The 57,671-nt window shown below is 60.1% G+C and carries 51 protein-coding genes and 1 tRNA gene (2 of these 52 running past the window's edge); 16 read left to right on the forward strand and 36 right to left on the reverse strand.

Annotated features, from left to right (window positions below):
* The 3 genes in view from HNQ40_RS00470 to HNQ40_RS00480 are tightly spaced (at most 30 nt apart) and all read right to left on the reverse strand, a layout consistent with a single transcriptional unit that may run on beyond the window.
* A protein-coding gene (locus tag HNQ40_RS00470) for a lipopolysaccharide biosynthesis protein (protein WP_184675284.1) crosses the window boundary here: on the reverse strand, window positions 1–72 show its beginning. 1,230 nt of this gene lie to the left of the window's left edge; only the first 72 of its 1,302 coding nucleotides appear in the window; the start codon lies at window positions 70–72; the stop codon falls past the left edge of the window.
* Window positions 73–102: 30 nt separating this feature from the next.
* Entirely contained in the window at window positions 103–1,347 is a 1,245-nt protein-coding gene (locus HNQ40_RS00475) for a glycosyltransferase (RefSeq protein ID WP_184675285.1), read from the reverse strand.
* Window positions 1,322–2,518, reverse strand: coding sequence for a glycosyltransferase family 4 protein (locus tag HNQ40_RS00480; RefSeq protein ID WP_184675287.1), 1,197 nt, complete (start codon window positions 2,516–2,518; stop codon window positions 1,322–1,324). The genes HNQ40_RS00475 and HNQ40_RS00480 overlap by 26 nt, the downstream gene beginning before the upstream one ends.
* 322 nt (window positions 2,519–2,840) lie before the next feature.
* On the opposite strand from HNQ40_RS00480, the gene HNQ40_RS00485 reads away from it, so the two are divergent.
* From HNQ40_RS00485 to HNQ40_RS00495, 3 genes are read left to right on the forward strand one after another with little or no spacing between them, the layout of a single operon-like run.
* Window positions 2,841–3,962: a hypothetical protein gene (locus HNQ40_RS00485; protein WP_184675289.1), complete on the forward strand. Its 1,122-nt coding sequence runs from the start codon at window positions 2,841–2,843 to the stop codon at window positions 3,960–3,962.
* Entirely contained in the window at window positions 3,959–5,275 is a 1,317-nt protein-coding gene (locus HNQ40_RS18565; protein WP_184675291.1) for an O-antigen ligase family protein, read from the forward strand. Before HNQ40_RS00485 ends, HNQ40_RS18565 begins: the two co-directional genes overlap by 4 nt.
* Before the next feature lie 56 nt (window positions 5,276–5,331).
* Window positions 5,332–6,762, forward strand: coding sequence for a sigma-54-dependent transcriptional regulator (locus tag HNQ40_RS00495; protein ID WP_221435310.1), 1,431 nt, complete (start codon window positions 5,332–5,334; stop codon window positions 6,760–6,762).
* 484 nt (window positions 6,763–7,246) lie between these two features.
* On the opposite strand, the gene HNQ40_RS00500 is transcribed toward HNQ40_RS00495, so the two are convergent.
* From HNQ40_RS00500 to HNQ40_RS00520, 5 genes are all read right to left on the reverse strand, one after another.
* Window positions 7,247–8,467 (reverse strand): endo-1,3-alpha-glucanase family glycosylhydrolase, encoded by a 1,221-nt coding sequence (locus HNQ40_RS00500; RefSeq protein ID WP_184675295.1) that lies wholly within the window; start codon window positions 8,465–8,467, stop codon window positions 7,247–7,249.
* A gap of 5 nt (window positions 8,468–8,472) precedes the next feature.
* Entirely contained in the window at window positions 8,473–9,228 is a 756-nt protein-coding gene (locus HNQ40_RS18175; RefSeq protein WP_184675298.1) for a prepilin-type N-terminal cleavage/methylation domain-containing protein, read from the reverse strand.
* 93 nt (window positions 9,229–9,321) lie between these two features.
* Window positions 9,322–9,882, reverse strand: a complete 561-nt coding sequence (locus HNQ40_RS00510) for a PEP-CTERM sorting domain-containing protein (protein WP_184675300.1) — start codon at window positions 9,880–9,882, stop codon at window positions 9,322–9,324.
* A 59-nt stretch (window positions 9,883–9,941) separates the two neighbouring features.
* Complete coding sequence (locus HNQ40_RS00515) at window positions 9,942–10,478, reverse strand: hypothetical protein (protein WP_184675302.1); 537 nt, start codon at window positions 10,476–10,478, stop codon at window positions 9,942–9,944.
* A gap of 40 nt (window positions 10,479–10,518) precedes the next feature.
* Window positions 10,519–11,514 carry a LacI family DNA-binding transcriptional regulator gene (locus HNQ40_RS00520; RefSeq protein ID WP_315852754.1) on the reverse strand — a complete coding sequence of 332 codons (996 nt, stop codon included), beginning with the start codon at window positions 11,512–11,514 and terminating at the stop codon, window positions 10,519–10,521.
* Window positions 11,515–11,675: 161 nt separating this feature from the next.
* Here HNQ40_RS00520 and HNQ40_RS00525 point away from each other — a divergent pair, with 161 nt between their 5' ends.
* Together HNQ40_RS00525 and HNQ40_RS00530 are read left to right on the forward strand one after the other, a co-directional pair.
* A complete protein-coding gene (locus HNQ40_RS00525) occupies window positions 11,676–12,821 on the forward strand; it encodes a glycoside hydrolase family 99-like domain-containing protein (RefSeq protein ID WP_221435311.1) in 1,146 nt (381 codons plus the stop codon).
* Entirely contained in the window at window positions 12,809–14,020 is a 1,212-nt protein-coding gene (locus HNQ40_RS00530) for a glycoside hydrolase family 130 protein (protein WP_184675308.1), read from the forward strand. The genes HNQ40_RS00525 and HNQ40_RS00530 overlap by 13 nt, the downstream gene beginning before the upstream one ends.
* A gap of 42 nt (window positions 14,021–14,062) precedes the next feature.
* Here HNQ40_RS00530 and HNQ40_RS00535 read toward each other — a convergent pair whose 3' ends face one another.
* From HNQ40_RS00535 to HNQ40_RS00560, 6 genes are all read right to left on the reverse strand, one after another.
* Window positions 14,063–15,934: a solute:sodium symporter family transporter gene (locus HNQ40_RS00535; protein ID WP_221435312.1), complete on the reverse strand. Its 1,872-nt coding sequence runs from the start codon at window positions 15,932–15,934 to the stop codon at window positions 14,063–14,065.
* Between the two features lie 390 nt (window positions 15,935–16,324).
* Window positions 16,325–18,373, reverse strand: a complete 2,049-nt coding sequence (locus HNQ40_RS00540) for a hypothetical protein (protein ID WP_184675310.1) — start codon at window positions 18,371–18,373, stop codon at window positions 16,325–16,327.
* 45 nt (window positions 18,374–18,418) lie between these two features.
* Window positions 18,419–20,206, reverse strand: a complete 1,788-nt coding sequence (locus HNQ40_RS00545) for a sodium:solute symporter family transporter (RefSeq protein ID WP_184675312.1) — start codon at window positions 20,204–20,206, stop codon at window positions 18,419–18,421.
* A gap of 56 nt (window positions 20,207–20,262) precedes the next feature.
* Entirely contained in the window at window positions 20,263–21,573 is a 1,311-nt protein-coding gene (locus HNQ40_RS00550) for a family 16 glycosylhydrolase (protein ID WP_184675314.1), read from the reverse strand.
* Window positions 21,574–21,640: 67 nt separating this feature from the next.
* The gene (locus HNQ40_RS00555) at window positions 21,641–22,189 is read right to left on the reverse strand and encodes a hypothetical protein (protein WP_184675316.1); all 549 of its coding nucleotides are present in this window, start codon (window positions 22,187–22,189) and stop codon (window positions 21,641–21,643) included.
* Window positions 22,190–22,335: 146 nt separating this feature from the next.
* Entirely contained in the window at window positions 22,336–23,259 is a 924-nt protein-coding gene (locus HNQ40_RS00560; protein ID WP_184675318.1) for a type II secretion system protein, read from the reverse strand.
* 429 nt (window positions 23,260–23,688) lie between these two features.
* Here HNQ40_RS00560 and HNQ40_RS00565 point away from each other — a divergent pair, with 429 nt between their 5' ends.
* The gene (locus HNQ40_RS00565) at window positions 23,689–24,825 is read left to right on the forward strand and encodes an AraC family transcriptional regulator (protein ID WP_184675320.1); all 1,137 of its coding nucleotides are present in this window, start codon (window positions 23,689–23,691) and stop codon (window positions 24,823–24,825) included.
* Between the two features lie 184 nt (window positions 24,826–25,009).
* On the opposite strand, the gene HNQ40_RS00570 is transcribed toward HNQ40_RS00565, so the two are convergent.
* Window positions 25,010–25,741, reverse strand: a complete 732-nt coding sequence (locus tag HNQ40_RS00570; RefSeq protein ID WP_184675322.1) for a PEP-CTERM sorting domain-containing protein — start codon at window positions 25,739–25,741, stop codon at window positions 25,010–25,012.
* A gap of 431 nt (window positions 25,742–26,172) precedes the next feature.
* Here HNQ40_RS00570 and HNQ40_RS00575 point away from each other — a divergent pair, with 431 nt between their 5' ends.
* Window positions 26,173–27,186, forward strand: a complete 1,014-nt coding sequence (locus HNQ40_RS00575) for a glycoside hydrolase family protein (RefSeq protein WP_184675324.1) — start codon at window positions 26,173–26,175, stop codon at window positions 27,184–27,186.
* 178 nt (window positions 27,187–27,364) lie between these two features.
* Window positions 27,365–28,438 carry a hypothetical protein gene (locus HNQ40_RS00580; protein ID WP_184675326.1) on the forward strand — a complete coding sequence of 358 codons (1,074 nt, stop codon included), beginning with the start codon at window positions 27,365–27,367 and terminating at the stop codon, window positions 28,436–28,438.
* A 1-nt stretch (window position 28,439) separates the two neighbouring features.
* Here the strand turns inward: HNQ40_RS00580 and HNQ40_RS00585 are convergent, their stop codons facing one another.
* The 10 genes from HNQ40_RS00585 to HNQ40_RS00630 form a co-directional block, all read right to left on the reverse strand.
* The gene (locus HNQ40_RS00585) at window positions 28,440–29,531 is read right to left on the reverse strand and encodes an isocitrate/isopropylmalate dehydrogenase family protein (protein WP_184675328.1); all 1,092 of its coding nucleotides are present in this window, start codon (window positions 29,529–29,531) and stop codon (window positions 28,440–28,442) included.
* Window positions 29,532–29,565: 34 nt separating this feature from the next.
* The gene (locus HNQ40_RS00590; RefSeq protein WP_221435313.1) at window positions 29,566–29,865 is read right to left on the reverse strand and encodes a putative quinol monooxygenase; all 300 of its coding nucleotides are present in this window, start codon (window positions 29,863–29,865) and stop codon (window positions 29,566–29,568) included.
* Window positions 29,866–29,890: 25 nt separating this feature from the next.
* Window positions 29,891–30,523, reverse strand: coding sequence for a 3-oxo-tetronate 4-phosphate decarboxylase (otnC, locus tag HNQ40_RS00595; RefSeq protein WP_184675330.1), 633 nt, complete (start codon window positions 30,521–30,523; stop codon window positions 29,891–29,893).
* The gene (otnK, locus tag HNQ40_RS00600; RefSeq protein ID WP_184675332.1) at window positions 30,520–31,833 is read right to left on the reverse strand and encodes a 3-oxo-tetronate kinase; all 1,314 of its coding nucleotides are present in this window, start codon (window positions 31,831–31,833) and stop codon (window positions 30,520–30,522) included. The genes otnC and otnK overlap by 4 nt, the downstream gene beginning before the upstream one ends.
* Before the next feature lie 10 nt (window positions 31,834–31,843).
* Window positions 31,844–32,473, reverse strand: coding sequence for a cyclase family protein (locus tag HNQ40_RS00605; protein ID WP_184675334.1), 630 nt, complete (start codon window positions 32,471–32,473; stop codon window positions 31,844–31,846).
* Complete coding sequence (locus tag HNQ40_RS00610) at window positions 32,473–33,513, reverse strand: Gfo/Idh/MocA family protein (RefSeq protein WP_184675336.1); 1,041 nt, start codon at window positions 33,511–33,513, stop codon at window positions 32,473–32,475. The genes HNQ40_RS00605 and HNQ40_RS00610 overlap by 1 nt, the downstream gene beginning before the upstream one ends.
* Window positions 33,514–33,562: 49 nt before the next feature.
* On the reverse strand, window positions 33,563–34,966 hold the full coding sequence (locus HNQ40_RS00615) for an MFS transporter (protein ID WP_184675338.1): 1,404 nt from the start codon (window positions 34,964–34,966) through the stop codon (window positions 33,563–33,565).
* 334 nt (window positions 34,967–35,300) lie between these two features.
* Window positions 35,301–36,401 (reverse strand): peptide chain release factor 1, encoded by a 1,101-nt coding sequence (locus tag HNQ40_RS00620; protein WP_184675343.1) that lies wholly within the window; start codon window positions 36,399–36,401, stop codon window positions 35,301–35,303.
* Window positions 36,402–36,485: 84 nt separating this feature from the next.
* Window positions 36,486–37,154, reverse strand: coding sequence for a hypothetical protein (locus HNQ40_RS00625; RefSeq protein ID WP_184675344.1), 669 nt, complete (start codon window positions 37,152–37,154; stop codon window positions 36,486–36,488).
* Window positions 37,155–37,338: 184 nt separating this feature from the next.
* A complete protein-coding gene (locus HNQ40_RS00630; RefSeq protein WP_184675346.1) occupies window positions 37,339–37,599 on the reverse strand; it encodes a type B 50S ribosomal protein L31 in 261 nt (86 codons plus the stop codon).
* 123 nt (window positions 37,600–37,722) lie between these two features.
* On the opposite strand from HNQ40_RS00630, the gene HNQ40_RS00635 reads away from it, so the two are divergent.
* Entirely contained in the window at window positions 37,723–38,688 is a 966-nt protein-coding gene (locus HNQ40_RS00635; protein ID WP_184675348.1) for an aminotransferase class IV, read from the forward strand.
* 22 nt (window positions 38,689–38,710) lie between these two features.
* On the opposite strand, the gene HNQ40_RS00640 is transcribed toward HNQ40_RS00635, so the two are convergent.
* The 7 genes from HNQ40_RS00640 to HNQ40_RS00670 form a co-directional block, all read right to left on the reverse strand.
* The gene (locus tag HNQ40_RS00640; RefSeq protein WP_184675350.1) at window positions 38,711–39,286 is read right to left on the reverse strand and encodes a DUF3106 domain-containing protein; all 576 of its coding nucleotides are present in this window, start codon (window positions 39,284–39,286) and stop codon (window positions 38,711–38,713) included.
* A 26-nt stretch (window positions 39,287–39,312) separates the two neighbouring features.
* Window positions 39,313–39,933, reverse strand: a complete 621-nt coding sequence (locus HNQ40_RS00645; protein ID WP_184675352.1) for a prepilin-type N-terminal cleavage/methylation domain-containing protein — start codon at window positions 39,931–39,933, stop codon at window positions 39,313–39,315.
* A 102-nt stretch (window positions 39,934–40,035) separates the two neighbouring features.
* Window positions 40,036–40,521, reverse strand: a complete 486-nt coding sequence (locus HNQ40_RS00650; RefSeq protein WP_184675354.1) for a hypothetical protein — start codon at window positions 40,519–40,521, stop codon at window positions 40,036–40,038.
* A 205-nt stretch (window positions 40,522–40,726) separates the two neighbouring features.
* On the reverse strand, window positions 40,727–41,347 hold the full coding sequence (locus HNQ40_RS00655) for a type II secretion system protein (RefSeq protein WP_184675356.1): 621 nt from the start codon (window positions 41,345–41,347) through the stop codon (window positions 40,727–40,729).
* A gap of 63 nt (window positions 41,348–41,410) precedes the next feature.
* Window positions 41,411–42,514, reverse strand: coding sequence for an ARMT1-like domain-containing protein (locus HNQ40_RS00660; RefSeq protein WP_184675358.1), 1,104 nt, complete (start codon window positions 42,512–42,514; stop codon window positions 41,411–41,413).
* Between the two features lie 20 nt (window positions 42,515–42,534).
* Window positions 42,535–43,167, reverse strand: coding sequence for an imidazole glycerol phosphate synthase subunit HisH (gene hisH, locus HNQ40_RS00665; protein ID WP_184675360.1), 633 nt, complete (start codon window positions 43,165–43,167; stop codon window positions 42,535–42,537).
* 91 nt (window positions 43,168–43,258) lie between these two features.
* The gene (locus HNQ40_RS00670; RefSeq protein WP_184675362.1) at window positions 43,259–43,897 is read right to left on the reverse strand and encodes an OmpA/MotB family protein; all 639 of its coding nucleotides are present in this window, start codon (window positions 43,895–43,897) and stop codon (window positions 43,259–43,261) included.
* Window positions 43,898–44,062: 165 nt separating this feature from the next.
* Here HNQ40_RS00670 and HNQ40_RS00675 point away from each other — a divergent pair, with 165 nt between their 5' ends.
* Window positions 44,063–47,059, forward strand: a complete 2,997-nt coding sequence (locus HNQ40_RS00675; RefSeq protein ID WP_184675364.1) for an FAD-binding and (Fe-S)-binding domain-containing protein — start codon at window positions 44,063–44,065, stop codon at window positions 47,057–47,059.
* A 28-nt stretch (window positions 47,060–47,087) separates the two neighbouring features.
* Here the strand turns inward: HNQ40_RS00675 and ettA are convergent, their stop codons facing one another.
* From ettA to HNQ40_RS00695, 4 genes are all read right to left on the reverse strand, one after another.
* Window positions 47,088–48,773: an energy-dependent translational throttle protein EttA gene (gene ettA, locus HNQ40_RS00680; protein ID WP_184675366.1), complete on the reverse strand. Its 1,686-nt coding sequence runs from the start codon at window positions 48,771–48,773 to the stop codon at window positions 47,088–47,090.
* A 273-nt stretch (window positions 48,774–49,046) separates the two neighbouring features.
* A tRNA-Pro gene (locus tag HNQ40_RS00685) sits at window positions 49,047–49,120 on the reverse strand.
* A gap of 208 nt (window positions 49,121–49,328) precedes the next feature.
* Complete coding sequence (locus HNQ40_RS00690) at window positions 49,329–49,976, reverse strand: imidazoleglycerol-phosphate dehydratase (protein ID WP_184675368.1); 648 nt, start codon at window positions 49,974–49,976, stop codon at window positions 49,329–49,331.
* Window positions 49,973–51,163 carry a pyridoxal phosphate-dependent aminotransferase gene (locus tag HNQ40_RS00695; RefSeq protein WP_184675370.1) on the reverse strand — a complete coding sequence of 397 codons (1,191 nt, stop codon included), beginning with the start codon at window positions 51,161–51,163 and terminating at the stop codon, window positions 49,973–49,975. Before HNQ40_RS00695 ends, HNQ40_RS00690 begins: the two co-directional genes overlap by 4 nt.
* 109 nt (window positions 51,164–51,272) lie before the next feature.
* Between HNQ40_RS00695 and HNQ40_RS00700 the strand changes: the two genes are divergently transcribed.
* From HNQ40_RS00700 to HNQ40_RS00725, 6 genes are all read left to right on the forward strand, one after another.
* Window positions 51,273–52,877, forward strand: coding sequence for a hypothetical protein (locus tag HNQ40_RS00700; protein ID WP_184675372.1), 1,605 nt, complete (start codon window positions 51,273–51,275; stop codon window positions 52,875–52,877).
* Window positions 52,878–52,977: 100 nt separating this feature from the next.
* Complete coding sequence (locus tag HNQ40_RS00705) at window positions 52,978–54,153, forward strand: DegT/DnrJ/EryC1/StrS family aminotransferase (RefSeq protein ID WP_184675374.1); 1,176 nt, start codon at window positions 52,978–52,980, stop codon at window positions 54,151–54,153.
* Window positions 54,154–54,371: 218 nt separating this feature from the next.
* Window positions 54,372–54,641 (forward strand): WXG100 family type VII secretion target, encoded by a 270-nt coding sequence (locus tag HNQ40_RS00710; RefSeq protein ID WP_184675376.1) that lies wholly within the window; start codon window positions 54,372–54,374, stop codon window positions 54,639–54,641.
* Between the two features lie 88 nt (window positions 54,642–54,729).
* Window positions 54,730–55,359 (forward strand): hypothetical protein, encoded by a 630-nt coding sequence (locus HNQ40_RS00715; RefSeq protein ID WP_184675378.1) that lies wholly within the window; start codon window positions 54,730–54,732, stop codon window positions 55,357–55,359.
* On the forward strand, window positions 55,356–55,568 hold the full coding sequence (locus HNQ40_RS00720; RefSeq protein ID WP_184675380.1) for a hypothetical protein: 213 nt from the start codon (window positions 55,356–55,358) through the stop codon (window positions 55,566–55,568). The genes HNQ40_RS00715 and HNQ40_RS00720 overlap by 4 nt, the downstream gene beginning before the upstream one ends.
* Window positions 55,565–57,671 carry the 5' portion of an FtsK/SpoIIIE domain-containing protein gene (locus tag HNQ40_RS00725; protein WP_184675382.1) on the forward strand. 1,931 nt of this gene lie beyond the right edge of the window, so the window shows 2,107 of its 4,038 coding nt (coding positions 1–2,107); the start codon lies at window positions 55,565–55,567; its stop codon lies off the right edge, out of view. The genes HNQ40_RS00720 and HNQ40_RS00725 overlap by 4 nt, the downstream gene beginning before the upstream one ends.

Genomic DNA, 57,671 nt, shown 5'->3' on the forward strand with positions numbered 1-57,671 from the left:
TGAGAAATACTTATCGTTTGATCCTCGGTGAAGCAAGGATAGGTATCGCATCATGGAGAGCGCCTCAGTCATTTAGTCATCGGCCACTTGATGCCAGATAATTTACCCGGAGGAGAATAGATGATCACAGACGATTCTGGCATTGTGTTCCCATGAGAAACGGTTCGAAATAAATTCGATCGCCGCTCTGCTTCTTGCCGCCAATTTATGTGGGCATTCCACCACTTCCCGAAGTGCTTGTGTTAGCGCAGCTGAATCATCTACGGGTACGATCCAGGCGGGTGATACACCGTCGATTCTTGCAGAATTGATCTCGTCAGCCATTCCGCAATCTTCGGTCATTAACACGGGCGTTCCGCGGGACATAGCTTCTGCGTAAACGAGGCCGAAGGCCTCGCGCCGCGAGGGAAGCACAAATGCACTTGCCTTCGACATCCAACCCATCAACTCCTGCCGCGAGCAAGGCGGGACAACCTGCAGCCTCGATGACAAACCAAAGGTATCAATCATTTGCCGAAGCGACTCGGGCGCCTCAGTGATAATGACCAGCGATGCATCTACCTGGGCCTTAACGAGCTCTGCAAAAGCTTGCACAAGCTCTTCAAAACCTTTTCGTTGGTAGTAGTGGCCGGCCGACAGAAATAGAGGCTTGTTCTTGGCCGCGTTGAACATACTGGGATTCTGCAATATGTCGTAGTGAGATAAACCGTTCGTACACAGAACTAATCGCGAACTACCAATACTACTCTCGAGATGTCGAAGCATTGGCCTGCTCACAACAAAGACCGATTTCGCCTTATCCGCTACGTTTGTGTAACAAGCAGCCATCGGACTATTCGGCTGGATGCGCAGGACATCACCTGCGGAGTGCTCGATCACAGCAAAAGGAATACCGCACTCCTCCGTAACCCGTTCAGCGACCTTACCCCAAGGAAACATCCCGTGGACCAAAACCCCTTCCGCATTAGTACGTTCTATAGCGCGCTTGAGGCATTTCGATAGGCCCGCCACACACCACCGGTTCACCCCATATGGGTATTTTGGAACCCACTGCTCTCGCATCATCCGCGGAAAACTAAATGGTACACGTGGAGAGTGAATCGTAACACCGTTAATCTCGTAGCTTTTGGGGCGGGCGTTATGCCTTGCAGCCCAAGAAGATAGTTTTCCTGCCCAAGTAGGGATCAGCGGGGCTGGACTAAGGATCTGCGTATCGACACCCATACGATTTAACGCGATAGCCTGGTCAACGTGATAAAGCCCTTGTGTGGGACGGTCCGGCCACGGCACCGTCATCGAACATAGCAGCAGCCGCTTACGATCAGGCAACACAGGCATGTTCAGCATGACGCACCTCCTCGAAAACACTTAGTAAACCCTCAAGATGGGCATCAGGACAATAGTGTTCCTCGTAGTAGTTACGGGCCATACGACCCATAAGTCGGGTACGTGAAGCACTTCCCAGAATGGATGCAGCTGCTGCAGGTAAGTATGCATAATCTTTGGTTTCAAGATGAATACCTGACTGACCGGACACATTGATGCTACCCGGAGCCCCTGGCCCAACGGTAATTACCGGGCGCCCGCACGACATCGCCTCTATCACACCCAGCCCAAAGGGTTCGAGCCAAAGACTCGGAAACAAAGCAAGATGAGAATCGCGAAGTACTTGAATTGCCTTGTCGTGAGGCATTTGGCCATGAAAACAGATGTTGGTGTGATTGCAATACTGCGAGCGGAGTTCGCGCTCAAGTGATCCAGTACCAACGACATTAAGCTTCCACGGGGACTCACGCCAGACTTCGAGTAATCGCGAGATGCCCTTCTCCGGCTCCAGACGGCCAATGAACACCGCCTCGGAGTCACCCGTCGGCGGCGGAGTGAAACCCGCATCCAGGCAGCCGTTAGGAACAACACGGAGCAGGTGTTTCGCAACCCCCATCTTCACGTGCAAGTCAGCAACTATGTTGGAGGGAGCGATATAGGCGTCAACGAGATTGTTAAAGACGCCCGCCACTCGGTTGGATTGCATCGTCCGATACCAGGCAGCCGATTGCACCCGCGACCCACGGTAACAGCCACGACGGACAGCCCGAGCCAGGTCGCCATCCAGGCAATCGGTACAAACTTCGTCATCAAGCCAGCATGTCCCACTTCCACAGAATAATCGGTAGTTATGAAGCGTCTGAATCACAGGCACACCCGACAATCGGTGAGCCTGGTAGATCGATGGGCTAAACAAAGGAAACCAGTTATGCACATGCCCAACATCGGGCTTAAAGTCCTCTAAAAACTCTTGGACGGCCCGCATTGCATTGCGATCCCACCGACATCGTGCTGCAGTCAAGGCGGCGCCGCAAAGAGTTGCCAGCTTCCCTCCGCCAAAGGCGGAAGTGTTGCTGACCTCAAACCTTCGGACCTCGTGCCCGGCATCTTCAAGCACGCGGTGCTCAAACTCCACAGCCACATCTTCACCGCCGGGCTGTTTGTAACGATTATGGAAAATAGCAATTTTCATGGATACACCTCATTGGGGGACGAGGTGTATATATGCAGAATCGATGCCAATGAATTTCGGGCTACCAAGGGTGTCTTAATGAGAATAATCCATCTTATTTTCTCATTCTGCGATCGCAATTCTCGATGTTATGCGGCAGTGTCCCTTAGCTTCATGTGGCATAGCTTTTGTATTGATGAATCACATGAAACCCTCACCTGTCAATCCCCAAGGGCCCGTAACGATCGGCTGGCAAGCCCCGCTGATCGACGCCTGTCTTGCTTTAGTTAGGCGAAAATTTACAGTTCTACTGTGCATAATCGCTTGCCTGGGGATAGGAGGATTGAAATACCTCTCAACACCCAACACCTATCGATCCTCCGCCGTGGCCATCTTGCTACCACGCGAGAAGCCGGTATTCGATGTCGCGGTTGATTCGGGCAACCTCGAAACGAGCGAAGATGCCGCGAAACGGGAAGACACGGGCGCGCTCATGCTCCCCGCTAACCCTGATCTATATACCACGCTCATCAGGTCTCGCTCCGTACTTCAGGAAGTCGCAGCGATGTACCAAGATCAACTGGTCCTAGGAGTACCGGGGCGAACGCGAAGCGAAGAACTCATCGGCAAACTCCGAAGTATGATCGTAGTTGAGTCAACCGAGCAAGGGATGATGACGGTAACGGTCACCTCGAGCTCTCCAGATTTAAGCGCGGAACTGGCGAACGCCTTGGTCGGCGTCGGAGAAGCAGCCAGCAAGGACATCGAGAAGCAGCTTGTACTTCAGCAAGCTATATATATCGATGAATCACTCGTACTGGCCAAAAACAAACTAAAACACCTGACGGATCATTTAAAAGAGTTTACCGGATCGAAGAGCATTATCGACCCCCGCAATCAGGCCAACGACTTCTTACGTCAGCGACGTGAACTTACCCTGAAGCTCAATGATCTGGAACGCGAATTAGCTGCGCGTCGACTTTCGTGGACGGATGCTGACCCTGAGGTACAACGCCTGATACTTGAAGTTCACCTCTGCAAAGATCAGATCTCAGCACTGCAGGACGCGGTCGCCGGTAATGTAGGCAGTGCTGAGTACGCCCCGTTTATGGTGGACTATGAGGAACTTTCCAGCAAAGTTCGCCTGCAGAGCGATTTGGTTGTGTCACTATCAGCAAAGTCTGATGTCTTGCATATCCGGGCTGAGCAGCCCGCAGGGAGTATCGCGGTGGTGCGTCCCGCCACTGCTTCGCACCGGCCGGTGGGTCCAAGTCGCAAGGTATTCCTGATGATGAGCCTGGGTCTGGGCATGATTTCGGGCCTGGGGCTGGCGCTTCTGCAAGAGCAGTGGGCACAAGCAAAACAAGAGCCATATGTTGCCGAGCGTCTAGCGCAGCTTCCAAAACTCAACACTCCCGGTGTGATACTTCGGCGTTTCTCGACTTCGCAAGGGCTTCAGTCGTGAACGCACTCAGTCACAACCAACTGGCCGATCCTTACAGCTTGACGTCTGCTTGGGCGAAGCTTTCTGCCGATCCCTGGCGTTGGTTGCTGGCGATTGCGGTCATCGCATGGATGAACGCGGGTATTCACGGCTTTCGCATGCCTTGGCAACCACTGGTGGTAAGTGACTCAAACTCTGGCGGGGGCATGCGTCAATTAATCTTCGGCACGGCAGGCCTATTGGCGATAACGCGAATGATCTGTACAAGATCCCTTGGCGCGGCATGCGTACGCCAGCTGCCGTGGTGCCTAGTCGCGATCCTATTGCTTTCATCAACCAGTTGGTCATCCAATACAACCCTCACTGTGAAGCGTGCGGGGATCTTCACCCTCGGTCTCATGCTCATTATTTCTCTGGTCCACAGCACCGACAAGCCGGTATTGCTGATGAAGCGATGCGTGGTGTACACCGTCGGCTTATGTGCCTGGATATCCATAGCAATGATGTTCATCTTCCCGGCAGAGTGTAGTAGCATTGCGTCACGGCCAGGTCTGGCTGGACTGGCTAGCCACCCCAATACACTGGGAGCCGTGATGTTTACGGGGTGGATTGTGGCCCTAGGCTGGCCTCCCAGCGTCCGCCTAGAGATGTGGGCCGTACGACTATCGCAACTCGGTATTGTCGCGGCTCTTTTCTGGACAGGATCGATTACGGCGATTCTTGTCGCTGCCGCGGGGACCATGGCATACATGATCCTAATCGCCCCGCCTTATCAGAGAGGGGTTTTGATTCTTCTGGCTGTTGTGTTTCTGGCGACGGCCGCGGTCATCGGTCCAGATAACCTTAAGACATGGTTCTTCGACACAGTCCAGCGTGACGAGAGCTTATCGGGACGGGATGTCCTCTGGGCGGAGGTGTATCGCGAAGGTAGCAAGCAGCCTGTATTCGGCGGCGGATTCGGTGCGTTCTGGCATGAAGGACGTGGACGCGAGTTGACGGGGACTTGGAACCCCCGTCAAGCACACAACACCTACTTGGATGTCTTTGTTGACCTTGGCTGGGTTGGCCTGCTGGGCATAAGTGGGCTGATACTTGGGGTGCTGTATAGCGCAGTCCACGGGGTTATCGGACGTCCCGGCACGCCGCAGCGAGCTGCGGTTGCATCTCTTATCGCACTAGCTATCGCAAGTCTGGGAGTCTATGGATGGAGCCAAAGCTTTCTGCTTCGGCTCGATCAACTCATCATGTTGGTGTTATTGTGGTCCTTGATGCTAATCGTCAATCGTGACGGAAACAGGATTCAAGAAGAGTTCGTCATCGATTCCGCCGCGTAGAATGTCGATGAACACAACATACGGTGAAGCGACTTCTCCCTCTTCCTGCACTGAATATGGCAAATCCCAGCAACGCCTACGTCTTAGTGGTCGACGATGACGCAGATTTCTTGCGTGTCTCGCAATGGATGCTTGAGCAAGCAGGTTATTCCGTGCTCACCGCCACCGACCACGATCAAGCGATCGGCCGAATCTTAGAACATGAGCCCGACGTCATCTTGCTCGACCGCCACTTGGGGGAAGAGGATGGCCTGAACTTGATAGCCCCGCTTCAAGCACGCGTTCCTGAGGCAGCAATCATCCTTATGACAGCCCAAAGCACCACCGAGCTAGCTGTTCAGGCAATCAAGGTGGGGGCGTTCGATTTTATCGTGAAGCCGTTAGATGAAGCCCGCCTCATGACGGTGCTCCAACATGCAATTGAACGAGGGGACTTACTCGAAAAACTTGGCCCAGCCCCGGACGACGAGTTAGGATTTGAAGGCATCATCGGCCAATCAACCGCCATGCGTGCTGTGTTTGGTGCGATCGAAAATGTCGCGCCCACCTCTGTAAATGTTATGGTCCGTGGTGAGTCAGGAACCGGCAAAGAACTGGTCGCCGCCGCCATCCACAGCCGTGGAGCCAAGCCAGAGGGCCCTTTTGTTCCTATCAACATGGCAACACTGCCAGCCGAGTTGGTGGAGTCCACGCTCTTTGGTCACGAAAAAGGCTCGTTCACGGGAGCTGAAAAGCAACGCATCGGTGCATGCGAAGAAGCTCAAGGCGGCACGCTTTTTCTTGATGAAATCACAGAAATGCCAATTGAGTTGCAGCCCAAACTTCTGCGATTCCTGCAGGAAAAATGCTTCCGCCGTGTAGGCGGGTCAAAAGACATCCCCTCCGATGCCCGTATTGTCAGCGCGAGTAACAGAAATCCCCTCGAAGCGATAAAGCAAGGAAAACTCCGAGAAGACTTGTACTACCGGCTCAATGTCATACCAGTTGAATTACCTCCACTCCGAGAACGCGGGAATGACATCGTTTTACTTGCCGAGCACTGGCTCAGCGAGTTCAGCGCAAGGTACAGCAAAGAGTTTCGAACACTCAGTGCCGAAGTAACCCAAAGTTTGGTCAGCCACCCCTGGCCAGGAAATGTTCGTCAACTTCAAAATACAATCGAACGGATTGTTGTTCTCTGCAATGGGATTGAAGTTTCAGAAGACATGTTGAATCGCGAGCTTGAGAGCGTCGATGTTCCAACTGTTGAGCAGAAGAACTTACCGACAGACGATCAAGCTCAGCAAGCAACACCATCGAACTTACCTTCACGTGACAAACCTTCGCTTTTTTCGGACGATCAGATCTATCCGCTAGCAGATCTTGAAAAGTGGGCAATCGAGCATGCCCTGAAGTTGTGTGATGGTTCTCCTGCTAAGGCATGTAGGCAATTAGGCATATCGCCTGCAACTATTTACCGCAAGATCAAGCGTTACGAGATATCCTGACCATTCTGGAGGCGCTCAACTCACCGATTTCGTGTAAATTGATCCCTGTTCCAACCGCTTTCCAACCAAACTCAGTCTGGTAGATGACTAGTAGGTGACAAGCAGGCGCCTTAAAGGTGCCCAGATCATCGAGACAAGCCCTTGTACAATCAGCGCTCGACTAGCGTAAGTCTAGAATCAAAAGTTGTTTAAAGCACGACCCAGAACTCATTGGGAAGCTGACGCTCTACAACTGAGCTACACCCGCATTTTGTCACAAGCTCTTGTTGGCGAATACTTGTGAGGCGTGATTCTATGATGTGCATGGCTGAACAAAAAGTTGTCTAACCACGCCCAACTCTAATACGGTTGGAAACGAGAAAATACCATCCTGGAGCACGCCATACCACAGATGGCCCCCGGCACCCCACTGACTGCTGGAACGATAAAGCGGATTCGGTTCGACAAAGTGAGTATCGAGGAAGCACCCGTCGCCCTAATCGATCTACTCCATCTCGAGCCCTAATCCTTCAGAAACATTTCGTTCTTTCAATTCCTCGAACGGATCACGATTGTCCTGAAGGTCTACGGGTCGCCCGCTGATCCGCCCCCACCATTCCTCGATCGCATCCAGATACTCGAACCCCTGCTCACGGCTGGGTTCTACCGCGGTGCCCTCCTGCCAATCGTTCCAGGTGACGATTTGAATCAGCTCGGGCTGGCCGATGGTGGACATCGCCATGGTCTGCTGCAACAGATCCAGCCCGTTCCTTGCCAGGATCCGAGGCTGGCCACCCCCCCAGCCCGACACCCCACTGTCATCAAATCCGGGCGAAACGAAGCCCATAAAGAAATCCAGGCTGCCCGAAGCGTAGAGCGACTCTGCTCGCCCCGCGAAGAAGGTGTAGTCCTTGATCCAGGCGGGGTCGGGCTTGATCCACATGTAGGCCGAGCGGATGGTCGGGTGCATCTCGAGCCGGTCGAGGTTCTGCCTGCAGTAGTAGATCGATGTCGGCAGATGATCAAACACCGCTTGAAACTCATGAGCTTGGAGATACCGAGGCCCAAACTCGTCTTGCCCCCAGTAATTGAATTGCGCAACGAACGGCTTGCCTTCCCGGCGGAGGTAGGCGGGGTGATCGCCGTATTGTTCGAGGATGTAGCGCAGGTCCGACTCGAAACTGTCAACGATGTCCTGCCGACTCTCGGGCTGACGGTAAGGCGGCCAATTCACTTTTTCTTCGTAGCAGATCGCGATCCGCATACCGGCCGCTTCGGCCTCGTCCAACATCATGGGCAAGTGAACGTCGGAGTCTACGGTGTTCGGGCCGTACCAGAGAACAAGGAAAATACTGATCCCAGCGGACTTGGCGGTTTCCAGGTGGTAGCGGAAGACATCGCGATCGTGGCTGCTGTAGGGGCCGATGAGCGGATAGTAAGCGGTCGCGAGATCGCGCTGACCGTTAGGTAGGATGGTATTGGGGTCGTGCCTGTTACCCGGGCCGTCCCACTTCCAGTGCTGCCAGTGGGGTTGATCCGGGGCGTCTGCAGGCGCCACCTCGAACCAAGGCAGGAAGTGGGCCATGAGGTAAGGCGGCTCGCCGGGCAGGTTGTACAACCCCGATTCGGTGCTGACTTCTTTCGTTTCAGCCGCGGCGCAACCGGTTAGGGCGAGCACCGTGGTCGCAAGCAGAAGGCGAAGTGTCGGGCTACCGGGTCGAGACATACGAATCACTTCCATCTCCAGGGGTCGCCGGCAAGCAGCTGCGTGTGGTCGGCAGGGTCATAGATATCGACGTCTTCGAAGAGCTCGAAGGCGGCGTGTCCGTCGACGTAACCGTAGTTGCCGCCCCCCGCTTGGTGTTGATCTGCCGCGAAGAAGAACATGGATTCGTTTTCCGGGACCGTCACGAACGATCGGTTTCCCGGTCCGGTGTTTTGTTCGATATAACGGTAGTTTTCGCCGACCAGAAAGATGTCGCTGGGGATCGCGTAAATCCGCTCAACCTTCGTCCCCGCAACCGGGGTCTTGGCCACGTTGTCGTATTCAGGCCAAGGGAAACGGTAGCCATTGCCGCGCAGAGCGGCCTGGTTAAACCGCATGTCATTCACCCCGTAGCTGCGGATGCTGTATTCATCTGCCGGCAGGGGCAGCCCGGCTGTGGATCGGGCGATATCGTCCTCCGGGCAAGCGTAGACCGCGGCATCGCTCACGTAGTCTCGAACCAACAAAATGCCGGACCAATCGTTGAAGCCAAGGTCGGAGGGCGGCGCGGTGACCATCGGAACGAGGTAGCCATCGTAATCCACGGTATAGGTGGTGTGAGCGACAATCGTCTGACGGACGTTTGAGCCGCACGCGATCTGCCTCGCCGAGGCACGCGCAGACGCCAGGGCGGGCAAAAGGATGCCAATCAAAAGCGCGATAATCGAAATGACCACCAAAAGCTCGATGAGCGTGAAAGCTTTTTCGCACGGGCGGGTCATGGGGCATCCCTTTTTTGAAGAAACTAAGGGGCAAATGTCTTGAGTGAATGCCGTGGCCGCGCGTTAACGCAGCCACGGCCTGTATCTGGAGCGTCAGCACGCGCGTTTCCGGCGAAGCATGCATAACCCACCGGCCGCCAGCAAGGCGAGGGATGCGGGCTCGGGCACCGCTTGAATCGAGTCGAAGGTGTAAGACGCGGATTCGCTGCTGAAAGGCAAGATGCGGATCTGCAGCACGTACGACTCGGCGTTGATATCGGCCGAGGAACTCACGTCGAAGCTGATCGGCGAGTCGGTGTTGGTGTCGGTCACAACCGTGGCCTGGCTGGTGAAGACGCCGGCACCATCGAAGTACTGGGCGGTAACGTTGATGAAGTCTTCGTTCGCAACCGCAGGATTAATCGTGACCGCGCTGTCGGCAAGATCGATCTTGAAACCGGCGTTGTTCCACACGATGCCCGAATCGACATTCGCGCCGCTGGATTTGGTCAGCGTGACGGTCCCGTCGAGATTATCGACAACCGATGCGGCACCGAATGCACCGCTGAAAAACGTGGTGTCGTCCATGTTGTCGATCACCGCTGCACTGGCGGGCAGCGATGCGATCACGGACGTGACGGCGAGAGCGGTTGAACATAACAGATGGCGAAACATATGGGTCCTCCTGGGGTAATAGAACTCGATTCGTGAAAGCATCCCCCGAGCGTCACGGTTTATTTGGGTTCCGATGCGGTGTTGCGGGTCGCTGTGATCTGGTCGAAGACAAACCCTGCGCCTTCCTTCCCGACGGGATTGATCCGTATCCGCAGACGGTATTTCGAAGCCCCATCGACACCCTGACTCTCCGCAAAAGCGGCGACGCTCTTGAGCACCTGCGGCGCGACTCGGCTCGTGTCTTCAAGCCAGGTCTTCTCGGCGATAAATGTTCCGTCGGCCTTGAAGAAGAGAAGCGAGGTGACGTAGTAACCGCCCCCAACCGCTGAATTCGGGGTTAGGGTCAGCACATCATGATCCGCGTCGAGCGGGATGTCGGTTTCCCCGCCAATCAACCAATCCACCCCGGCGTCCTGATCGCCGGCCTGACGGGTGAGCGTCGCTAGTCCATCGCCCTCGCCACTTGCCTGGACCTGCAGGGGGCCAAACGGCTTCGCAAAATTCTCGTCGGTGAGCAGCGGATCATCGATATGAGCCGTCGCGGTAACTGCTATCAATGAAAGCAAAGCTGATGCAAGTGAGAAATGTTGATGCATGGTGAACCTATTGAAAAAGCAGGGCGTTTGCGGTGGTCGGTCAATCGTCTTGACGAATCCGGGCTACCGAATCGCGGGTGATGAGTTCTGTAGGCAGGCAGCAATCCAGCGGCGCGAATGAGTCCGTGGAATTGCACGCCTGAATCATGTGATCGACCGCGATCCGGGCCAGTTGTTCCAGCGGCTGCCGGATAACGGTTTGGGGCGGGCTGAGGTATTGCCCGACAGGCAAATCTTCGAGCGTAATCGTCGAGATGTCTCGGCCGAGTTGGAGCCCGAGCACGTTGCTGAGAATATGCAGGACCTCCATGCAGGCGTCTTCGCTGAAGTTGAGGATGGCGGAAACGCCCTGCTGCTTCCAGCGCGACAAGGTGTCGTACACCGGTTGAGCCGACGTGTACTTCACACGGTCGAGCTCCGGGGTGATGCCGTGCTTGGCGAGGGTGTCTTGATAACCACGCAAGCGCTCGTTGCTCCCCCACTCGTCGGGCTGGATCGCCAGGAAAGCGATGTCGCGGTGGCCATGTTCGATAAGGTGCTCGGTTGCAAGCACAGCTTGTTGATAGTGATCGGCGTAGACGCTCGACACCCCCTGCTTGGACATGGGGTGGTTGATGCTCACCACGGGCAGGGAAGGGATGTCGGTCAGCTCGGCGAGTCGTTCATCGAAGATGATGCCGATGACGCCGTCGACATGCGTCTCGTAGACAAGGTCCAGGCTCTCGATATCGATGAGCTCGACCAGCATGCGTTTATCACTGAGCATGCGCGACACCAGCGAAGACATGATGCCGACGTAGCCCACGGGGAACGATGGGCTGTGCCGGCCCGTCACGATGCCGATGCATTTGTGCGCGATCTTGGGCGAAAAGCCCAACTGCCGACTGCTGGTCAAGACGCGCCGCCGCAGGTCGGAATTGACCGCGGGGTGGCGGTTAAACACGCGAGACACCGTGCCCGCCGAAACCTCGGCGTGCTGCGCTACGTCAAGAACCGAAATTGAAGTGTTCGATCGTGCCAAGGGGACGCCATCCAAAGAGTCGTGAAAGCTGGACCGTTCGAAAGAAACTTTGAGACTACTTAATCATGATACAGGACTAAATGAAAAATTCAATTGACAAATGAAATATTTCATTATAATTTGCTGAGCACTGTCAATTCTTGACTTACGAGCACCGCTTCAGCGATTTATCCGCCATGGACCGCCCCAAACCCACCATCTCATTCACCACCCGTGACTCGACCGAGCCGCTCGCCCTGCCCGCGGTTCTGGGGCATTTCTTGCCTTGGTACACACTCCAGGGCTCGAGCTTCCCGCTCGCAGCCGAAGACGCCGCAACCATTACACACCCGCCCACGATCGAAAACGATCGGCACTGGCGTGATCCCCGAGCTGTGTACCGACGCACGCATCACCATATGCCCGAGATCGGGCGATACGACTCGCGCGACCCCGAAACCCTCGGCTGGCAATTCGGCTGCATGGTGGATGCGGGCCTGACCGGCTTCATCATCAATTGGAATGGCCAGAACTCGGTCGAGAACACCATCACCCTGGCGGTGCTGGAAGCCCTGGAAGCCTGGAACCAAGCCAACCCCGACACCCCACTGGCCTACTGCCTTTCGATCGACTCCCAGGCACAGCTGCCCACCGAAGGGAAGACGCCGGCTCCATTGGCTGAAGACGTCGCATATATCAAGACGCACCTGTTGCGCTCGGCGTATCTGCACCGCGATGGCCGGCCGGTGTTTACCTGCTTTCCGTATGAAGACAACCTCCCCGATTGGCTCGAGGCATTCGACCAGCAGTTTGGCTCCGGAGGCTATGACTTCCTCTGGTCCAACGTGGCAAAAGGCCAAGGCGAAACCGGTTGCTTCCTCTGGGTCGAGCCCAGCGAATCATCAACCGATTACTCCAACGCCTATCCGTGGCTTGATCCCGAAGATTCCGGCGAAGGACGCGCTCGGGAACGCTACGCCCAATGGTCTGATCCCAAGCACCGCCACCTCTACGGGATGGCGGGAGTTTGGCCTGGCTTCGACGACAGCCTAGTGGCATGGGCCTGGAAGCCGAAGGAACAACACGACCGCGTCCGGCCCCGAATCATTGCGCGGCAAAACCAGAAGGGAAGCTGCTACCAGCAACTGTGGCAGTCTTACCTCGACGAACTTGATCGGGCCGAAAGCCTGCCGCTGCCGCTGGTACAGATCGTGACCTGGAACGATTGGGCCGAGGCCACCACGATCGAACCCGCCCGGGACTACGGCAGATCGCTGCTGGAGGAGACCCGGCAATACGTTGCCCTGGCCCGCGAACGATGGAAGAGTAAATGCCCACACTAGCCCCACTCATCACCGAACGCCGCCTGATTCTTCAAGCTCAGGCAGATTGCCCGTGGGCCAACCAGATGGTGCTCAACCCCGGCGTGATCCGCGACCCCGAATCCGGGCGGCTTCAAATGCTCTTTCGCGCTACCGGGAACGGGCAACCCCGCAATGCTCCGGCCGCTGCGGATTGGCCGTTCCCGATCTACCTGGGCTATGCCTACAGCGATAATTACGGGCACCAATGGAACGCCGACTTCTCGAAGCCTGCGCTGAGCCCCAACTTATCCCTGGCACAGGATGAGTTGTATATAGAGGACAGCCGGGGGCGCAGGTCCCTCAACTACGCCAATGGCTGCATCGAAGACCCCCGCCTGTACTGGTATGAAGGCAAGTGCCACCTCATTGTGGCGTGCCGTGTCTTTCCGCCCGGCGCGTACTGGGAGAAAGACGACCCCATGCAATGCGCTCCAGCATGGGCACAAGACACCGACCACGGCCTTGGTCGCGCGGTTCGCGAGAACGTGACGGTCAACCTGCTCTACGAAGTTGACCTGCAAGCCCTGGAGCGGGGCCAATATGACAACGCGTTTCGGTACATCACGCATCTAACCAACCCCGAATTCGGCGAGAACCGCGACGTTCTGCTCTTTCCGCGGAAGCTCCTGATCAACGGCCAGCCAAAAATTGTGGCCCTGCATCGTCCCTGGGAAAGCCATCATTACCCCGGACATCAGCAGGTAACCGCCCCATCGATTTGGTACGCGATGGCCGACTCAATCGATCAGCTCAAAACCCCGGATGCGAAGCATCGGCTACTCGCTTCGCCCACGTTCGCTTGGGAGAGTAATCGTATCGGCGCCAGCGCTCCTCCCCTTGAGGTGGAACCGGGACTCTGGCTCGTGAGTTACCACGGAAAGCAAGACCGCGATATTGGGTACACCCAATCGTTCATGCTGCTTCAAGAAACCGGCAACTCGTTGCCAACGGTTGCGCACCGTTGTTCAGACAGGCTGATGATTCCATCGGAGGCGTGGGAGCAGCCCGGCCGGTTCAAGACCCCATGCATTTTCACCACTGCGCTTGTCCCCCTCGAAGACGATCAACTCATGATTGTCTACGGCGCAGCGGACGAGAAAATCGGTGCCGCCACCACCAAGCTGTCGTCCTTGGTGGAACACGTCCGACGATATGATCCGAGCGGAAAGTGCGTGTGACGAGCAAAACGCGAATGAAACGGCAGGCGCCTCACACCACGCCTAGAGGACCGAGAAGTCCGCGAAGATGGCATAGATGGTCAGCACCAACACCAGCAAGACCGCAGCCATGAGTTTGGCCCCCTTCCAAGGCGTTAGATCGACGTCGCCGGTGGCTTCGTGAACCCACAGCTCTTTTCGGGGGGACAGGTCACCGATGACGAGCATGATCAGAACCAAGTAAGCGAACACGATGCCCAGGAAGTGGAACTCGTGGATGTAGTCGGGGGCGAAGTAGGTCGAAACCGTCGTGGTCTCGATGAACTCGGTATAGACAACAGGGGCCGGGCCTTCGCCGGATTCGCCTTGCCAACCCGTTTTCACTTGGGTGGGCTGGACGGTCACCTCTTGCACATACGTGATGGAACGGCCCTGGGCTTCGGCGTTGGCAAGTTCGGTTTGCTGGTGAGCCGCGGGCACAAAATAGGTCGTGCTCGCCTCACGCGAACCCAGGGGGATGAAGTATCCCGCCAAGAGCGTAACGAGGCCGACAACCACCGCGATGTTGGCGGCCTTGGCGGGCACGTGTCGAGTCAGCATGCCCACGAGAACCACCGAGAAGATCGGCACGGCATAGATGCCGTTCATCTTTTGCAGGTAGCCGAAGATGCTGCCCACATCCGCGAGCATCGGGGCGATGATCATGGCAAGCACGGCAATCATCCAGCCAACCCACTTGCCCGAGCGAACGGTCTGTTCTTCGGAGGCCTGTTGATTGATGAAGTTTTTGTAGATGCCAAGTGAAAACAGGGTGCAGGTGGAGTTCAACGCCGAGTTGAACGAACTCAGGATCGCACCCACCAGGACCGCCGCGAAGAAACCCGCGAGGTAAGGCGGCATCACCGCACGTACCAGCGATCCATAGCCTTGATCGCTCTTGAAGCCGACATCGTTGGAAAAGAGAATAAACGCCATGATCCCGGGCAGGACCAGGTAGAGCGGGCCAAGTAGCTTGAGCAAGGCGCAAAGCAGCAGGCCCTTCTGGCCCTCCCGGAGGTTTTTGGCACCAAACGTCCGCTGAATGATCTGCTGATTGGTGCACCAATAGAAGAGGTTGAGTAGCGCAATCCCCGTGAAGATGGTCCCCATCGGCACGCCGGTCTCCTGGCTGCCGATGGAGTTGAATGTCTTGTGTTCGACCCCCCGGTCCTGCATCACCGAAAAGCCGTTCAGGATGCCGGTCCCGTCTCCGAATGTACGGCTGATGGCGTCGAGCCCGAAGAACGTGATCATCAAGCCGCCGATGAGCAGTCCCACGCCGTTGAGCGTGTCGGAGACGGCAACCGTACGTAAACCGCCGAACAGCGCGTAACAGGAGCCGATCAGGCCGACGACCCACACGGTCGACCACAGCACGAACGTATCCGCGTTAAACGTGGCCCCCAGGATCGACACCTCGTCTTGATCGGGCGCCAAGCCGATGAGCTGTTTGACGCTGATGATGTCCACCAATCCGAGGGCACCGCTGTAGAGGATGATGGGCAGCAGCAGGAACGCATAGGCGGAAAGAAAGATCGCATCGGTCATGGTCCGGGTGGTCGCGTCGAAACGATTCTCCAGAAACTGGGGGACCGTGGCGATGCCGCTGCGCAGGTACTTGGGCAGGAAAAACAGCGCCATGCAGATCAAGGCGATGACCGCCACCACCTCCCAAACCATCACCGCGAGGCCGTCTTTGAAAGCCGCCCCGTTCAGCCCAACCATCTGCTCGGTCGACAGGTTGGTGAGTAGCAACGAGCCCGCGATGACGATTCCGCCCAGAGAACGACCACCGAGGAAATAGCCCGACGACGAATCGTGGTCGTCTTTGCGTGTTAAGAAAAAAGTCAGGACCGCCACCATCGCGGTGACCAGGAGAAAGGAAATTAGGACCATGAAACCTCTCCAATGAGATCGTTAGCCTGGACTTGCCGAGTCGCCTCAAGCGATCGCGACCGTAGCTGAGAGATGTATAGACAAGACGGATCGACACCCGCAAGACTGAAACATGTAGGCGGTGATGACATGACGGACACCACTACGCCATAACAATAATCCATCAGCAACGGATTCATCAAGGGTTTCGAGCGCGGAGACTAGAAACCCGGTGCGATTGCTCTAATCAAGCCCCGGCTTCACCTCACACCAAAGCGCACTCGTCGGCTGGATCAGCCGCGACTTGCCCGATGAGACGCCGGGGATCAATGGTGATTCGCAAGGAGATTTCACGGGGAAACCATCCGGGACAAACAAGTCATACCAAGCGTAGGCTAATTACTCGAATCGTTATTCAGCCACCATCACCTGACTTGAATCTGCAAGATCGATTCGAACAACCGCAACCTTCGCCATCGCGTTTACCTCAGGGGAATCGAGGTGCAAGCGGACCGAATTTCGACCTTCCTGTAGGGCACCCGCGGGAATCGCCAAGCGGATGGGAGCGATCACGTCTCGGCTGCCTTCGGAAAGGTCCAGAGTGATCGATGATTGGTAGTCATTGATCCAGGCCTCGAGCTGAGTGCCGGGTTTGAAGCTCGTGGGCGACGAGATGCTGGCGACGAGATGCGCTTGACTATCGGCACCAACCTCGGGCAGATCGATTTCAAAACGCGCTGCGCGATCCGCTTGGTTGCCGAGGGGTTGCAGTGTCGCGTTTGCGTAAAACCGGTAAACCGCTTGTGACCGTGACGCCTGGCTGGTGGCGAGCCCGACTTGCACAATCACGGTTTCGGCTGGGCCGAGCTGGATGTTCGAAAGGCTGACGGACTCGCGGGCCTCCTGATCGATCTGCCAATGGCCTTCACCGACTTGGGTGAAATGGCCGGGCGCTTCGCCGACCCACTTCATCCTGGCGATACGTGCCTCACCGACGGTTTCCGTGGCTCCGAGATCGAGGTTCAGCGTGGTCTGTTTTGCAGGAGCGTTGTGCAGCAGTACCCAGAGCTGATCCTTATCACGCGCCGCGATCTGGAACAGCCCCAGCGATTCGGCGGGGGTGATGCCTTCCCACCGGCTAACCACACGCTCGCCCTTGAGGTTCTTAAAGAACCCGTAGAAGTCGATGAACCGGGTGGGTTCGGTCGAAAGGTCGTCGGGCGCATTCGGCCGGGTGTAGAGGGCTTGCCCCCGTTGCATCCCGTAGCCCCGATCACTCTCCGGCAAAATGAAGGGGACCGTCAGATCGACCTCGGGGCGATCCATGAACGTCATCCAGAGCCGTGTGATCGTATTGCCGTAGAGGTGGTGGAGGTATTCGCTCGCCCAAGGGCCCAACTGAGGTGTAATACCCTGACGGCCGAACTCGGTGATCAGAACCGGGAGCGAAGGTTCGCCCCAAGTCGCCTGGTGGTGTGCATAGACCAGATCGAGGTAGGCTTCCGCCTTGCCGAAGTCCCACACGTAGATGTTGCCCTGCTTGAACTGGTCATGCATGTTCGGCGAATCCAGCTTATTCGCAGGGGGTTCCGCGCCCGGATCCATGCTGCCGTGGGCCCAGTATTCCTTGGTGTAGATGTGGAAGTCGTACGCATCCGAGACGTCGCCCACTTGCTCGATGTACTTCTTCTCCCAACCCGAGTTATCCGCGGCCCACCGACGCCAATCGCCCAGCGGGTGCCCCCACGCCGTACAGGGGCCCGCGATTTTCACCTCGGGGAATTGGCTCTTGACCTCGATGGCCAACATCCGTGAAAAGTCCAGGAAGTCCTGAACGGGAACCGGCGTGTTGTCCCAGTTGGCATCGGGCTCATTGAGCGCCGAGAAATAGGTCGGCAGCGGACCGCCATGCTTACGGATCCCAGCCAACCATTGGTTGATCAGGTCGATCGCAGATTCAAAATCTTCGGGCTGCACCCCTTTACGGTTGCCCCGGATCATCGTGTCGTCGGCCTGAGCTTCGCTGGTGCGTTTGGTCGAACGCTCCGATTCGGGGTAATTGCCCCCGGCAATCGCGTGTTCGATCTCTCCGTAACGCGCTTCAGCGCGTTTGTATAGCTTCGCAAAGTTCTTCGATTGCCGATCAAGCATCTCGGAATAGCCGGCCCGGTACTTGTCACCGCCCGGCCCTTTGAGATAAGGGCCGGTACCCCGTGCGGGCGAAACCCCCAACGCCTTCAGCTCGGCGACCAACTCATCATTGAACATCCCCGGGATGTGGTAGGTTCGGAAGTAGCGCTCGCGATCAACATCGGCAACGCTGTGCGGACCGGCTTTTTGTTCCAGCAGAATGTCTGGGTTCACGTGCAGGGTGATGTCTTGCGCCGAAGCCGAGCGCATCGGGGCCGCAAAGAGCAGCAAAGCCAAAACCATCACACTCAATCGCTCGAACTTCATCATCGGGACGCTTCTTTCACGTAAGTCAATCGAAAACATTGAATCGGATCAGTGCGTTGATCTTCGCGCAAGCCTGTAACAGATGCCCAGGATGAGCCCCGCCAACAACAGCATGATTAGGCCAAAGGTAATCAGCACCCCCCTGCCTTGGGTATCGCTGGTGAAGACCGCAAGGATCAGCATCAATAAGCTCAGGAACACAACGGTGTAGCCGCAGATCTCAGCGGGGAGAGTTGATCTTCCGCTCTGACCATTATCTTCGGGCTGCTTTGCATACGCCGCGGTAATCGCAGAAACCCGCGACCAACCAACGTAATCTCGGCTCGAGGTCAACTCGGCGATACACAACCCAACCAGCGTCACCGACGAGCCGACGACCAAGTCGGTCACCCGCGGGTTAATGGTCGCCAAGTCGTGAAGCCACGCGGTCCCGGGCACCCCCACCAGAAACTCCGGCCCGCTGAGCAGGCCGAACCGAGCCAACACCGCCGACAAACCGCCCACGATCGTGACGATCCAGACCGCAGACAGGCTCAGCTTTTTCGAGAACAAACCCCAGATCGTGGGCAAGACCAACGGCCCGGTCAGCATCGCGGTGACCGCGAGGATGAAACCGACGTAGGTTCCCAATCGCGGGATGAGGATCGCACCGGACAGGACGATGACACCCAGGACTACGGTCATGACCCTGCCCACACGTACCAACTCTTTCTGGTTGGCGTGGGGCCGGACGAGTTTCTGGTAGAACTCGGCCGTCAAGGCCCCCGCGTAGACGTTGAGTTGCGTCGTGGCCATGCTTGCTGTGGCGGACGCCATCGCGGCGACCAGCAAACCGACCATCCCCGCCGGCAGCACGAACTCACACGCCCGGATGTAGGCCTGCTCACTCAGCTGGTTGATCTCCGCGGCGGACAGGCCCTCGGGGATCGGCTCGATCACCCGGTAGATCATCGGGGGCAACATCCAGAAGATCGGGCTGATCAGGTACATGACCCCGAAGATGTACGCGGACTTCCGCGCGTCTTTGGGTGTCCGCACGCAGGTGTAGCGTTGAACAAAAGCCCATTCGCCACCGACTTTGAAGTAATGGACCGCCACCCACCCCAATAGGAACCACCAGGTGAAATCTGCAGCAACAGGTTTAAGAAACCCCTCCGGGGCTTGCGAAGCAAACGCGTTGAACCCTCCCACCTGATCAAGGATCAGCGGGACAACAAACATAACCGACACCGTAAGCACAATGAACTGCAGCACATCCGTCATGAGCACAGCCCACAGCCCGCCGGCAAAAGTGATCACGACCACCAGGATGCACAACGCGATCGACAAGTACGTGACCGACAGGTGCCCGGTATCGGCGTCGGCTAGAAAAGCCAGCGAAGACTCGGGAGAGATCGGCACGAGCGCCGCAACAATCACGCTCAGCCCGTAGACCGCCAGCCCCATCGAAAACATCCCGAAAGTGCCGTTCAGCCAGATGTAAAACTGCACGATCGAGGGACCAAACCGCCGGTCCAGGAATTCGGAAGCCGAGGAAACGCCCAGCCTCCGCCAGTAGCCCGCCAGCGTCCAACCGACCAGAAGCGCCGCGACGCCGTAGCACATGCTGATCGACACCGCGACCAACCCGTACCGATAGGCAACCCCGCCCCACACCACAAAAGTCCCGGCGGAAAACATCGTCATGAAGCCACTGAGCCCACTCATCCACCACGGCGACTGCCCCCCGGCGGAGAACATGTCGGACGTGTTCTTCACCCGAGTCGCGAAGTACACGGTGATGGCCAGAAGGCCGATCACATACAGGAGCAGGACAAGGTAATCGGGGAAAGACATAAACTAAACTTCGTCGACGGTGAATCAATCGGTCAGCATAAAAACGCGTCGGCAATTCATTCCGGCTCGTCGGTGTCATCTGATTTGGGCTGGTAATACCGAACCCAATCGACTTTCATGCTGGTGCCATCGATCGCATCCGTGACGGGGCCGTCCCATTTGATAATCGCCAGGCTCAACCAGATCGGGGATTCGCTGAACGCAAACTCGTTGCGCTCACGCCGGATCTCCTTGCGATCCAGATAGAAAACGATCTCGTCTTCGGTCCACTTCAAGCCGAAGGTGTGGTAATCGGTGCCGAAATTAGAGGAGGTGGTCACGTCCAGGCTGGTGATGTCGACCCAGTCCTTGCCGTCGTGGTACTGAATCTTGAAATCGGAAGCCATCCCAACCCATTTGTCGCTTTTCGTGTCGTTCCACCCGTTGATGAACTGGATACATCCAACAGTAATGTCCGAGGGCCACTCGAACTCGATCCATTTCTGTCCCTTAGGCTGCGTGATCCAGCTCGTGGCGACATCCCCATCAACCGCGAATTCGTCTTTCGTTTGACGGTTGTAGGAGCCGCTTGAGGTGATTATGAGTTTGGGGTCTTTGGCGTAGTCGACAAGGCCGGCAAGTCTGCGATCGGCCGCTTTCGACATCGGCGGGGGATACTTGCCGCGTTTCTCGCTGAACACACGGAATTCACGCACGTGGAAATGTGGGCCGTTGTTCGAAACCATCCTGATCTTCCGGGTGGTGACGGGGATCTCGAGCGGGAAGCTGTAGTCGTGGCGGGTGCCATAGGTATAACTCTTCGAATCCGAGGGGTGGGTCTGCTTCCCGTTCGGAAGCGTCCGGATGTCGCTCCAGTTGTGGATGTTGGTATTCACCTCGTTGGGATAATGCCCTTCATTGATGTCGATCTCAAAGCGCTTACCCTCCTTTGGGTCGGCCCCTCGCGTCATCAACCAAAAGGAATTATTCGTTCCGTTGGCCTCGGCGTAGCGGTAGCGACACTCGAAGTAGCCGTACTTAAACTTCTTCTTGGTCCAGATGCTTCCAGACGTCCAATCTTGCCCACCCCGGCGCTCCTTCCGGTTCACCAGCTCAAGGATCCCGTTGGAAACCACCGCATTTTCCCGCCAACGGCTGCAAAGAATGTGCCCGCTGGGCCCATTTTGAGATTCCCAGTACTTATCCAATTCACGGTCTGCGTAGTCGAACTCATCCGACCAGGCTAACTCCCACTCGGACAGATCGATATCAATGTCCGCATGTGTTTTGTCATGCTCTTGCATTCTCGGCGTGGCTCCGGCCCATGGTTGGTGGACCACAATAGATAAGCACAACAGGGCTACAAAATAAACAATGTTCAGTTTCATAGAAATGTTCAATTAATGAATGGATGACTAAGCAGCTCGTTTCGTAGGCCAAAACTACAACCTACAATCAAGGAACCGCCAGAACCGGGTACTCACCAGAATCACACTTTGAGAGTGCAGGCTGACGGATGCGAATCGCAGCGGGTGATTGCTCAGGTATCCAACTTTGCCCGGTGAGATCGCTGAGTAACAGTGCTTGAGTGAGGTCAATCCCTCCCTCAACAGATTCGTTAGCTAGGGCGTCCAACACGCCATCGGAATAACGCGTCACGGAGGTCAACCTTGCCCCGACTTCGGCGAGATCCTCGGCTGTCATGCCCGTATTGATCTCAGATGGATCACCACAGGTGTAGATTTGAGCATAAACCCCAGCCCCCCCAGGGCTGAGGTCGGGGTAATCAAAAGTTCCCGATCCGGTGTCAAACGGAGGGAGCTGCTCCGCTCTCGCTTTGACAATTTTGCCGGTATTGAGGTCATACCCCCACTGGGTGACCAGCCCACCGGCATCCTGGCCGCTCGAGGCGTTGTAAACCAAGAACCCCGCAAGAACCAGCACTACGACAGCGCCGATGGCACCGTACAACGGTTTGTCTTGCAAAACACTACGAATAGACATGGTGAATTCATCCAGAGAGAGTGATTTCGGCCGCCCGCATTACTAGCCTGATTCGGCGTGCAAGATCGGTTCAGGCGATCAGGTAAGAAGAAATTGACCGAGAACTCGTAAAGCAGCGCCTCAGACGGAAGTTCGACCTCGTGTACTTATTGAAACGCGTCCCACATTGAGCCTCTGAAATCAAATCCGGCACGATTGTTGGCGTCTTCAACCGTGGCAATGTTGCTCAACGATTCAACGTGGCCATCCGTAAAGAGGTAGTTCGGGCTATATTCACTGGCGTTATCCGCAAAACCGTTAGACCCCTTGGCGTGGTGAAAAATCCGGATCCGAACAAAACTGCTGGCCAGCGGATCGTGGAAGCTGGGGGCGATGGGCGAGTCGGAGAGAGCCCCGACTACGTTTCTTGCGAACGCCCCCCCGCTAGCAATGTCCAGCGTCACCGCTTCCGCAAGCATGATGGTGCGGGACCCTTGGGTGACATCGCTATAACGCAACGAACGGAAATTGCCCGAAACACCCCGGACGGAGTTGGTGGGGGATATTTCTGCGGTATCTTCGGTCAGTGCGCCACCTGAGCTCACCACATTGATGCGGTTGATTGAGTAGGTTCGGGCCGGATAGAAGGCACCTTGCGCGATCGCCGCTCCGGATGGCTGACGACGCTCAACGGTATCCAGTGGACACGCCCAAAGCGGAGCTTCACCGGTCACCCCGTCAAAACCAACCGCCTGAAAGCCGGTGTTGCGGACAAAACTTGCGGGGCTACGGCCGTCGTAGCCGTCCATACCGAGCAGGTCGTCGTAGCTGAGTTGGCCTGCCGTGGCCACACGATTCGACACTAGTGGGGTGATGTAATCGTCGTAGTCCACTGAATATGTTGCTTGGGCCCGCCCGATTTGCTGAAGCTGTGTACCACAAGCAAGCGAGCGTGAAGCAAAACGAGCACCACTTAATGCGGGAAGTAGAATACCAATAAGCAGTGCGATAATACTTATAACCACAAGCAATTCAATTAATGTAAAACCTTTGCGGCAGGTGGCATGGTCAGTTGTTAGCTTTTCTTGCATGAGATAGATCCCAATGTGATGGGTTAGCGAAATGGCATGGACCATCGATACCTGAAGATGGGCAACGATCCGCTACAAGCCGGCACATGCCGGGCAATGATCCATATAAATAAAATACGTCCGTTTTTTACGTTGAATAGGCACTGTTTCAACAATAATATGGACAAATGCGACACCGATGACGCTTGAGTGAATCCACCCCAGGCTTACCAATTCCGTTCAAAACCACGGGGCATACCAAAACTGATTACAACCAATGCGATTAAATCTGGATGAACCTACCCAAATGACCAAGATCATCTTTGGGCTTCATGGCTTGATTGGCTGAGATTAATTTCGCAAATTACATCACGAACTATATTGACGAATCGTTTCTATATTTTTACATATATTGTCAAATCACTACAAACAATTTATTAAGATAGTGACATGGATACCATCAATCCACGCGTCGGCGTATTACTTGAGACGGATACAGCTTGGGCTCGACATCTAATCGAAGGCATCATTCTGTACTCAAGATCTCATTCGCCTTGGGATCTGTACCTTGACCCTTTACCGATCGATAGCAGTTGGCACATCCCAGGCGATTGGAAAGGCGATGGGATTATCGCGCGTGTTTCCTCGCCCTACGTATTAAATAATTTACGTAGCCTGGGCCTGCCGGTCGTGAATGTATCGGGTAACCAAGTCGAGGGGTGCGACTACCCCCGTGTGATGACTTCACCCAGTTCGCAAGCCGAGCTCGCGTACGATGCGTTCCGGTCTCGAGGTTTCGAACAGTTTGCGTATGTCGGCCCGGTCAACCACGCCCATGTCCAACAGCACTGCGACGCCTACAAACAATGCCTTGAACAGCACGGCTATGAACTTATGGTGCATCAGCCGCAATCGTCTGATGCGCTAAAACAATGGCTGCGCTCTGCCCCTAAACCTATGGCGGTGTTTTGCTGGGGATCCCATTGGGGCGGCCGGATCATCAACGCATGTGCCGCAGATAAAATAAGTGTTCCTCACGATGTCGCGGTCCTCGGTTCGAACTACGACGAGATCTACAACGAAGCTTCTTTCCCACCACAGGCCGGCATCGAAATGAACCCACGGCACATCGGTGAGCTTGCGGCATCGGTGCTGGACCGCCTGATGAAGGGGCAAGAGGTTGAAAAGTTGGAGTGGTTCCTCGAACCGGTTAAAGTCGTTGAGAAGCCCTCGATTGACACCTTTGCGGTTGCCGACGAGCGGGTTCGCCAAGCCATCGATTTTCTGAATCAGAATGCGCTTAATCCGATTTCGGTTGATGATGTGGTTGAGGTGGTCCCTATCCCCCGGCGCACCCTTGAACGGCGTTTCCGCAAATGCACCGGCCACTCCATCCGCGACTACACACGACAACTCCGGGTCAACCACGCCAGGGAGCTGCTGGCCAATACCGATCAGACCATGGTCGCGATCTCAGATGAATGTGGTTTTTCATCCTACAACTACTTCAACCGGGTATTCAAACAGATGGTCGGGGTGTCGCCCAGTCGATATCGCCGAGACTGGAAAGAATCGGCCAACCGATAACGGTCATCCATTATTTATATACTCGAACTATCGAATAATCATGTCGACATCACGGCATGCGTCGTTTTCTACTTATAGCCAGATCACCCTCAAGTTAATACTACTCTTATCATAAAAAAAACCCGGCCTTTCGGCCGGGCTATTGAATCGGGTTAGTTCCCGACCGAGGAGGTATTTCGATTTTCTACTTGCGGCGCTTGCCGAGCAGAGCGAGGCTACCCAGGCCAAGCAGTGCGAGGCTCGCGGGCTCAGGAATCACCGCTAAACCTACAAGATTTGGATCAAAAGAATTGACGTTACCGTTGGGCCCGAGGTCTTCGCCTGGGACTATGAAGCCCGCGATGAGAGAAGCATCCGCGACACCGAAACTGGCAACATCAATAGTTACCCCCCCTAGCGGGCGACCGGACAGAGTAGATGCGCCAACACGTTCGGCGGTATAAGTCGTAAACTCATCACCAAAGACAGTGGTACCCGAAGCATCAGAAGTTCCCAGAGCATTTCCGCCCGCATCAATCGCGGTAATCAAACCAGGCCCTTGATAAAAGACTGTCGTGCCTGCGTTAAAAATAACAAACAGCACGTCCGAAACTCCAACATTCCCAGCTCCGAAATCAAACGTCGCGCCAGACCCAGCACCAATTGTGCCGGTACCCGGTGATTGATCTGATATGGCCGCGCTCGCTGTTGCAGGGGGCGTGGTTCCGGTTGGATAAAGGATTTGGCTACTGCCAGTGGTGCCGGTAGAGAACAACAGGTCGCTAAAGGAATCCGTCGCAGTGGTGAATGAAACTAAGTTACCGTCAAGAGTGCCGTTGTCGGTTGTAACACCAGTGATGATGTCCGCGTTGGCATTTACGGTCATCAATCCGCTCAAAGCAAGACCGGTGAGAGTAAAGAGCGATTTTTTAATCATTATCCTATGCCTCCAGTAAGAAGTATGAATCCAATACATTTCGATCCAAGAGATGAAATTGATGGGACGCAACGGGCGGTACCCATCTGACACTCAAAATGTATCCCGCCATTCATTTTTGAATACTGGATTTCAGAATAAAGACATGAACTTTTACGACACGCCTATCGCGCCCGACATGTCGCAATCGTTCATGTTTATGGCGCAATAACCGGTTTCGATCCCGCCCGGGCTTGTGCTATGGTTGTTCCTGCAATGAACGCGTTGACGTTTTTGCGGGAGAAATCGATAGCCGTGGTATGTGTTGCCCGGAATGAAATTATCCGTTTGCTTTGATGCCGCGCCCGCCGATTGCCGACAGCCTCTCATTGGCAGGAATATGACGCTTGTCATTGCAGTCATCAAACTCAAGTATTTAATGGTTATTTGTTATGCGTGATTCAATGTTCGTGTCTCAAGCTCATAGTTCCATCGGCACCGGCGACTTCCTGAAACCCGTGCCCAATCGCGCTCGGTTTCAAAATGAAGACTACTACATCTGGGGAGCGTCGGTCGTCCGCCACGAAAACACGTTCTACATGCTCTATGCCCGGTGGCCCCGCAAGATGGGTCACGATGCCTGGGTCACGCATTCCGAGCTCGCTTACGCCACCGCGGATGACCAGCTGGGCCCGTATACCCATGGCGATGTTGTGATGCCTGAGCGCGGGAATCCCTATTGGGACGGGCTGTGCACGCATAACCCCACCGTCCACGCCTTCGAGGGCCGGTACTACCTCTATTACATGGGGACGCGGGGCACGAGTAAGCCGCGTGAATACTGGAACTTCCGCAATAACCAGAGCATCGGCGTCGCGGTCGCTGATCACCCGGCCGGGCCGTGGGAACGTTTCGATCAGCCGATCATCGACGGGCGATCCGAGGTGGAGAACACCGTTTGCTGCGCGAACCCAACGGTGACGCGTCGCCCCGACGGCAAGTACCTGATGATTTACAAGGCGGTCCGGAAAGACAATACGCCGCCGTTCTACGGCCCCGTGGTCCACTTTGCCGCGGTCGCCGAAACACCAACGGGCCCCTTTATCACCCGGTCCGGCACGGTGTTCGACGCCCAGGGTGTCGACTTCCCCGCGGAAGACCCGTTCATCTGGTACCAAGACCAGCGGTACCACGCCATCGTCAAGGACAACAACGGATCATTCACCCCACACGGGCTGGCCTTGGTCCGTTTCGTTTCCGACGACGGGTTTGACTGGTCGCTATCCGACGAGCCGTTCATTACGACTCCCCGTGTTGTGTGGGAAGACGGCCGTGTCCAAGAACTGCTACACCTCGAACGGCCCCAAATCTATTTCGAGGGCGACCGACCCGCGGTGCTGTTCTGTGCCGCAGATACCGAAGAAGGCCGTCACCACAGCTTTAACGTACACATTCCACTCGGGTAGCCGCAAACCCCCGAAGATTCAGTTTATTTGAACCGTTAACTCACGCTCTGTGATCGCTTCTGGGTTTCCTGCTGCGTCCCAACGGCCTATGCTGTCACTTTCCCAGGAGTGACCCGCCATGAACAACCGTTATTCACCAGCCTTTTCCAAGGCTATACCTCTATTCGCAACTGCAGCCATGCTGCCTTGGATCGCGACGACTCCCGCAGTTGCCGAGCCGCCTTCTTTAGACGTCGGTGCTGCGGTGCTGCGGATCACACACGCCGTGGATAACGTGCAGCGTTCGAATTACGGCAAGAACTCTTTCACCGTGATCAACACAGGAGGGAAGGCGATCACAGGGTTCACGCTCGACGTGACCGGCGCACTATATCCCGACTGCGTGTTCGATCCCGAGGGTTTGGCGGGAGACAGCGTCGCCAAGCCGCTCAACATCGACACGCCCGGGGGCACGGGGCTTGTGGCTCCCATCGACATGCAAGACTCGCCTTACGTCGGCGAGGGCGGAGCGAAGGGGTATCGGGGACTCCAGCTGGTATTCGATCCCGAAGTCGATGGCGGCTTCAGCCCCGATGAATCCGTGGGCTTCTCCATCGACATGGACCCCAACTCCATCGCTGGCACGAACAAGAAACCGCTCGACCAGGGCACGACCCCCAAGTGGGACGTCGGCGGGGTCTCGGGCGCCGAACTCATCGGCTCCACGTTTACTGTCACGTTCGCCGACGGCAGCCAGGCCCAGGGCCAGCTCCACGGCACCACCAAACAGGCGGGTTCGCATGGTTTGGCGTCGCAGGACCTGCCCGGCCACGACGTGACGCTCACCGTCAACGGCCTCGCGCCCGGTGAGGTGGGGACCTACTCCGACGAGGGAATCCAGGTCGTCGTCAACGGCCCAGCAGGCCTCACCGCCCGCGTTGTCTTGACCCACGGGTTGATCCAGCCCGTGACCCCCTACGCAGACTTCCTCACCGAGCAACTTGAAGTCCTCGCAGCCGCTGACTTCCCGGCGAACAACGCCGCCTGGTTCCAAACCCTTGACGTCATGCTCACCGGCGAAGACCAGGACATCACCGAAGCATTGACCAACGCGCCCCGCCCCACCTACGACTTCACCGTCCACCCCGACAAGCCGTTCAGCCTCGACGCCGACAAGCTGCCCGTCGGCGTGGTCGCCGCGGTGGTCGATCCCGCAAACGATGCTCTGCCTATGGGGCCGGTCACCGAACCGATCTACCTGAAGTATGAATGAGCTAACCCAGCCGTGCGGCGATCGCCTCGGCCACTTCAGTGGTGGAGGCCGTTCCGCCGAGGTCGCCGGTTAGCACTTGCCCTTCCTCCAAGACCTGCGCGACCGCGCTTTCGATCTTGACCGCGGCATCGAGGCAGAGCTTGTCGTCGTGCTTGTCACCGAGCCAGTCGAACATCATGCCGGCCGAGAGGATGGTGGCCATGGGGTTGGCGACGTTCTGGCCCGCGAGCTGCGGCGCGGTGCCGTGCGAAGGCTGGAAGAGGGCGTGGTCTTCGCCGATCTCGCCGGACGGGCCGAGGCCTAGGCCACCGACCAAACCTGCGCCGAGGTCCGAGAGGATGTCGCCGAACTGGTTCTCCATGACCAGCACGTCGAAGTCCCAGGGGTTCTGCACCATGTACAGGCTCATCGCGTCGACGTAGACCGCGTTGCTCTCGATGTCGGGGTAGTTCTTGGCAACGTCGAAGAACACCTCGCGGAAAAAGGCGAAGCTGCGGAAGACATTGGCCTTGTCGACACTGGTGACCATCTTCTTGCCGTCGCTCGGTCGGCCGTTGCGGCGCTGCGCTAAGCGGAAGGCGAAGTCGGTGACCTGCGAGGTGCCTTTGCGGGTGACCACGAGCGTGTCGGTCGCGACTTCATCACCGACGCGGCTGCCGCCGTTGAAGGAGGCGAAGAGGCCTTCGAGGTTTTCGCGGATGACGACGAAGTCGATCCCCGGGCCGGTGTCTTTCAGGGCGCAGGGCGAACCGGGGTAGAGCTTCACCGGACGGATGGCTGAGTGGACGCCGAGCGCCCGGCGGAGGCCGACCATCATGGTGGGCTGGACTTCGGTGCCGTCGGGTTGGCGCACATCCGGTAGGCCGATCGCCGATAGCAGCACCGCGTCGGCGTCGAGGCAATCATCCAGCACGGCTTGGGGCAGCGTTTCGCCGGTCTTGCGGTAGAGCTCGGCCCCGGCTTCGTGCGAGGTGTAGGACAGATCAAGCGCCGTGAACACCTCGCCCAAACGGTCGAGGACGATACGAGTGGCGGCCATGCATTCCGGGCCGATGCCGTCGCCGGGGAGCAGTGCGATGCGATAGGAACTCATTGAAAACCTTGTGAGTTGATGGGAAAACGTGGGTTCAGGACGCGGGGGTTTCCAGCCAGACGTGCACCGTCTTGCCGGTCACCCAGTCGGCAACAGTCTCGGAAAACGTCTTGAAGTGGTCACTCGCCAAGTGCACATCAAACGCGGCACGGTCGGTGTACTTCTCGTAGAGGAAGCATTTGCCGGGGTCCTCGGCATCGAAACACACATCGAACTGGTGACAGCCGGGCTCGAGCTTCAGCGAGTTCTCCGCCTGTTTGAGCATCTCGGGGCGGAACGAGTCGACGTGCTCGGGGGCGACTTCAAACAAGACCGTGACGACATACATGGACATGGGCGGAGTGTATCCGGGAACGGGGTTAGCTGGGGAAACGCTCGTGAAGGTCGGCGACCTGGGCGTCGGTGAGGTAACGCGTCTGCTCGCCTCGCAGCAGCAAGAAAAGCTTGGCGGTTTCTTCGAGTTCTTCCACGGCGTAGACAGCGGCGTCGAGGCTCTTGCCTGCGACCACCGGGCCGTGGTTAGAAAGCAGCACTGCATGGGACAGCGTTGCGGCACGCTCAACCGCCTCGGCGAGACGTTCGTCGCCCGGCGCGAAATAAGGCACGAGGGGCAGCTTACCAACACGCATCACGTGATACGCAGTGATCGGCGGCAGTACGTTTTCGGGGTCGATGCCGTCTATCACCGACACGGCGACCGAATGGGTCGAGTGGAGGTGCACGATCGACTGTTCGTTCGGCCGGGCCTGGTACATCGAGTGGTGGAGAAAGGCTTCTTTGGATGGCTTGTCCCCGGCGAGGACGTTGCCGTTGTGGTCGAGCTTGGATATGCGGTCGGGGTCGAGTCGGCCGAGGCAGGAGTTGGTCGGCGTGACCAGCATGCCGTCGGGCAGCCGGACGCTGAGATTGCCCGAGCTCCCGGCGGTCAGGCCGCGGTCGAAGAGCGACTTGCCGTGCATCGCGATGCGTTCGCGGAGGTCGCGTTCACTCATGGCAACATCTCTAGGGCGGTGGTAAAGAAATGTTCGTCCCCGAAGTTGCCGGATTTGAACGCGATCGCCATCGCGGGCTCTTGCCCCAGCGTCAGGGTCCACGGAACGCCGGGGCAGATCTCCGGGCCGATGCGCAGCGCTTTGACATCGAGTGCTTTCGCCACCGCGCCCGATGTTTCTCCACCCGCGACGACAAGCCGCCGCACGCCCAGTAACTCGGTCATCTCGCATACCGCTCGGCCGAGGAACGCTTCGATGGTGGCGGCCACCGCGGCACCACCATGCTCGGCCTGGAGTTGGGACACCTTGTCCGGGGAGGTGGTCGAAGCGACAAGGATCGGCTGCGTCTCGGGCTGTGTTTTCGCCCACTCGAGCAGACGTACCAGCTCGGTTTCAGCATCTGCCATCAGGGCGGGCACGTCCACCGACCACACCGCCATGGATTCGCTGGCCCGTTTCACCTGGGCCTGGGTGGCGGTCGAGCAACTGCCCGCGATCACCAGGCTCCGGCCCGACACGTTTGGCAACTCCGGCTCACTGGGTGTTGCGGCCAAACGGCCTTCGCTGCGATAGACCTCGGGCAAGAAGCGAGCGAGACCCGACCCGCCCGTGACCAACGGCATCGACGCCACAGACCCAGCCAAAGTTGCCAGGTGTTCGTCGCTGCAAGCGTCGGTAATCACATGAGCCACGCCGTTTGTGTCAAGCGTCTGTAGTGCCGCGGTAGCCGTCTCACTCCCTGCTGACACCGCCTCGTAACCCAGCAAACCCAGCGGCCGAGACGTCTGTGCCGATAGCACCCGCACCAGGTCGGCGTCGGTCATCGGGTTGAGCGGGTGGTTCTGCATGCCCGACTCGTGCAGCAGCTTGTCACCCACATACAGGTGTCCGCGGTAGACGGTACGGCCCGCGCGGGGGAACGCCGGGCAGAAGACGGTTTGGGAGACGCCGAGCGTGTCCATCAACGCCTCGGCAACGGGGCCGATATTTCCCTCGGGCGTGGAGTCGAAGGTGGAGCAGTACTTGAAGTAGAAACGCTCGACCCCAATGGCCTGCAACGCAGCGAGCGATTGCAGCGACTCGTCGATGGCGTCCTGCTTCGGGATCGACCGGGTTTTGAGCGCGACCACGATGGCGTCGGCGCTTTGCGTAAGGGCGAGCGTTGTCGGCGTCGGGATGCCGAGCACCTGCACCACGCGCATGCCGCCCTGCACGAGGTTGATCGCCAGGTCGGTCGCGCCGGTCACGTCGTCGGCGATGCAGCCGAGGAGGGGCGCTGCTTCGGAAGATGTAGGTTGGTCTTCAGCCATTCATCAAATCTCAGCGTTCGATCGCGATCGCACGGACCGGCGAGCCATCGCCGCCGTTGATCTTCAGGGGTAACGCGGTGAACTCCACGGCGGTCGATTCGAGTTGATCCAGATACGCCAGGCCCTCGACGATCAGCACGCCGCCGCGGAACAGCGTTTGGTGGACCTCGGTGAGCTCTTCCATGTTGTTCACGTCCGCGACCGATGGCGGCTCGACGCCGATCATGGCGACCTGGTGCTCGACCAGCCAGTGGGCTAGTTCGAGCGAGATACGGGGGAGTTCGTCGCGGTAGGCGTCGGTGCCGTAGCGTTTGTACCAGTCGGTTCGGAAGAGCAGGCGTGCGCCGGTCTCGATACTACCAGCGAGTCCACCCAAGTCTTCCACGGTGATGAGCTGCTTCGGCTCGGCGGGCGCAAGGTTGATCACCGTCGCGGGGCCCACGCAGACCGACAGGTCTTGCTGGTCGAGGGTTGCGCCGCCGGGCAGGAAGTGATGCGGGGCGTCCATGTGCGTGCCGCTGTGGGAGTAGAGTGACAGGGTGGTGGCGTTCCACCCCTCGACTTCGAGGCGACGGGCGACGGAGATGTCCACGCCGCGCATCGTGTCGTCCACCGGCAGGGTCAGGTCGATCACCCGCATCACACGCCCCCTTCCAGGAGGTTGCGCTCAGGCAGTCCCGACTCGGCCGAGCGATACACCGCTTCGACCACGGCGAGCGATTTGAGATACTCCGTGCCGCTGGTCTCGAACGGCTGACCATCACGGAGGCGATCGACAAAGTGCTGCTGCGTGGCGAACACACAGTCGCCCGCAAACCCCCGGTTCTCGCAGGGGTAGTCGAGGTCTTGCTCGGGCTGGCCGAGGGGCTGGAGCGTGAGGAGCCCGTTGCCGTAGAGCCGCAGCGAACCGCCTCGGCCTTCGACGAGCGCTTCGCCAAACGTGAACCGCGCGTCCGGCGAGGTCGGTTCGTTGTAGCGGTTGCCGTCCCAGATGCCCTTCGCGCCCGAGCCGAACTCGAACATCAGCGTCGCGGCGTCTTCCCCGGCGATGTCGGGATTGAGCTTGCGCAGCGAGGCGTAGATGCCGTCGATTTCGCCGCCGAGGTAGCGGTAGGTGTCGATGAAGTGCACGCCGGTCTCGAAGATCAGCAGGCGTGGCATCTCGCGGAAGTAGGGCTGCCGGGCGAGGTACGCGTCGTGCTGCCAGCCGTCGCCCATCCGGCAGCGAAACGACACACTGTGCAACTCGCCGATCGCCCCCGCATCGACCTGCTTGCTGATCTCGCGGTACCACGGCTGAAACCGAAAATTCTCGTGCACCATCAACCGTACGCCCGCCTGCTCGGCCACGGCGACGATCTCCTTCGCTTCGTCAAACGTCGGGGCGAGCGCCTTCTGACACATGATGTCGATGCCACGCTCGGCGGCGAGCTTCACCAAGGCCAGGTGCGAATCCGGCCGGGTGATGATGTCGACGAAGTCGGGCTTCTCCGCATCAAGCATCGTGTCGACATCTTCGTAGGTGGTCGCGATGCCGTACTCAGACGCCGCGGCTTGCGCCGCCTCGCCGTTGACGTCACAGACCGCCGCCAGGTCCACGCCCTCGATCCTCGACCAAGCGTCGAAATGGAATTGGCTGAAATAGCCCGCGCCGACCGCGACGCCTTTGAGACTGCTCATCCGTACTACCTCTACCCGTGCAGCAAATCAAAAACGACATCTAAGGGGTTCAATCGAACATCCACAAGTATGCCTGAGGGAATCTAACGTGGATCACGATCGCCACCACCACGAGAATCATCAGGGCAAAGAACGTCAAGCGGGCTTTCAGTGCGCCGGGCGAGATTTCTTTCATCTCCCGCCGCGGGTTCATGAAGACCCAGGCAACACAGGCCGCCACGTTGAGGGCCGCCGCCAGCACAAAGAACGAGTTGGCCGTGCCCGTTTCCGGGGCGAAGAACGGCAGCGTCACGCTGGAAACAAAGATCGGGAACACGATCGCGCTGACCGCGGCACCCATGTTGCCCATCATGTTCATCGCCGCCGACACAGCGCCGGAGCGCGAACCGCCGATGTCGATGCAGAACGCCCAGCTCGGGCTCAACGTCATCTCCACACCGAACAGAGCCAGCGAGTAGCTGAGGATCAAGACCCAGACCGAATTCATCTCGACCGCTTGAGTCGTGAGCAGCAGACCGATCGCACCCAACGCGAAGCCGATCATCGCGGGCAGCCGACGCGAGAGGACGGGCATGCCGCGCTTGTGCAGGGCCGTGACCATGTAACCCGAAAGCCACAGCGCCACCGCCCCGCTCAGCAAAGGCAGTGATGCCATCCAGGCTTTGTCTTCTCCATAAGTCTCGCTGACGTAGGGCTGCATCCAGGAGATGCTGATGAAAAACGTGAAGTTGCTGGCGATGTATTGGAACATCGCCAAGAGCACGTTGCCCGAGGTGACCACCTGGATATACGGCACGGTGGATTCAGTGGCCTTCTCTTCCTCGATGCCCTTCTCGATCAGGTCCGCCTCAGCATCATTCACCAAGGGGTGATCACGCGGGTCATCGCGGTACCAGAACCACCACGCCAAGCCCCAGACCACGCCGATCAAGGCGTTGGCGACAAACGTCATCCGCCAGCCGATCAGGTCGATCAGCATCGGCATCAAGACCAGGCAAACTGCCGCCCCCACCCGGGCCCCCGAGTGAAAGATGCCCAGCCCCAGACCGCGTTCACGGGCGGGCAGCCAGCTGTACATCGCCCGCGCGGCTCCGGGATACGCCCCCGCCTCGCCCACGCCGAACAGAAAACGCACGACGATCAGCGCGATCGCGGTGTACACAAACCCGGTCCACGCGGTGAAGATACTCCACGCAATGACCACAATGGTCAGCGCCAACCGCGGGCCGGCCTTGTCGCTGAACCAGCCCGCCGGGATCTGGAACAAGGCGTAACCCACCGCGAAAATGCCGAAGGCGAGTCCCATCCGCTCGTCGGTCAGCCCCGAGATGTCTTCCTGCATGTCCAGCTTCGCCGACGAGATCGCCACGCGGTCCATGTAGGTGTTCATCGTGTGGAGGAACAGCAGAAATACAAGCAGGAACCGTTGACGCGTCACAAAGGTATGAGACATAGAACTACTTTCGATTCGGGAGAGATGAGCGAAGCTAAAATACTGCACCTCACAGCAAATGCAATAGCGGTGCGCGCAATTGACCGGATTTGATGTTCGGGATGAGGCGGTAGGTCAGGCCTTCGACCTGACAGCTGCATCGTATGAAATGCGCATCAGGTCGAAGACCTGACCTACTTCAGCGGCCCTCGCTTACGCTTCGGGCTCGGAGTCCGGATGGCGGGTGGACTTAATCCGAGCGTGAAGCGTCAGCGTCGTAGGTCAGGCATGCTTGCCTGACATCGAGTGATAGAAACTCCGTGTCAGGCAGGCATGCCTGACCTACATCTCCGCATCAGAGGGATGCGAGCCGCTGCGCGCGGTCCTCGGCAATAAGGGCTTCGATCAATTCATCCAGCGCCCCGGACATGTGCGTCTGCAGGTTGAAGTTACGCCCCAGGCGGTGGTCGACCACCATGTTGTCCTTCCAGCGATACGTCCGCACACGTTCGCTGCGGCCGCCGGTGCCGATCATCTTGCTGCGTTCCTCGGCGTACTCCGCGTCCTTCTCGGCCTGCATACGTTCGTACACCCGAGCCCGCATGAGCTGCATCGCCTTCTGGCGGTTCTGGGCCTGGCTCTTGGATTCCTGCATCCGCACCTCGATGCCGGTGGGCTTGTGGATCATGTGGACGGCGGTGGCGACCTTGTTGACGTTCTGTCCGCCGGGGCCCTGGGCGGTGGTGACGTGGACCTCGAGATCGCTGTCGGGGATATCCACCTCGACTTCTTCCGGCTCGGGGAGCACCGCCACGGTCGCGGTGCTCGTGTGCACCCGGCCCTGGGTCTCGGTCGCCGGGACACGCTTCACGCAGTGCACCCCGCCCTCGTAGCCAAGCCCCTGCCAGACGCCCTCGCCACCCACGGTCGCGGTCGCGTGACGCACCCCGCCCTGCTCACCCGCGGCGAGGTCAACGACCTCCATCTTCCAGCCGCGCGACTTGGCGAAGTTCTGGTAGACCTCGACGAGTTCGCCCGCAAACAGCGCCGCCTCCGCCCCGCCGGTGCCCGCGCGGACTTCGAGGATCACGCTGCCGATCGCCGCGTCGTCGGCCGTGACCAGTTCGTTGCTGATCTCTTCCATCAGCGCCGCCGAGCGCTCCTGCAAGTCGGGAAGCTCGGCCTCGGCCATCTCGACAAGTTCCGCATCGCGGTCGTCGCCGGTCGCCTCGATGATCTGTTTCGCCTCGTCCGCCTCGGCGTCGAGTTGTTGAAGCTCGCGGTACTTGCCCACAATCCCCGCGATTGCGGAACGCTTGGTGCCCAGCACGCGGAGTTGCTGGTGGTCCGACACGACCTCGGGGTCGGCGAGCTGGCGTTCGAGCTCGTCAAACTGCGCCGCGACTTCGTCGAGCTTCTGGCGGATCGCGTCGAGGGTGGAGGGATTCAGAGCCATCGGGGCAAGATACCACAGCCCGGAAAGAAAAAGGCTGTGCGTTCAAGCACAGCCTTGGGAAAAGCAGGATGGAAGCTCCGACGATCAGGCCTTGCGACGGCGGCGGAGGCCCAGCAGCGACAGGCCGCCGAGCATCACAGCCGACATCGGCTCGGGGATGATGGTGATGGCGATGTCATCGAAGGTGAAGTCGATACCCTCGAGGTTGACCAGCACCAGCGAGAAGCCGTCCTCCGCAGCGAGCGGAGCGATGAAACCGTCGGGGATGACGCTGTCTTCGATGGAGTTGGAGTCCGAGCCGACACTCACCGTGGCGGTGGTGCTCGAACCGTCGCCGGTGATCACGAAGTCGACGACAAAGTTGCTGGTACCCGCTTGGTTGGTCACGGCGTTGCCGTTGGTTTCGGGGGCGGTAAATGCATCACCCGCGTTAGCGCTGACCAACACCTGGGGGGAACTGCCCGAACCGATCTCATCGACTTCGCCGCCGTACTCCACGGTGCCGTCGGTGATCAGGAACAAGGCGTCGAAGTTGAGGTCGCCGGTAAAGTCGAAGGTCATGGTGCCTTCGATCGTGTAGCTGTCGGTCGAACCGATCACACCCGCCCCGAGGAGCGAGAAGGTTTGTTCGGAGTTGGCGGCGATCACACGGTTCGAATCGGTGTAGTTGACCAACGAACCGAAGGCCTGGGTCGATCCGAGACCACAGACAGCAGTGGCAGCGAGAGCGGCCGAGAGAACTGAGAAACGCAAGACTATCTCCTCTCCAAAGAAAACGGTACATCCCAAGACCGACCCCGGATGGTCGATGCATGATTAAACCGGAAATCGGCTCTTGGAACAACCCTGAAACTTTAAGGATATCCCCGAAAAACAGCGTTCACCGGCGCGGGGCCGATGAACGCTGGATTGGATTCGAGTTGGAAGCGTCGTGGGTTTACTTCTTGCCGAAGTAGTTGCCCGCGAACTTCTTTTGGAACTTCTCGACGCGGCCGGCCGTGTCGACGAACTTCTGCTTACCGGTGAAGAAGGGGTGGCTGGCGCTGGAGATGTCCACCTTGACCAGGGGATACTCGTTGCCGTCTTCCCACTTGATCGTTTCCTTGGAGGTCGCGGTCGAGCGGGTGATGAACATCTCGTCGGCCGAGACGTCACGGAAGACTACGGTGCGGTACTCGGGGTGGATGTCGTTCTTCATGGCGTATTTGGGGGTTAGGTGTTGGGGGCTTAGGGGCTTGGATCGAATATCCGGGACCCTTGGGGCCGCCCGATTTTTCGAGTCGAATACTATACACTTTGCCGCCCGATCCGCAACCACCCCTTGCCCAGAAAGCTCGCCATTTCCAGCCCAAGCCCCCAACCGCCAAGCCCCCAAGCCCCCCCCGACATCTACCTCAACGGGCGGATGGTTCCCGCCTCGGAAGCCTCGATTTCGGTCTCCGATGCCGGTTTTCAGCATGCGGTGGGGCTTTTTGAGACGTTTCAGGTCCACCAGGGCCGAGCGTTCCGCCTCCAGCAGCACCTGGATCGGCTCGCGGGCTCGGCCCGAGAACTGGGCCTGGTCGACGAATTCCACACCGAACCCCTGGCCGAGGCGGTCCAGAAAACCATCGAGCACAACCAGCTGGTCCGGGCCCGCGTCCGCCTGACGCTCACCGCCGGGACGCTCTCCATGCTGCAAACCGCCGCGGACGGCAAACCCGAGATCGAGGTGCAGCGCACCCTCGCCATCGTGCCGACCGAGCCCACCGCCTACGCCCCGGAGTACTACACCCAGGGCATCACCGCCCGCATCCACGGCCCCGCCGCGAGCCCCTTCGACGACAACGCCGGGCACAAAACGCTCAACTACTGGTCGCGTCTGCGATCGCTCCGCCGGGCCGCCGCCGCGGGGGCAGGCGAGGCGATCTGGCTAAACATCACCAATCACCTCGCGTCCGGTGCAGTGAGCAACCTGCTGCTGGTGAAGGACGGGAAACTGCTGACCCCGTTCGCGCGGGGCGAAGAAGTGCCCGAAGCCCTGCGGGCGCCGGTGCTCCCGGGCGTGACGCGGGCGGCGGTGATCGAGCTTGCCCATCAACAGAGCATCGACGTCGTGCGGAAGATGCTGACCGTGGAGGACCTGCTTGAGGCGGACGAGGTGATGCTGACCAACTCGGGGTGGGGCGTTTTGCCGGTCACCAAGGTCGAGCAACGAGAGATCGCGGACGGCAAAGTCGGCGAGATGACCACGACGCTGCGCGAAGGGCTCAACGCAATGTTTGTCGCCGAAACCTCGGGCGATTGAACCGCGAGAACTAGAAAACGAATTATTTCTGTTTCTTGTACTTCTGGCTGAACATCTCGCGCATGAGTTGATTCATCTGCGAGTCGCCGTTGGCCATGCGGTCGCTGATGTGGTCGCGTAGCCGATCGGCCCTTTCGGCCTGCTCTTCGGCAGAAGGTTCGGGACGATCACCGCCCGGCCGGTTCCCACGGAACCGCGACGCCAGTTCCTCACGCTCTTCGGGCGGCATATCCGCCAGCCCCACCAGCATGGAGCGGAACTGGATCATCCGTGCATCACGCATCGCCTCGGCGAGTTTTTCGTCTTCCGCGCGGAGTTGTTTGCGGGTCTCGGGGTCAAGCGATCCGTACTGCTCGCGGATCACGTCGTAGTACGGCTGCTTGGCTTCCTTCGACAACCGGTCAAACCGCGGCGACTGAACCAACGCTTGGGCCTCTTCGATGGTCTCGGGCATCGCGGGCGGGGTGAGGTACCAGGACGCACCACCGACCACGGCCACCACCACCGCCCCGCCGATCACCAGGCTTCCCCGGCGTAGCAAGGCTTTTCGCCGTTCGGCTTTGACATCGACTTCTTGAACTGAGAGTTTTCCGGGCATGATCGGGTCCACGCAAAAAGGTGTGATTACTTGACGACGATATCGACGTGGCCGTCGCCGAAGAGGATGTTGCGTTTGAAGTGGCGTTTGGGAACCAGGACCGTATCGCCGCCGATGAGATTGAACTCGGTGCCGCCCTCTTCGCCGTCGAAGTCGCTGGCGATCTCGATCTGGGCGTCGGTCCAGCCCATCCGCTGCACGAACGTGCGGGCAAGCAGATTGTTCATACTCGTGCCCGCCACCGCGGGGCTGTAGACGTAGCTCATCCCCGCGAGCGGGTAGACCGTGTCGTCATCGGGACAGAGATACAGCGGGTTGGTCTCGGGGGCGGGTCCGGATTTCACATAGCTGTCCAGGATTTCGTAGAGCGGCGGATCGCCACTGATAGCCACGAACGGCTCGGGGATCGGCCGGGCGAGCGGATAGACCTCGTCGTGGTCGATCAGGTAGCTACCCAAGACCAGGCCGATCTGGCGGAGGTTGCTGGAGCAGGTCACCCGTTGGGCCGACTTACGAGCTCCGCTGAGCGCCGGCAGCAGCAGGCCAACGAGCAGGGCGACGATCGAGATCACCACCAATAATTCGATGATGCTAAAGCCTCGTCGAGGCTGGAGCCTGGGTGGGTGCTGGTTAGTTAGCCGAGCCATAAACCTAAATCCAAAGGCAAATACTATTGTCAATTGCTGCGTTAGAGACACTCGTATTACGCATGACTGTAGGCCATAGTTACCGCTTAAGCTCAATAATAATCAAGAACCACTCTTTTGCTGGGCTTCTTTCTGTTTACGGCGTTCGGCCCGCATCTCACCGCGAAGCTGGCTGCTCTGGGCGCTTCCATTGGTGACCCGGTCGTTAACCCGCTCGTTGCTGGGGCCGTCGCCACGACCACCACCATCGCCGCCGCCCCGGCCGGGCTCCCCGCCCCGCTCGCCACGACGCTCCTCCCGTTCCTCCATCATTTCCTGGCGTTCTTCAGGCGTAGCCAGCACATACGCCTTGGTGTAAGCGTCTCGCTCGGCGTCACGAGATTCACGCAACGCAGCACGCATCGCCTCGTTCTCCCGGATCATCGCCTGACGTAAGTCTCGGTCCACCGAGCCGAACTGCTCTCGGATCACATCGAGGTACGGCTGCTTGGCTTCCTTCGAAAGACGCTGGTACCGGGGCGACTCGACCACGGCTTGGGCTTGTTCAAAAGTCTCGGGCATGGCGGGCGGGGTCAGATACCAAGCCATCCCCGAAGCTCCGGCCACAACCAAGACAGCCCCCAACGTGCCCCCCCAGACTTTCAGCCGACGTTGACGTCGCTCGGCTTTTACATCCACTTCAGTTACGGTCATCCGTCCAGCCATGGCACTTTTCCATTCTTTGGGTTAATGGGTGTTAAATTTAACGAGGGGAATCACTATTTTTTCTAAGAACATCCGAGCCCGTAACGGTTTAGATGCCCGGCAGATTGATATCGACGTGGCCATCGGCGAACAGCAGGTTGCGTTTGAAGTGACGCTTGGGCACGAACAAGTCGCTGCCGTCTTCGAGGAAGAACATCGAGCCGCCCTCGTCGCTGTCCTCGCCGTCGAAGTCGCTGAGGATGCGGATGTAGGACGCATCCCAGCCCATGCGTTCAACAAAACCGCGCGAGAGGATGTCCGGCAGGGTCGCTCCGGCGACGTGGATTTCGTACTTGTAGCTCATGCCCGACAGCGGATAGACCGTGTCGTCATCGGGGCATTGGTACACACGGTTGGTGTCGGGGGCCTCGCCGATCTGGACGTAATACGCCAGGACTTCGTGCAGCGGCGGGTCGGTGCTGAGGCTGGGGAAGGGAGAAGGGATCGGCCGGGCAACGGGGAAGTAGCCATCGAAGTCCTGGGTGTAGGACTCCATGATGACCCCGAGCTGGCGGAGGTTGCTTGAACAGGTCACACGCTGGGCGGACTTGCGGGCCCCGGCCAACGCGGGAAGCAGCAGGCCGATGAGCAGGGCGATGATCGAGATCACCACCAGCAATTCGATGATCGTGAAACCGGAGCGGCTGTCGGGGCGGGTTGGGTTGGACATGGGAGGCGTTCCGTTGGTTCGTGCAGCAGGTTGGGACTGCGGTACAACGTCGGCCTCGGGGGTTTATTGCGGCGGCGCAGGCTCGAATTTCATCACCAGATCAAACACCTCGGCATCCAACGCCTCGGCCACGCCGGTGTCTTTGAGCATCGCTAACTTCAACGTGTCGCACGTCATGCGCGCCGAAAGGTTGGTCTCCACCGCCCGCCCCATGCCTTCGAGCACCACCAGGTCCACCCCAGCCGCCTCGACCGCTTCGGCCAACTCAGAGCTGACCCGCGTCAGGTCGATCAACGGGGCGTTGTTCCCGCTGGCCACGAGGGTCAGCCGCCCCGCCGCGCGGGCATCCCGCAAGACCGGGTCGAACGCCGCGATGCGGGCAACCAGCTCGCCCAACTCGTCGTGGGTCACATCGTTCAGCGACGGATAGGTATTGGCTGTGAGGATCACCTCGGTGCCCCGCTTGAGCAGCTCCCGGGCAAACGGCAGCATCCCCAGCGTCACATCCGGCCCGGCGTTGTCCACGAACAGCACCGCGGCTTGGTGCGGCGGGCCGTCGAGACGCTCCAGCCACTGGTCCAACGCATCGAACCGCCAGGGACGAGGACGCAGCTTGGCCCGCACCGCGTGGAAGTCGACCCGCTGGTCGGTGAACATCGCCGCCGTCTCGGTGGCGCCGAGGTCGTAGATGTTGCCCGTGAAGACGCCCTGGATGATCGCCACGCGACGCTCGGCCTCGGGCATGGCGTCCAACTGCTGCAGCAAGTCGGGCAGCAACGCCAGGGCGTGCTCAGTGTCGGTGTGCTTGGCCAGGCGGTAAGCATCATCGATGCCCGCGGCCCGCAGGGCACGTTCCCGGGCGTAACAGATCTTCAGGATGTCCAGCGAGCCGAAGGCCGCGGGGTCTTGCCCGAGGATGTCGAGGTAGCCGTTGAACCGGTCGAGCGCTTCGCCGATCGCCCGCTCCACTTGCTCGGCGTCTTCGCCGCGGTCGTCGGCCTCTTTGCGGTACGCCTCGAGCAGCGTCGGGAAGTGCCGACGAAACAGGTCCAGCCAATACGCGCAACGCTCGGCGTTTTCGATCAGATCCCATTCGCACGGCCGATACCCCTCCGGGTCGGCTAGGCGCGGAAAGACCGCGGTGTCGGTTGAGGCGCTCGCGTCCATGCCGTTTCCCTTCAGCGGGCTTACATCGCCGAGAAATTCTTGAGGATCTGCAGGCCCACCCGCTGGGACTTCTCGGGGTGGAACTGGGTCGCCCAGACGTTGTCGCGGTGCAGCGCTGCACAGAACGGCGCGCCGTAGTCGGCCGTCGCGGCGACGACCGCGTCGTCCTCGGGCACGCAGTAGTAGCCGTGCACGAAGTAGACGTAGGCTTCGTCGTCCAGTCCGGCAAAGAGCGGGCTATCACCACACACATCCAGCCGGTTCCAGCCCATTTGGGGGACCTTCAGCCGCGGCTGGTCGGGGCCCTGGCCTTCCTGGAAGCGGAGCACCGTGCCCTTCACCACACCCAGCCCGGGCACCGGGTCGTCCTCGGCGTCTTCGGTCGAGCTGTCCAGCAGCAACTGCATCCCCATGCAGATGCCCATGAGCGGTCGGCCCGAGTCGATGAAGTCGTGCACGGGCTGCGTGAACCCGCGGTCGTGCAGATGTGCCATCCCGTCGGCGAAGTTGCCCACGCCGGGCAGGATCAGCTTCTCGCAGCCGGTGATTTCGTTCGGGTCGGACACAACCACCGCCCGCGTTCCGCCCAGATGCTCAAACGCCTTCTGGACCGACCGGAGATTTCCCATGCCGTAATCGAGGATGCCAATCATTGGTCTAGTGATAAGGGGTGAGGATTGAGGGATGAGCAAAAAGGGGTGAGTTTATCTCAGGCCTCACGACTCAAGCCTCACTGCTTCCCGATCACTCTCCCGAAAGCAGCACCACGATTTCGACGCGGCGGCTGAGCTTCTTGGTTTCCTTGGCCTTCTGGGCACCGAAACCGGCGGCGTACATCAGCTCGGCGGGGAGGCCTTGCTCTTCGAGGTAGCGGTAGACCGCAGCCGAGCGCTCGAGGCTGAGCTGGAGGTTGTCGACCCAGCCCGACTTCTTGATCGGGTCGGTGTCGGTGTAGCCTTCCACACGGACCCGGCGGCCGGGGTACTCGGCGTCGATGATGCTGGCGATGCTCGACAGCGTGCTCTTGGAGGTGTTGTTGAGGGCGACTTTGCCCGGGGCGAACAGCAGGTCGCCGGGGACACTGACGGTGATCGCCTGGTCGGTTGCACTCGCGGTGACGCCGCCGCCGACGTTGTCGAAGGCCGTCTCATCAACCGCGGTCGAGGCTCCAGCCAGATCGCTGCGGAGCGTCGAGTTCTCCATGTTGAGGGCGTCGTTGGCCCGACGCAGGTCGTCGATGAGGTTCTGGGCTTCCTGGTTCTGCTCGAACAGGGCGTTGCGTTCGTCACGCAGACGCTTCATCTCGGGGCCGCAGCCGGTGGCGACGATGGCGAAGACCAGGAGGCCCAGGCCGAATACCTTGCTTTTGTGTTGACCGATCATTGCCGTTCCTTTCGCCTTGGGCGTTGTGTGGGAGTCCGTTCCAGACCGCCCCTCCAGAGCGACAAGATAGCAAAATCCCGGTTCATCGGCGAAGCGAGTTGTACGGGTTCGCCAAGGATCGGGCTGCCGTAAACTGTATTTTGGGCTCGACGCCCCACCCGACCCATGCCCCCCGATGTCGCCACCAGCCCGTTCGAAGAAGTCCTGCGTTCCGCAGTGCGGGGCGAGGTTTATTCCGACCCCGCCACCCGGGGCCTCTACGCCACCGACGCCAGCCACTATCAGCAGCAGCCCCGGGTTGTGGCCGTGCCCCGAGACGAGGCGGACGTGGTCACGGCATTGAAGATTGCCCACGAGCACCGCGTGCCCACGACCGCGCGAGGCGGAGGCACCGCCCTGTCCGGCCAATCCTTCGGCCCGGGGATGGTGATCGACTGCTCCAAGTTCATGAACCAGGTCCTGGAGATCAACGCCGAGGAAGGCTGGGCCCGCGTGCAGCCAGGCGTGGTGCGGGATCAACTCAACGCCGAGCTCAAACCACTGGGCCTGCACTTCGCCCCCGACCCTGCCACGTCCAGCCGTGCCACCGTCGGCGGGATGATCGGCAACAACTCCTCGGGCACCCGCTCGATGGTCTACGGCAAAACGATCGACCACACGTTGTCTTGCCGCGTCGCACTGGCGGACGGGACCGTACTGGAATGCGGGCCGATGGACGACGAGGCTTGGCAACGCCGGGCTGCGGGTGGCGATGGGGTCGATCCGCGGGAGGCCGAGGTGTACCGCGGCGTGCGTGATCTGGTGAACCGACATCAAGATGCGATCACCGCGAAGTTCCCACGGGTGATGCGCCGGGTGTCGGGCTACAACCTCGACGAGTTTGTCGACGGCGCGGGCTACTGCGGGCCGATCGGGCCGCGGGCGGATGCCATCGCCCCCGACGCTCACAGGACATGGAACCTGTCGAACCTCATCGTCGGCAGCGAGGGCACGCTCGGCGTGCTACTCGAAGCCAAGCTCAGGCTCACGCCCCTGCCGCACGCCACGGCCGTGTGCGTCGTCCACTTCGACGACGACCTTGCCTCGCTCGCGGCGGTTCCAACCATCAACACGCATAACCCCTCAGCAGTCGAACTGCTCGACCGCAGCGTGCTGCGCGAAGCCAAGGTCAACCCCGCCACCAAAGACATGGCGACCTGGATCAAGGGCGACCCCGCCGCGGTGCTGCTCACCGAGTTCTTCGGCGACACGCCGGAAGACGTCGCAACCAAGGCCCGCACTTTTGCCGATGCGATGCGTAACCAAAAAGTCGGCTACGCCCACCCGCTGCTGCTCGAACACAGCCAACAACACGACGCGTGGGAAACCCGAAAGCTCGGTCTCGGCCTGATCTCTAACGTCAAAGGTCCGGTGAAGGGCCAGGCCTTCGTCGAGGACGCGTGCGTACCCGTCGAAGTATTGCCCGAGTACATCGGCGGGCTGCAGGCGAAGTGTTGCGAGCTCGGCATCGGCTACTCCATGTACGCCCACGCCTCGGTCGGCGTGATCCACTTCCGCCCCGCCATCGACCTGCACCGCGATGACCACCGCGAGGCGATGCAACAGATCGCAGAATACGCCTTCACCCAAGTGCAAAAGCACGGCGGCGTCTTCGCCGGAGAACACGGCGACGGCATCGTCCGCGGCGGGTTCATCCCCCGCACCTTCGGCCCCGAGCTCTACGACGCCTTCGTCCGGCTCAAAACCCTCTTCGACCCCCGCCACCTCATGAACCCCGGCAAAATCATCGACAGCCCGTCGATGACCGACCCCAAGCTCCTGCGCTACGGTAGCCAATACCGCGTCGCGGAAGTCTCCTCGCAGTTCCACTACCGCGATCAGGGCGGATTCCGTTTGGCGGTCGAGCAGTGCAACGGTGTCGGGGCCTGCCGCAAGCTCGGGAGCGGGACGATGTGTCCGTCGTACATGGCCACGCGGGATGAGAAAGACACCACCCGCGGCCGGGCCAACGCGCTGCGGCTGGCGATGTCGGGGCAGATGGGCGGCGATACCGCGGATGACGATTCCGAGTTGACGGTTCAAGCGATGACCACGGCGCTCGGCGGCGATGCCGTGCACGAGGTGCTGGACCTGTGCCTATCGTGCAAGGCCTGCAAGAGCGAATGCCCCAACGCCGTGGACATGGCCAAGCTCAAGGCCGAGGCGACACAGATGCGCCACAACCAACACGGCATCCCACTCGGGGCCAAGCTCATCGGCCGGATGCCCGACGCCTCGCGTTTCATGTTCGGCCCATTCGCGTGGATCGGCAAAACGCTCGACCGCCTCCCTCCTTACCGCGTGCTCTTCGAAAAACTCACGGGTATCGACCGCCGCCGTCCGTTGCCCGCGTTCGCATCCCTACACCTGCATTCGTTGCTCAAGCAACGCCCAGCCCAAGAACCTGCTGCGGGCGCGAAGACCGTCGTGCTGTTCAACGACACCTACACCAACACCATGGAGCCGCACCTCGGCCTCGCCGCGATCGATCTGCTCGAAGGCTGCGGCTACCGCGTCGTGCTCGCCAACGCGGGCTGCTGCCAAAGGCCGAGGCTTTCCAAGGGCCTGCTCAAAGAAGCGAAGATACTTGGGCAACATACGCTGCGTAACCTCGACGTTTACGCTCAGCAAGGCTGGCCCATCGTGTGCCTCGAACCCTCGTGCGCCTCGGCCCTGAAAGACGACCTGCCCGACCTCATCGAAGACGAAGCGTTGGGACGCCGCGTCGCGGAGTACGTCACGATGATCGACGTTTTCCTCCAAGCCGAGGGCGTCCAGCTCCGCAGCAAATACCCCGATGTCCTGCTCCACGGCCACTGCCACCAAAAAGCCCTCTTCGGCACCAAGGCGATTCGCCAACTCGCCGACGCGATGCCTAACACCACCTGCGAAGAAGTCGATGCGGGCTGCTGCGGCATGGCGGGCTCCTTCGGCTACGAACACCACGACCTCTCGGAACAAATCGGCGAAGACCGCCTCTTCCCCGCCGTCCGTGACGCGGTGGCGCAAGGTAAAACCGTCGTGGCGTGTGGCATTTCGTGTCGACACCAGCTCCACGATTTCTTGGACGTAGAGGCCAAGCACTGGGTGGAAACCGTCGAACCCGCCCCCGAAAGCGAATAGCCCGCAAGCGGCTCACCGATGCCAAACATTACCGCGTCAACGGCCGGTACTTGATCCGGTGCGGTTGGTCGGCATCGTCGCCCTTGCGTTTACGCAGGTCCGCGGCGTAAGCCTCGTAATTGCCCTCGAAGAACTTGACCTGGCTGTCGCCCTCGAAGGCGAGGATGTGGGTCGCCACGCGGTCGAGGAACCAGCGGTCGTGGCTGATGATCACGGCACAGCCGGGGAAATTCTCTAACGCTTCTTCGAGTGAGCGGATCGTGTTGACGTCCAGGTCGTTGGTAGGTTCGTCGAGCAGCAGCACGTTGAACTCGGTGGTGAGCATGCGGGCGAGGTTGACACGGTTGCGTTGGCCGCCGGAGAGCGAGCCGACGAGTTGTTGTTGGTCGCTGCCCGAGAAATTGAAGCGGGCGACGTAGGCCCGGCTGTTCATTTCGAGGTCGCCGAGCTTGACGTTTTCCTTGCCGCCGCTGATGGACTGCCAGACAGAGTGGTCGTCTTCGAGGCTTTCGCGCATCTGCTCGACGTAGGCGAGCTTGACGGTGTCGCCGAGTTCGAGGGCGCCCGAGTCGGGCTGGTCCTGGCCGACGATCATCTTGAAGAGTGTGGTCTTGCCCGCGCCGTTGGGCCCGATGATGCCGACGATGCCGCCGGGGGGGAGGTCGAAGCTGACGTCGTCGAGCAGGAGCTTGTCGCCGTAGCCCTTGGAGACGTTGCGGACCTGGAGCACCTTGTCGCCGAGGCGTGGGCCGGGGGCGAGGTAGATCTGCACGTCCTTGGCCCGCTTGCGGTGCTCGGCGTCGTAGAGCGCTTCGTAGCGGGCGACACGGGCTTTGTTTTTCGCTTGCCGTGCGGCGGGGGATTGGCCGATCCACTCGGCTTCGCGTTTGAGTTCCTTGGCCCGCTTGGCGTCGTGCTTGGCTTCGAGCTCGAGGCGTTTCTGTTTCTGGTCCAGCCAGGACGAGTAGTTGCCCTTCCACGGGATGCCTCGGCCGTGGTCGAGCTCGAGCATCCAGCCCGCGACGTTGTCGAGGAAGTAGCGGTCGTGGGTCACCGCGATCACGGTGCCGGGGTATTGCTGCAGGTGCTTCTCAAGCCAGGCGATGCTCTGGGCGTCGAGGTGGTTGGTGGGTTCATCGAGGAGCAACACATCCGGTTGTTCGAGCAGTAGACGGCAGAGCGCGACACGCCGCTTCTCACCGCCAGAGAGTGGGCCGATCACCGCATCGCTCGGCGGGCAACGCAGCGCGTCCATCGCCATCTCGAGTTTGCTGTCGATCTCCCAGGCACCCATCGCGTCTAGCTTTTCCTGCACGACGCCCATGCGTTCGAGCAGCTTCTCCATGTCTTCGGGCGACATCTCCTCGCCGAACTTCTCGTTGATCGCGTCGTATTCGGCCATGAGCTCGGTGACGGGCTTCACGGCTTCGCGGACGACTTCGATCACGGTTTTATCGTCGGGCAGCGGCGGCTCCTGGGGGAGGTAGCCGACGGTCGTGCCGGGCTGGGCCTGGATCTTGCCCTCGAAGTCGGTGTCGGTCCCGGCGAGGATGCGCAGGAGCGTCGACTTGCCCGCGCCGTTGAGCCCGAGCACGCCGATCTTCGCGCCGTAGTAGTAGGACAGGCTGACGTCGTTGAGCACGACATTGCGGTCGTACCGCTTGGTCACGCCCATCATGGAGTAGATGATTTTGGTTTCGTCGGTCGTGGACATGGGCGGCAGTTTAACGGTTGGAAAGCTTGAAGCAGCGCTTCGCTGATCGCGGAGCTTGTGAGACGCGGAGGCGCGGAGGCGCGGAGTAAGACAACGCAATGCGTGGGAGCCAGCCCGATCGATCCTTCGGCGGCAGTCTCTATTACTGGAGCACCGGGGTTTCCTCCGCGCCTCCGCGTCTCACAAGCTCCGCGATCGCCTTGGACGTACCAGATAAGCTCACCCCCTACCCCACAAAAGAAGCCTCCGGCGGTTAGGCCGAAGGCTTCTTAATCGGGGCGACAGGATTTGAACCTGCGACCTCCACACCCCCAGTATGGCGCGCTACCAAGCTGCGCTACGCCCCGATAAGGAGTAAGTATTGAGTTTTCAGCAGATTGCAGAGCGTGGCCGTGAGGGCCGAATCTGGAATCTGTCCCGTTTGGGGCGTGGCACATGGCCAATCCCGGTTTGGGGAGCCGCACACTATAGCAATTCGGGGGCACTCACGCTAGGGCGTGTGTGGCCCTCCTATCGAACCGCCCTGCCGTGCTACGGCAGGGCATTGGTCACGCATCAGAGCGAGCCCTTGGTGGAGGGGATGTCGTCGTGGGTGACTTGGATCGCCATCCGCAGGGCCCGGCCGAAGGCCTTGAACAAGCCCTCGGCGATGTGGTGGTTGTTGTCGCCCCACGGCACCTCGAGGTGCAGGTTCATCTTGGCGTTGTTCATCACAGCGTTGAAGAACTCTTTGACGAGTTGGACATCGAAGGGTTGGATGTTGGAGCCGACGATTTTGGGATCCGGGGCTTTGTCGCTGCGCTCCGCAGCCTCCGGCTTGATGGCGTAGTGGGTCCAGTCGACTTTGAAGACGAAGGCCGGGCGGCCCGAGAGGTCCAGGGCGCAGCGGGCGAGGGTTTCGTCCATGGGGACGGCGGAGTGGCCGTAGCGCTCGATGCCGCGTTTGTCGCCGAGGGCTTGGTCGAGGGCTTGGCCCAGCGCGATGCCGACGTCTTCGACGGTGTGGTGGTCGTCGATGTGGGTATCGCCGCCGCAGGAGACGGCGAGAGCGAGTCGGCCGTGCTTGGCGACGTGGGTGAGCATGTGGTCGAAGAAGCCGACGCCGGTGTTGATGTCGTCGGGCGAGCCGGTGCGGTCGAGGTCGATGCTGACCTTGATCTTGGTCTCGTTGGTGTCGCGTTGGATGGAGGCGGATCGGGTCATGGCGAAATGGAGTCCAGGATGGCCAGGAGTTTGTCGTTCTGCTCGGGCGTGCCCACGGTGATGCGGAGCTTGTCGGTGAGGCCGGGCTTGCTGAAGTAGCGGATGAGGATGTTTTGTTGTTTGAGGGTTTCGTAGATGGTTTTCGCTTGGTCCGGGGCTTCGCTTTGCTCAGCCCTCGGCTTGGGGACCTGGGCCAGGATGAAGTTGGTGTGGCTTTCGGGGACGGTGAAGCCGCGTTCGAGGAGGGCCGTGGTCAGGCGGGTGCGCTCGGCGACGGTGCGGTCCCACGTGGACTTCGCGTATTCTTGATCGCGCAGGGCCGCGGTCGCGGCGGCCTGGCTGAGGATGTCGGTGTTGTAGGAATCGCGGGCTTTGTCGAGGGCTTCGATGATTGCCGGGGAAGCGAGGCCGTAGCCGTAGCGTAGGCCCGCCAGCGAGTAGCCCTTGCTGAGGCTCCGGAGGATGACGACGTTCTCGATGCCTTCCTGCAGCAGTGGCAGCGCGTTGTGCGGGGCGAAGTCGGTGTAGGCTTCGTCGATCACGAGGATGCCCGCGAACTCGTTGGCGAGCTGACGCAGGGTGTCGAGCGATTCGAGCTGGCCGGTCGGGGCGTGGGGGTTGACGATGAATCCGAGCTGGCAGCCTGCGGCGTTGAGCTGGTCGGCGTAGTCGGCGGGGAGCTTGAAGTCTTCGCCGGTGCGCTGCACAACCGTGACGGGTGTGTCCTGGATGTTGGCGAGAACGGGATAGAGCGTGTAGCTCGGATCGGTCATGCCAATGCCGCCGCCCACGGACCTGGACGTATCCGGGGCTTTCTCGCCCCCTGGCGGGGGCTCGGCAGCCCTCGGCTTGGGGGTGAGTGGGTCGCAGAAGACGGTGATGAGCATTCTTAGCAACTCGTCGCCGCCGTTGGTGGCGATGACGTGCTGGGCGGAGAGGCCGTGGAGTTCGCCCGCTACTTGGCGGAACTCCGCGGCGTCGGCTGGGGGATAGAGCCGCAGGGCTTCGGGGCTCAGCCCGCGGATGGCCTCCATGACCGAGTCCGACGGCGGATAGGGGTTTTCGTTGGTGTTGAGCTTGACGATGCCCTCGCCGAAGTCGCCGCCGCCGAGCGTTTCGCGGTAGCCGGGCTGCTCGCCGGGGACGTAGGCGTGGAGCTTCTGGATGTTGGAGCGTTCGTAAGGCATGGCAAGCGGGCTATCGTCGCAGAGCGGGCCGGGGCGGTCAAAAGCCTAGGCTCCCACGGCGTGTCCCTGCCGACCTACACTATGGAAGATGCGACTTTCACGATCAGGGATGAGACGTGGCCGAGCCCTCGGGGCCGTGCTCTGTAGCGCGGGCCTGCTCGCCTTGAGCGTGCCCGAGACCGCGGCCGCCGAGACACGATCCGCTCCCACCTCTGAAGATTCGCCCGTCCCACCATCGTCCACCCCCGCCCTGGTCCCCGACCGCGAGACGACCCAGCAGGCCATCCTGTTGTTCAACGACGCGGTCACGGTCCAGGCCGACGGCCGGCACAACCGCCTGCTCCGCGCCCTGCGCCACCTCGAGGCCCCCGAGCTGGGTCCGCTGTTTGTGGGGTTGTCGCGTGCGGACCACCCGTCGCTGCGCGTCCACGGCATGCTCGGCATCGCCGAACTGAATCAGCCGCGTGGCCTGACGCCCTCCGACATCGCCACAGTTCCCCGGCCCGACGTCCAGGCCGAACTCATCAGCGCCGCGCTCGACGGCGAGCTCATCGACCCGCCAACACGTCTCGCCCTCCTCGGTTGGCAGGGACTGGACCCGGGCGTGAAGCTTTTGCTTTCGTCACCGCTGGTGGCTGCGGGAGACTTCGACAAGGATTCGCCGGGGTATGCCGATCTGCTCGAAGCGCTGGACGACCCCGCCTTAGGCAAAAAGGGTTTGGCCGGTTTGCTCCTCACACAACTGGGCAATGATCAGGGCAAGCAGGTGCTGGCCGATCTCCGCCGATCGACCCACCCTTCCGCCCAAGCGGCCCAGGCGACACTTCTGGAAACCGCGTGGTCGCACGGGCTCAACGGCTGTGCCGATTGGGCCTACTCGATCGCGACCACGCCCGACCTGCCGCCCCGCCTGGAGATGCTCGCCCTGAAAGTCGCGATCCGTTTCGGCGACCGGCGTGCTGACGCATGGTGGTCCGAGCGTTGGTCAAACAGCGAGGACATCACCTTCCAAACACGCCTCGCCTGGGTTGGCCTGGAGGCCGCGCCCTGGATGGATGCCGAGCGGTTTGAACCGCTGATTGATTCGGAGGATGAGCTTGTCGCGCAGCTAGGCCGAACCGCCCAGGCGATTTCTATGTCCCGCAACGACACGGCCGAGTTCCCCGAAGTTGAGACGCGTGTCATCAATCTCATCGAAACCAATCACCCGTTGGCCTGCCGATGGGCGACGCGCTACGCCCAGGACATCGGCTCGGCCGAGTTTGCCTCCGCCGTGGTGCTCAGGACCGAGCCCGGCGAACCGCGTGGACGGGCCCGCCGACTCGACGCGGTGGTCCGCAGCACGCAGACCCTGATCGAGCTCGAACCCATCCAAGCCAAGACGCTGATCGTCACCGCCCTGCAATCCGAAACCGTGGAACCCGCCTGGCAGCGTGGGGTGTTGCTCGGGCTGATCCGTAGCCGGAGCGACGAGGCCCGCGAGATCGTGCAGGAGCTTCCCGCGTTTTCCGATTTGGACACGCAAGCCCTGGCACTGGTGCTCCGTCTGCAGAGCCCCGAGCCGCTCACCGAGGAGCAGACCCAAACGCTGTCGCGCGTCATCCGGGGCGGGGCCGAGCTCGACGACTCGCTACGGATTCAATTGGCGTGGACCTATCTCCAGCAGACCGGCCAGGGGCAAGAGGCGATCGCGGCGGTTTTGGCCCAGCCGTGAGAAGAGCCACAAACCGTGGCGGCCGTGAGGCTTACGCGATACGCTGTTGCCCCGAATCGACCGAGTCGCACGACTCCCCCGCCGACCGACCCCACCGATCATGAGCGACATCCCCCTGAGCCAACCCGACATCACCGACCGCGAGATCGACGCCGTGGTCCAAACCCTGCGCAGCGGCCGACTCAGCATCGGCCCCAAGCTCGAAGAGTTTGAAGACGAGGTTGCTCGTCGATCCCAACGCCGCGAAGGCATCGGCGTCTCCTCCGGCACGTCCGGCCTGCACCTGGTCCTGCTCGCCCTGGGCATCGGCCCCGGGGACGAAGTGATCACCACGCCCTTCAGCTTTGTCGCCTCGGCCAACTGCATCCTGATGGTCGGCGCGACGCCGGTGTTCGTGGACATCTGCCCCAAGTCGCTGAACATGGACCCGGCCAAGGTCGAAGCGGCCGTGACCGACAAGACCAAGGCCATCATCGCCGTCGAAGTCTTCGGCAACACCACGCACATGGCCGCGCTCGAAGGCCTGGCCCGCAAGCACGAAGTGGCGCTCATCGAAGACTGCTGCGAGGCGCTAGGCGGGACCGCGTCCTGCGGACGCGCCGCGGGCTCCTTCGGCCGGGCGGGCGTCTTCGGCTTCTATCCCAACAAGCAGATCACCACCGGCGAAGGCGGCATGATCGTGACGGATGACGACCACCTCGCCGAGCGTTGTCGCAGCCTCCGCAACCAGGGCCGGGCGACGGGCGCTCACGTCGGCACCGACAAGAACGCCGGGTCGTGGCTCGCCCACGAACGATTGGGCTACAACTACCGCCTGTCTGAAATCAACGCGGCGCTGGGTCTGGTGCAGATGCAGCGTCTCGACGAGATGCTCGAGGCCCGCCGCACCGTCGCCGGGCTGTACATGCGTCGGCTGATGGACTGGGACGACCTGGTCCTGCCCACCATCGAGCCCGGGGCCGAGGCGACGATGTCGTGGTTCGTCTTCGTCCTCCGCCTCACCGCCAACTACGGCCACACCGAACGCGACCGCATCATCCAGGGCATGAAACGCCACGAGATCGGCGCGTCCAACTACTTCCCCTGCATCCACCTCCAGCCGTTCTACCGCCAGCAGTTCGGCTTCCAGAAAGGCGACTTCCCCATCGCCGAGTCGATCAGCGAACGGACCATCGCCCTGCCGTTCTTCAACAGCCTCGATGCCACGCAGGTCGAGCTGGTCTGCCACACGCTCAAGGTCATGATCCAACGCGAGCAGCTGCTCAAGCGTGACTGAGCCCAGACAGCGGATCTATTTCGTAGGTCAGGCATGCTTGCCTGACGGGTGTCGTCGAAATATCCGTGTCAGGCAAGCATGCCTGACCTACCTCGCCGCCCCATCCACACGCAATAACCCCGTTTCTGCGGCGTTGCACCCCGAAACGATGCTTCCCCTGCGCGCTTGGTTGATTTACAATTTGGGTGAAGTTTCCCCGCATTCCAAAGGTGGTTCTCTTGGCCAAAGCCCATGTCGATCCGGATGACCTCGTGAAGTTCGCCAAGTCGCTGAACCAGTTCAATCGCACCATGCAAGAGATGACCGCCAGCCTCAAGGGGCAGATGCGGCGTCTCGAAACCACCTGGCAGGACCAGGAACAAGCCAAGTTCTCGCAGGAGTTTTTCGATGCCCTGCGTTTCATCGACCGCTTTGTCGATACCAACGACCAGCACGCCCAGCTGCTGGTCAAGAAGGCCCGCCTGATTGAAGCCTACCTCGACGCCTGACGGCTACCCGTCGGGTACCCGCCCTCCTCCTCCCCGCTTCCCGCCTCAACCGTTTCCCTCGCTCGCTCCGCCCAACCCAAGGATGTTCATGGCCAAAGGTGCACGGGTCCAATCGATCCAGCAACTCAGCGAGTTCCGAGCCTTCCTCGTGAAATTCGCCGAGGGCGTGCGCCACGGCACCAGCCTGGGCGAAAGCGAAGTGCAGAGCACCGCGCGTTGGCTCAAAGACGAACACCCCCAACGCCTCCTGACCGAGCGCCGCAAGGCCGAGCGTGCGTTGCAGAACGCGACGGATGACCTACGCCGTAAACGCCTCCAGCCCACCGCCACCGGCGACCCGCCCTCGACCGTCACCGAGCAAAAAGCCCTGGCCAAAGCCAAGGCCAAGATGCAGTGGCTCGAAGAAAAACTCTCCGCCACCCAGCGGTGGAACCGGCAGTTCGACAAGGAAGCCATCCAATTCCAGTCCGGCCTCCAGCCCGCCCAAAGCCTGCCCGAAGCGGTCATCCCCCGCGCCCTGGCCCGCCTCGAAGGCCACCTGATCGCCCTCGAAAACTACCTCGAAGCCCAGTCGTCCCAAGCCTCCCCATCCGCGCCCGGCGCACCTGAAACTGGCGGCGTGAGCCGTGTCGTTTCGGACGATACCGACAAAGCCCAAGACGACATATCCCCCGCCAACGAAGACGACACCGAGCCCCAAGCCGAGGAGGCCGTATGAGCCTGGGCGTCGGCGCTTCAACCCTGAACGATGCCCGCAAGGCGCTCAACGCCCGGTGGGACGAGCTGTGCCGATCGTGGGACGACGCCGCCGCCCGCAAGTTTGAGCAGGAGTTCATCCGCCCGATGGACCAGGACCTCAAGCAGGCCATCGACGCGATGATCCAGGCCCAACAGTCCGTCCAACGGGCCCGACAGGAGTGCACATGACCCAAGGCAACCCCTCCAGCAACGATCCCAAAGCCGCCACCTCCGCCGCGTCGCCCGTGCCGTTGTCGTCCATCGGCCGACGCCAGCTCGCGGCGCTCGCCGACCTGATCGACCTGTCCAACACCAGCGACCGAACCGAACGCCTGCTCGAGGCAGACGCCCAACAACGCCAGGACTTCATCACAAAGCGCTTCGAGCAGACCCAGGACCGTGTCTCGACCCGCCACCGCACGAACCGTCACCGCCTCGAAAAAGCCCACGCCAAGCAGGACGCCGCGATCCAGGCCGACTACCAACAGCGTAAGGCCAAGCTCGACGCCGACGCGCAGAAGCTGCACAAAAAGCTGCAAGGCCAAACCCAGGACGCCCAGAAGAAAACCGAGTCCGAGCAGACTCACGAGAAGTGGGTCGCCGACAGCATGCTCGAGGGCCGGATCAACGAACTCAAAGCCGAGTACGAGCGCGACCTGGCTCAACTCGACTCGATGCAGCAGCAGGCCCAGGGCGTTGACGGACAGGCCGTGGACACGCTCAAGCGATACCGCCACCGCGACCTGCAATTGCCCGAGCACGTCTCGCCGAATGAAGACGACCTTGCGGAAACCCCCGCCGACCCCGAGGCCGCGTTCAACGAACTGCTCGATCGGTACCCCTCGCAAGACGCCGAGCTGAAGTCGTCCCTACGGCAACTCAAGAAACTCATGCTGCCGACGCTGTTCGTCAGCTTCGTGCCCTATCTGCTTTGGTTCATCCTGACCGCGGGCCTCACCGCCGGGGCGCTCTACCTCGGCCAGCAACTCGCCTGGGAGTGGACGCCCATCTACACCGGCATCGGTGCCTTCGTCGTCGGCGGAGCTATCGTCTGGGGACTGGGGCGCTTACTGTTCGGCATGGGCACCAAGAAAGTCGCCAACGCGCTCGCCGGATACCGCCAACAACGCGAAGCGCATCTGGACTACCTCGACGAGCTCAGTGCAGCCGCAAAGGTTAAGCGTGACGTGCGCGCTGACGCCGCCCGCCAGGAACGCGACGCCGCCCACGAGAAAACCCACGCCAAGTTCGCCCCCTACTTCGAGAAGATCACCACCCGCAGCCAGCAGTCCATCGCCGAGCTCAACGAGAAGGTCCAAAGCAAAGCCACCCTGCTCGACGAACACCACCAGCAACAGACCGCCACGTTCAAGGCCGAGTCCGCCGCGGCGATCAAGCAGATCGACGACCGTCGCAACCGCCGACTCGACATCATCACCCGCCGCCGCGAACGCGACCAACTTGCCCTCGACACCGAGCACGGCAGCAGCGCCGCGTCGCTCCAACAACGCTGGGAAGCGGGCCGTGACCGCCTGCTCCACAGCCTCGACGAGATGCGTCGGCTCGAGGAAACCTCCAACCTCCCCTGGGCCGACCCCGAGTGGACCAACTGGGTCCCGCCCACCACGCCCGCCCCCGCCGTCCGCTTCGGCTCGATTACGCTCGACACCGAGAACCTCCTAGACGAGCAGGCCGCCGGGGGCCGGTTCGACCTGAACCTGCCGCCCTCACTTTCTGTGCCCGCCCTCCTCTCCGGGCCGGACCAGCGCTCGCTCTACCTCGGCACCACGCCCGAGCAGCGCCCCGCGGCGCTCGCGCTCATGCAATCGGTCATGCTCCGCCTGCTCACCACCATGCCGCCCGGGCAAGTGAAGTTCACCCTCGTCGACCCCATCGGCCTGGGCGAATCCTTCGGCGGGTTCATGCACCTGGCCGACCACGAAGAATCCCTCGTCAACGGCCGGGTCTGGTCCGAGCCCGCGCACATCGACCGACGCCTCACCGACCTGACCGACCACATGGGGCAGATGATCCAGAAGTATCTGCGCAACGATTACGCCTCGATCGACGAATACAACGAGCAGGCCGGGGAGCTCGCCGAGCCGTACCGCTTCCTCGTCGTGGCCGACTACCCGCAGGGCTTCTCGACCGACGCCGCGGCCCGGCTCAACAGCCTCGCCGCCAGCGGCGCGCGATGCGGCGTCTTCGTCCTCGTGCTCCACGACCAACGCACCAACCCGCCCACCGGCGAGATCGACGACCTCCGCCGACACTGCACCGTCGCATCGTTCG

The sequence above is a fragment of the Algisphaera agarilytica genome (assembly GCF_014207595.1).
Classification (GTDB): domain Bacteria; phylum Planctomycetota; class Phycisphaerae; order Phycisphaerales; family Phycisphaeraceae; genus Algisphaera; species Algisphaera agarilytica.

Excerpts from the sequence above, each read along its gene's own strand:
- HNQ40_RS00475 (WP_184675285.1), bottom strand. The coding sequence starts at position 1,347 with ATGCTGAACATGCCTGTGTTGCCTGATCGTAAGCGGCTGCTGCTATGT.
- HNQ40_RS00480 (WP_184675287.1), bottom strand. The coding sequence starts at position 2,518 with ATGAAAATTGCTATTTTCCATAATCGTTACAAACAGCCCGGCGGTGAA.
- HNQ40_RS00495 (WP_221435310.1), top strand. The coding sequence starts at position 5,332 with ATGGCAAATCCCAGCAACGCCTACGTCTTAGTGGTCGACGATGACGCA.
- HNQ40_RS00500 (WP_184675295.1), bottom strand. The coding sequence starts at position 8,467 with ATGTCTCGACCCGGTAGCCCGACACTTCGCCTTCTGCTTGCGACCACG.
- HNQ40_RS18175 (WP_184675298.1), bottom strand. The coding sequence starts at position 9,228 with ATGACCCGCCCGTGCGAAAAAGCTTTCACGCTCATCGAGCTTTTGGTG.
- HNQ40_RS00510 (WP_184675300.1), bottom strand. The coding sequence starts at position 9,882 with ATGTTTCGCCATCTGTTATGTTCAACCGCTCTCGCCGTCACGTCCGTG.
- HNQ40_RS00515 (WP_184675302.1), bottom strand. The coding sequence starts at position 10,478 with ATGCATCAACATTTCTCACTTGCATCAGCTTTGCTTTCATTGATAGCA.
- HNQ40_RS00525 (WP_221435311.1), top strand. The coding sequence starts at position 11,676 with ATGGACCGCCCCAAACCCACCATCTCATTCACCACCCGTGACTCGACC.
- HNQ40_RS00530 (WP_184675308.1), top strand. The coding sequence starts at position 12,809 with ATGCCCACACTAGCCCCACTCATCACCGAACGCCGCCTGATTCTTCAA.
- HNQ40_RS00535 (WP_221435312.1), bottom strand. The coding sequence starts at position 15,934 with ATGGTCCTAATTTCCTTTCTCCTGGTCACCGCGATGGTGGCGGTCCTG.
- HNQ40_RS00540 (WP_184675310.1), bottom strand. The coding sequence starts at position 18,373 with ATGATGAAGTTCGAGCGATTGAGTGTGATGGTTTTGGCTTTGCTGCTC.
- HNQ40_RS00545 (WP_184675312.1), bottom strand. The coding sequence starts at position 20,206 with ATGTCTTTCCCCGATTACCTTGTCCTGCTCCTGTATGTGATCGGCCTT.
- HNQ40_RS00550 (WP_184675314.1), bottom strand. The coding sequence starts at position 21,573 with ATGAAACTGAACATTGTTTATTTTGTAGCCCTGTTGTGCTTATCTATT.
- HNQ40_RS00555 (WP_184675316.1), bottom strand. The coding sequence starts at position 22,189 with ATGTCTATTCGTAGTGTTTTGCAAGACAAACCGTTGTACGGTGCCATC.
- HNQ40_RS00560 (WP_184675318.1), bottom strand. The coding sequence starts at position 23,259 with ATGCAAGAAAAGCTAACAACTGACCATGCCACCTGCCGCAAAGGTTTT.
- HNQ40_RS00565 (WP_184675320.1), top strand. The coding sequence starts at position 23,689 with ATGGATACCATCAATCCACGCGTCGGCGTATTACTTGAGACGGATACA.
- HNQ40_RS00570 (WP_184675322.1), bottom strand. The coding sequence starts at position 25,741 with ATGATTAAAAAATCGCTCTTTACTCTCACCGGTCTTGCTTTGAGCGGA.
- HNQ40_RS00575 (WP_184675324.1), top strand. The coding sequence starts at position 26,173 with ATGCGTGATTCAATGTTCGTGTCTCAAGCTCATAGTTCCATCGGCACC.
- HNQ40_RS00580 (WP_184675326.1), top strand. The coding sequence starts at position 27,365 with ATGCTGCCTTGGATCGCGACGACTCCCGCAGTTGCCGAGCCGCCTTCT.
- HNQ40_RS00585 (WP_184675328.1), bottom strand. The coding sequence starts at position 29,531 with ATGAGTTCCTATCGCATCGCACTGCTCCCCGGCGACGGCATCGGCCCG.
- HNQ40_RS00590 (WP_221435313.1), bottom strand. The coding sequence starts at position 29,865 with ATGTCCATGTATGTCGTCACGGTCTTGTTTGAAGTCGCCCCCGAGCAC.
- otnC (WP_184675330.1), bottom strand. The coding sequence starts at position 30,523 with ATGAGTGAACGCGACCTCCGCGAACGCATCGCGATGCACGGCAAGTCG.
- otnK (WP_184675332.1), bottom strand. The coding sequence starts at position 31,833 with ATGGCTGAAGACCAACCTACATCTTCCGAAGCAGCGCCCCTCCTCGGC.
- HNQ40_RS00605 (WP_184675334.1), bottom strand. The coding sequence starts at position 32,473 with ATGCGGGTGATCGACCTGACCCTGCCGGTGGACGACACGATGCGCGGC.
- HNQ40_RS00610 (WP_184675336.1), bottom strand. The coding sequence starts at position 33,513 with ATGAGCAGTCTCAAAGGCGTCGCGGTCGGCGCGGGCTATTTCAGCCAA.
- HNQ40_RS00615 (WP_184675338.1), bottom strand. The coding sequence starts at position 34,966 with ATGTCTCATACCTTTGTGACGCGTCAACGGTTCCTGCTTGTATTTCTG.
- HNQ40_RS00620 (WP_184675343.1), bottom strand. The coding sequence starts at position 36,401 with ATGGCTCTGAATCCCTCCACCCTCGACGCGATCCGCCAGAAGCTCGAC.
- HNQ40_RS00630 (WP_184675346.1), bottom strand. The coding sequence starts at position 37,599 with ATGAAGAACGACATCCACCCCGAGTACCGCACCGTAGTCTTCCGTGAC.
- HNQ40_RS00640 (WP_184675350.1), bottom strand. The coding sequence starts at position 39,286 with ATGCCCGGAAAACTCTCAGTTCAAGAAGTCGATGTCAAAGCCGAACGG.
- HNQ40_RS00645 (WP_184675352.1), bottom strand. The coding sequence starts at position 39,933 with ATGGCTCGGCTAACTAACCAGCACCCACCCAGGCTCCAGCCTCGACGA.
- HNQ40_RS00650 (WP_184675354.1), bottom strand. The coding sequence starts at position 40,521 with ATGGCTTGGTATCTGACCCCGCCCGCCATGCCCGAGACTTTTGAACAA.
- HNQ40_RS00655 (WP_184675356.1), bottom strand. The coding sequence starts at position 41,347 with ATGTCCAACCCAACCCGCCCCGACAGCCGCTCCGGTTTCACGATCATC.
- HNQ40_RS00660 (WP_184675358.1), bottom strand. The coding sequence starts at position 42,514 with ATGGACGCGAGCGCCTCAACCGACACCGCGGTCTTTCCGCGCCTAGCC.
- hisH (WP_184675360.1), bottom strand. The coding sequence starts at position 43,167 with ATGATTGGCATCCTCGATTACGGCATGGGAAATCTCCGGTCGGTCCAG.
- HNQ40_RS00670 (WP_184675362.1), bottom strand. The coding sequence starts at position 43,897 with ATGATCGGTCAACACAAAAGCAAGGTATTCGGCCTGGGCCTCCTGGTC.
- HNQ40_RS00675 (WP_184675364.1), top strand. The coding sequence starts at position 44,063 with ATGCCCCCCGATGTCGCCACCAGCCCGTTCGAAGAAGTCCTGCGTTCC.
- ettA (WP_184675366.1), bottom strand. The coding sequence starts at position 48,773 with ATGTCCACGACCGACGAAACCAAAATCATCTACTCCATGATGGGCGTG.
- HNQ40_RS00690 (WP_184675368.1), bottom strand. The coding sequence starts at position 49,976 with ATGACCCGATCCGCCTCCATCCAACGCGACACCAACGAGACCAAGATC.
- HNQ40_RS00695 (WP_184675370.1), bottom strand. The coding sequence starts at position 51,163 with ATGCCTTACGAACGCTCCAACATCCAGAAGCTCCACGCCTACGTCCCC.
- HNQ40_RS00700 (WP_184675372.1), top strand. The coding sequence starts at position 51,273 with ATGAGACGTGGCCGAGCCCTCGGGGCCGTGCTCTGTAGCGCGGGCCTG.
- HNQ40_RS00705 (WP_184675374.1), top strand. The coding sequence starts at position 52,978 with ATGAGCGACATCCCCCTGAGCCAACCCGACATCACCGACCGCGAGATC.
- HNQ40_RS00715 (WP_184675378.1), top strand. The coding sequence starts at position 54,730 with ATGGCCAAAGGTGCACGGGTCCAATCGATCCAGCAACTCAGCGAGTTC.
- HNQ40_RS00720 (WP_184675380.1), top strand. The coding sequence starts at position 55,356 with ATGAGCCTGGGCGTCGGCGCTTCAACCCTGAACGATGCCCGCAAGGCG.